This is a genomic window from Microcoleus sp. FACHB-68 (assembly GCF_014695715.1).
GTDB lineage: Bacteria > Cyanobacteriota > Cyanobacteriia > Cyanobacteriales > Oscillatoriaceae > FACHB-68.
Genome location: NZ_JACJOT010000001.1, coordinates 346,028 through 403,698, shown reverse-complemented (window position 1 = coordinate 403,698; position 57,671 = coordinate 346,028). Strand labels below are relative to the sequence as shown.

The 57,671-nt window shown below is 44.9% G+C and carries 44 protein-coding genes (1 of these 44 cut by a window edge); 13 read left to right on the top strand and 31 right to left on the bottom strand.

Going from position 1 to position 57,671, the window contains the following annotated elements; all coding sequences use genetic code 11:
- From H6F73_RS01560 to dnaA, 7 genes are all read right to left on the bottom strand, one after another.
- Nucleotides 1-1,865, bottom strand: partial view of a TolC family protein gene (locus H6F73_RS01560; RefSeq protein ID WP_190757053.1) — the 5' portion only. Its footprint begins 115 nt before the window's first position; only the first 1,865 of its 1,980 coding nucleotides appear in the window; the start codon lies at nucleotides 1,863-1,865; its stop codon lies beyond the left edge, outside the window.
- A gap of 98 nt (nucleotides 1,866-1,963) precedes the next feature.
- A complete protein-coding gene (locus H6F73_RS01555; RefSeq protein WP_190757052.1) occupies nucleotides 1,964-3,145 on the bottom strand; it encodes an ABC transporter permease in 1,182 nt (393 codons plus the stop codon).
- 21 nt (nucleotides 3,146-3,166) lie between these two features.
- A complete protein-coding gene (locus H6F73_RS01550) occupies nucleotides 3,167-4,753 on the bottom strand; it encodes an efflux RND transporter periplasmic adaptor subunit (RefSeq protein WP_190757051.1) in 1,587 nt (528 codons plus the stop codon).
- Between the two features lie 79 nt (nucleotides 4,754-4,832).
- Entirely contained in the window at nucleotides 4,833-8,519 is a 3,687-nt protein-coding gene (locus H6F73_RS01545; protein WP_190757050.1) for a helicase-related protein, read from the bottom strand.
- A gap of 2 nt (nucleotides 8,520-8,521) precedes the next feature.
- Entirely contained in the window at nucleotides 8,522-11,545 is a 3,024-nt protein-coding gene (locus H6F73_RS01540; protein ID WP_199330352.1) for a hypothetical protein, read from the bottom strand.
- A gap of 18 nt (nucleotides 11,546-11,563) precedes the next feature.
- Nucleotides 11,564-12,751: a DNA polymerase III subunit beta gene (gene dnaN / locus H6F73_RS01535; protein ID WP_190757049.1), complete on the bottom strand. Its 1,188-nt coding sequence runs from the start codon at nucleotides 12,749-12,751 to the stop codon at nucleotides 11,564-11,566.
- Nucleotides 12,752-13,277: 526 nt separating this feature from the next.
- Nucleotides 13,278-14,648: a chromosomal replication initiator protein DnaA gene (dnaA, locus tag H6F73_RS01530; RefSeq protein WP_190757048.1), complete on the bottom strand. Its 1,371-nt coding sequence runs from the start codon at nucleotides 14,646-14,648 to the stop codon at nucleotides 13,278-13,280.
- A gap of 39 nt (nucleotides 14,649-14,687) precedes the next feature.
- Between dnaA and H6F73_RS01525 the strand changes: the two genes are divergently transcribed.
- Nucleotides 14,688-14,966 (top strand): hypothetical protein, encoded by a 279-nt coding sequence (locus H6F73_RS01525; protein WP_190757047.1) that lies wholly within the window; start codon nucleotides 14,688-14,690, stop codon nucleotides 14,964-14,966.
- Nucleotides 14,967-15,105: 139 nt separating this feature from the next.
- Complete coding sequence (locus H6F73_RS01520) at nucleotides 15,106-16,365, top strand: HhoA/HhoB/HtrA family serine endopeptidase (protein ID WP_190757092.1); 1,260 nt, start codon at nucleotides 15,106-15,108, stop codon at nucleotides 16,363-16,365.
- Nucleotides 16,366-16,422: 57 nt separating this feature from the next.
- Here the strand turns inward: H6F73_RS01520 and H6F73_RS01515 are convergent, their stop codons facing one another.
- Entirely contained in the window at nucleotides 16,423-16,863 is a 441-nt protein-coding gene (locus H6F73_RS01515; RefSeq protein WP_190757046.1) for a hypothetical protein, read from the bottom strand.
- Nucleotides 16,864-17,031: 168 nt separating this feature from the next.
- Here H6F73_RS01515 and def point away from each other — a divergent pair, with 168 nt between their 5' ends.
- Nucleotides 17,032-17,556 carry a peptide deformylase gene (gene def, locus H6F73_RS01510; RefSeq protein WP_190757045.1) on the top strand — a complete coding sequence of 175 codons (525 nt, stop codon included), beginning with the start codon at nucleotides 17,032-17,034 and terminating at the stop codon, nucleotides 17,554-17,556.
- A gap of 119 nt (nucleotides 17,557-17,675) precedes the next feature.
- On the top strand, nucleotides 17,676-19,184 hold the full coding sequence (locus H6F73_RS01505) for a tetratricopeptide repeat protein (RefSeq protein WP_190757044.1): 1,509 nt from the start codon (nucleotides 17,676-17,678) through the stop codon (nucleotides 19,182-19,184).
- 41 nt (nucleotides 19,185-19,225) lie between these two features.
- On the opposite strand, the gene H6F73_RS01500 is transcribed toward H6F73_RS01505, so the two are convergent.
- From H6F73_RS01500 to H6F73_RS01485, 4 genes are all read right to left on the bottom strand, one after another.
- Nucleotides 19,226-20,575 (bottom strand): GH1 family beta-glucosidase, encoded by a 1,350-nt coding sequence (locus tag H6F73_RS01500; RefSeq protein WP_190757043.1) that lies wholly within the window; start codon nucleotides 20,573-20,575, stop codon nucleotides 19,226-19,228.
- Between the two features lie 64 nt (nucleotides 20,576-20,639).
- Nucleotides 20,640-21,023 (bottom strand): sulfite exporter TauE/SafE family protein, encoded by a 384-nt coding sequence (locus tag H6F73_RS01495; protein WP_190670829.1) that lies wholly within the window; start codon nucleotides 21,021-21,023, stop codon nucleotides 20,640-20,642.
- Between the two features lie 57 nt (nucleotides 21,024-21,080).
- A complete protein-coding gene (argS, locus tag H6F73_RS01490; RefSeq protein WP_190757042.1) occupies nucleotides 21,081-22,838 on the bottom strand; it encodes an arginine--tRNA ligase in 1,758 nt (585 codons plus the stop codon).
- 426 nt (nucleotides 22,839-23,264) lie between these two features.
- Nucleotides 23,265-23,567 (bottom strand): hypothetical protein, encoded by a 303-nt coding sequence (locus H6F73_RS01485; RefSeq protein ID WP_347239447.1) that lies wholly within the window; start codon nucleotides 23,565-23,567, stop codon nucleotides 23,265-23,267.
- A 759-nt stretch (nucleotides 23,568-24,326) separates the two neighbouring features.
- Between H6F73_RS01485 and H6F73_RS01480 the strand changes: the two genes are divergently transcribed.
- Nucleotides 24,327-26,468 (top strand): PAS domain S-box protein, encoded by a 2,142-nt coding sequence (locus H6F73_RS01480; protein ID WP_190757041.1) that lies wholly within the window; start codon nucleotides 24,327-24,329, stop codon nucleotides 26,466-26,468.
- A 48-nt stretch (nucleotides 26,469-26,516) separates the two neighbouring features.
- Here the strand turns inward: H6F73_RS01480 and H6F73_RS01475 are convergent, their stop codons facing one another.
- The gene (locus tag H6F73_RS01475; RefSeq protein ID WP_190757040.1) at nucleotides 26,517-26,963 is read right to left on the bottom strand and encodes a DUF2358 domain-containing protein; all 447 of its coding nucleotides are present in this window, start codon (nucleotides 26,961-26,963) and stop codon (nucleotides 26,517-26,519) included.
- A 371-nt stretch (nucleotides 26,964-27,334) separates the two neighbouring features.
- On the opposite strand from H6F73_RS01475, the gene H6F73_RS01470 reads away from it, so the two are divergent.
- On the top strand, nucleotides 27,335-28,381 hold the full coding sequence (locus H6F73_RS01470; protein WP_190757039.1) for an acyltransferase: 1,047 nt from the start codon (nucleotides 27,335-27,337) through the stop codon (nucleotides 28,379-28,381).
- A gap of 16 nt (nucleotides 28,382-28,397) precedes the next feature.
- Here H6F73_RS01470 and H6F73_RS01465 read toward each other — a convergent pair whose 3' ends face one another.
- Complete coding sequence (locus H6F73_RS01465) at nucleotides 28,398-29,579, bottom strand: family 10 glycosylhydrolase (RefSeq protein WP_190757038.1); 1,182 nt, start codon at nucleotides 29,577-29,579, stop codon at nucleotides 28,398-28,400.
- Nucleotides 29,580-29,865: 286 nt separating this feature from the next.
- Between H6F73_RS01465 and H6F73_RS01460 the strand changes: the two genes are divergently transcribed.
- Nucleotides 29,866-33,393 (top strand): PAS domain-containing protein, encoded by a 3,528-nt coding sequence (locus tag H6F73_RS01460; protein WP_190757037.1) that lies wholly within the window; start codon nucleotides 29,866-29,868, stop codon nucleotides 33,391-33,393.
- A 46-nt stretch (nucleotides 33,394-33,439) separates the two neighbouring features.
- Here the strand turns inward: H6F73_RS01460 and H6F73_RS01455 are convergent, their stop codons facing one another.
- Entirely contained in the window at nucleotides 33,440-34,141 is a 702-nt protein-coding gene (locus tag H6F73_RS01455) for a hypothetical protein (RefSeq protein ID WP_190757036.1), read from the bottom strand.
- Between the two features lie 356 nt (nucleotides 34,142-34,497).
- Between H6F73_RS01455 and H6F73_RS01450 the strand changes: the two genes are divergently transcribed.
- The gene (locus tag H6F73_RS01450; RefSeq protein WP_190757035.1) at nucleotides 34,498-34,746 is read left to right on the top strand and encodes a ChaB family protein; all 249 of its coding nucleotides are present in this window, start codon (nucleotides 34,498-34,500) and stop codon (nucleotides 34,744-34,746) included.
- Between the two features lie 386 nt (nucleotides 34,747-35,132).
- On the opposite strand, the gene H6F73_RS01445 is transcribed toward H6F73_RS01450, so the two are convergent.
- Nucleotides 35,133-35,606, bottom strand: a complete 474-nt coding sequence (locus H6F73_RS01445; protein WP_190757090.1) for a tryptophan-rich sensory protein — start codon at nucleotides 35,604-35,606, stop codon at nucleotides 35,133-35,135.
- A gap of 411 nt (nucleotides 35,607-36,017) precedes the next feature.
- Between H6F73_RS01445 and H6F73_RS01440 the strand changes: the two genes are divergently transcribed.
- Nucleotides 36,018-36,260 (top strand): zinc ribbon domain-containing protein, encoded by a 243-nt coding sequence (locus tag H6F73_RS01440; protein ID WP_242072294.1) that lies wholly within the window; start codon nucleotides 36,018-36,020, stop codon nucleotides 36,258-36,260.
- 176 nt (nucleotides 36,261-36,436) lie between these two features.
- Here the strand turns inward: H6F73_RS01440 and H6F73_RS01435 are convergent, their stop codons facing one another.
- Entirely contained in the window at nucleotides 36,437-37,879 is a 1,443-nt protein-coding gene (locus H6F73_RS01435; RefSeq protein ID WP_190757033.1) for a GH25 family lysozyme, read from the bottom strand.
- A 235-nt stretch (nucleotides 37,880-38,114) separates the two neighbouring features.
- Between H6F73_RS01435 and hisA the strand changes: the two genes are divergently transcribed.
- On the top strand, nucleotides 38,115-38,888 hold the full coding sequence (hisA, locus tag H6F73_RS01430) for a 1-(5-phosphoribosyl)-5-[(5-phosphoribosylamino)methylideneamino]imidazole-4-carboxamide isomerase (protein WP_190757032.1): 774 nt from the start codon (nucleotides 38,115-38,117) through the stop codon (nucleotides 38,886-38,888).
- 39 nt (nucleotides 38,889-38,927) lie between these two features.
- Here the strand turns inward: hisA and H6F73_RS01425 are convergent, their stop codons facing one another.
- The gene (locus H6F73_RS01425; protein WP_190757031.1) at nucleotides 38,928-44,516 is read right to left on the bottom strand and encodes an ATP-binding sensor histidine kinase; all 5,589 of its coding nucleotides are present in this window, start codon (nucleotides 44,514-44,516) and stop codon (nucleotides 38,928-38,930) included.
- 402 nt (nucleotides 44,517-44,918) lie between these two features.
- Between H6F73_RS01425 and H6F73_RS01420 the strand changes: the two genes are divergently transcribed.
- Nucleotides 44,919-45,626 (top strand): M15 family metallopeptidase, encoded by a 708-nt coding sequence (locus H6F73_RS01420; RefSeq protein ID WP_347239446.1) that lies wholly within the window; start codon nucleotides 44,919-44,921, stop codon nucleotides 45,624-45,626.
- Between the two features lie 51 nt (nucleotides 45,627-45,677).
- On the opposite strand, the gene H6F73_RS01415 is transcribed toward H6F73_RS01420, so the two are convergent.
- The 9 genes from H6F73_RS01415 to H6F73_RS01375 form a co-directional block, all read right to left on the bottom strand.
- Complete coding sequence (locus tag H6F73_RS01415) at nucleotides 45,678-46,292, bottom strand: Uma2 family endonuclease (protein WP_190757030.1); 615 nt, start codon at nucleotides 46,290-46,292, stop codon at nucleotides 45,678-45,680.
- 266 nt (nucleotides 46,293-46,558) lie between these two features.
- Nucleotides 46,559-47,512 (bottom strand): F0F1 ATP synthase subunit gamma, encoded by a 954-nt coding sequence (locus tag H6F73_RS01410; protein WP_190757029.1) that lies wholly within the window; start codon nucleotides 47,510-47,512, stop codon nucleotides 46,559-46,561.
- 198 nt (nucleotides 47,513-47,710) lie between these two features.
- Nucleotides 47,711-49,228 carry a F0F1 ATP synthase subunit alpha gene (gene atpA / locus H6F73_RS01405; RefSeq protein WP_190757028.1) on the bottom strand — a complete coding sequence of 506 codons (1,518 nt, stop codon included), beginning with the start codon at nucleotides 49,226-49,228 and terminating at the stop codon, nucleotides 47,711-47,713.
- 104 nt (nucleotides 49,229-49,332) lie between these two features.
- Nucleotides 49,333-49,890: an ATP synthase F1 subunit delta gene (gene atpH / locus H6F73_RS01400; RefSeq protein ID WP_190757027.1), complete on the bottom strand. Its 558-nt coding sequence runs from the start codon at nucleotides 49,888-49,890 to the stop codon at nucleotides 49,333-49,335.
- Nucleotides 49,890-50,438, bottom strand: coding sequence for a F0F1 ATP synthase subunit B (locus tag H6F73_RS01395; RefSeq protein ID WP_190757088.1), 549 nt, complete (start codon nucleotides 50,436-50,438; stop codon nucleotides 49,890-49,892). Before H6F73_RS01395 ends, atpH begins: the two co-directional genes overlap by 1 nt.
- A gap of 102 nt (nucleotides 50,439-50,540) precedes the next feature.
- Nucleotides 50,541-51,029, bottom strand: a complete 489-nt coding sequence (locus H6F73_RS01390) for a F0F1 ATP synthase subunit B' (protein WP_190757026.1) — start codon at nucleotides 51,027-51,029, stop codon at nucleotides 50,541-50,543.
- Nucleotides 51,030-51,198: 169 nt separating this feature from the next.
- Nucleotides 51,199-51,444 carry an ATP synthase F0 subunit C gene (gene atpE / locus H6F73_RS01385; RefSeq protein ID WP_190670864.1) on the bottom strand — a complete coding sequence of 82 codons (246 nt, stop codon included), beginning with the start codon at nucleotides 51,442-51,444 and terminating at the stop codon, nucleotides 51,199-51,201.
- Between the two features lie 140 nt (nucleotides 51,445-51,584).
- Nucleotides 51,585-52,343 carry a F0F1 ATP synthase subunit A gene (atpB, locus tag H6F73_RS01380; RefSeq protein WP_190671194.1) on the bottom strand — a complete coding sequence of 253 codons (759 nt, stop codon included), beginning with the start codon at nucleotides 52,341-52,343 and terminating at the stop codon, nucleotides 51,585-51,587.
- 65 nt (nucleotides 52,344-52,408) lie between these two features.
- Nucleotides 52,409-52,909, bottom strand: a complete 501-nt coding sequence (locus tag H6F73_RS01375; protein ID WP_347239445.1) for an ATP synthase subunit I — start codon at nucleotides 52,907-52,909, stop codon at nucleotides 52,409-52,411.
- Between the two features lie 41 nt (nucleotides 52,910-52,950).
- Between H6F73_RS01375 and H6F73_RS26850 the strand changes: the two genes are divergently transcribed.
- The gene (locus tag H6F73_RS26850; protein WP_277882572.1) at nucleotides 52,951-53,082 is read left to right on the top strand and encodes a hypothetical protein; all 132 of its coding nucleotides are present in this window, start codon (nucleotides 52,951-52,953) and stop codon (nucleotides 53,080-53,082) included.
- Nucleotides 53,083-53,097: 15 nt separating this feature from the next.
- On the opposite strand, the gene H6F73_RS01370 is transcribed toward H6F73_RS26850, so the two are convergent.
- Both H6F73_RS01370 and H6F73_RS01365 read right to left on the bottom strand, forming a co-directional pair.
- Entirely contained in the window at nucleotides 53,098-53,892 is a 795-nt protein-coding gene (locus tag H6F73_RS01370) for an ABC transporter permease (RefSeq protein ID WP_199330370.1), read from the bottom strand.
- A 222-nt stretch (nucleotides 53,893-54,114) separates the two neighbouring features.
- Nucleotides 54,115-54,849, bottom strand: a complete 735-nt coding sequence (locus tag H6F73_RS01365) for a hypothetical protein (RefSeq protein ID WP_199330349.1) — start codon at nucleotides 54,847-54,849, stop codon at nucleotides 54,115-54,117.
- Nucleotides 54,850-54,939: 90 nt separating this feature from the next.
- On the opposite strand from H6F73_RS01365, the gene H6F73_RS26845 reads away from it, so the two are divergent.
- On the top strand, nucleotides 54,940-55,068 hold the full coding sequence (locus H6F73_RS26845) for a hypothetical protein (protein WP_277882571.1): 129 nt from the start codon (nucleotides 54,940-54,942) through the stop codon (nucleotides 55,066-55,068).
- A 349-nt stretch (nucleotides 55,069-55,417) separates the two neighbouring features.
- Here H6F73_RS26845 and H6F73_RS01360 read toward each other — a convergent pair whose 3' ends face one another.
- Both H6F73_RS01360 and H6F73_RS01355 read right to left on the bottom strand, forming a co-directional pair.
- Nucleotides 55,418-57,046, bottom strand: a complete 1,629-nt coding sequence (locus H6F73_RS01360; protein WP_190757025.1) for an ATP-binding protein — start codon at nucleotides 57,044-57,046, stop codon at nucleotides 55,418-55,420.
- 5 nt (nucleotides 57,047-57,051) lie between these two features.
- Nucleotides 57,052-57,495, bottom strand: coding sequence for a response regulator (locus H6F73_RS01355; protein WP_190757024.1), 444 nt, complete (start codon nucleotides 57,493-57,495; stop codon nucleotides 57,052-57,054).
- Between the last annotated feature and the right edge of the window lie 176 nt (nucleotides 57,496-57,671).

Genomic DNA, 57,671 nt, shown 5'->3' with positions numbered 1-57,671 from the left:
TGCGCTAAATCATTTTGAAAATTGACAATATTAATAATATTTGATCTTCCGAATTTCAGCTTTTCTTGTTCTATACTCAGTTGCTTTTCAGATAACTCTCTAGCGCGTTGGGCAAGTTCCACTTGTTTGAGCTTCAAGTTAACATCTCTGACTCTATCCGTTACTTGAATTTCTAAACTTTCTCTTACATCATTCAAGTTATTTTCAGCTTGAAGCCGGTTAACTCGACTTCGCTGATACCTTTGTTCGACTGTTAAATCGCCAAATTCTCGGCTGAAAGTCAAGCCGGCTCTCACGTCTGTTGTTTTATCGACTCCTGTATTTGCGACATTGCCATAGGTTGCATTAAAATCTAAATTCCACTTTCGATCATTTTCTGCGACTAAAAGCACAAATTTAGAGATATCTACAGCAAGTGCTGAGCGTAAAAAACTGGGATTGTTGGTAAAAGCAAGTTGGTTTAAATTTTTTACATCCGGCGGTGTTGCAGGTAACGAAGAAGGTTCGGCTGCTAAAATATTGGTATTTCGCTCAATGTCGAGAATTTGAATCAGTGCCAATCTTGCGCCATCACGATCATTCTCAGCAGCTAATAAACTGACTTGTCGGCTGGCAACATTTGTCTCACTGGGAAAAATATCCACTGGCGCAACTCTGCCGGCATTAATTAATACCTGTAAGTTTTCCAATTGCTGTTGAGCAATTTCTAGAGAAACTCTTTCGATTTTAACGCGCTCCTGAGCTTGTAGTAAGCTTCTGTAAGCTAAAATAGCATCGGTTATAATATCGATCAATGTTGCTTTTAAAAATAAAATATTAGCTTGTTCATTCAAACGAGCAATATCTATAGAAGCTCGGTTAACTTCAACGCCAAATCCCCTTAAAAGCGGTTGATTAAAATTGAGCTGGAGATTTTGCCCAAGTCTGCCGCCATCATTGAAATCATTATCAAAGTTATTCGCTGTTAAAGCGCGTCCCGTGCCATTCCAGCCAAAACTCAAGTTTCCACCGGCAGGAAGGGTAACAGAAACCGTTGCCCCCACATCCAAACCGCCTGATTTGCTTGTGCCGGCACCCACCCTTTGACGATCTAATGCGATGGAAATTGTGGGGGTAAAGTTCGGGACAAACTTATCTTCTTCAACAACTAAATCTTGTCTTTGTACAATTCTTTCTAAATAAGCGTTTTTAATATCTCGATTATTCTGCAAAGCCAAAATTACAATATCAGAAACCGTTAAAAGAATCCCCTGCCCGTCTGTAACGGATGGTTGTTGTGCCGGTTCTTGTTTCGTTTCAGTCTGTAAATCCGCTCTTTTTTTACTTTCCAAATTATTTGTCGGTGAAATGGAGCTAAATGTTGGCAAGGGAGACTGCTGAAATTGGGTGGAAATTTTTGCAGGGAAATTCAGGGATTGAGAACGATTTACAGAGGCTAAAGTATTAATCGGCTTTTTCCATCCAAATTTTTTTATCTGACTTAAAGAATTATTCTTACCTGTTTTTAATGCAAAATTTTGATAATTTGAAGGTTGAAGTGCCGACGCAGGTAGAGCAATTGGTTGCTTCTGGTGAACGTTAGGAAGTGGAGGATTATTTTGAGTTGAGATTTGAGAAGATATTAACCGCTGATTGTTTTTAACTTGAACAGGGTTAATCTTTGCAGAGGTTGCCGGCTCAACTAATTTACCTTTAGCAGTCGCTTTGACAGTTAAAAAAGGTTTAAGTGCAAAAGCTAGAATACAAACCCAGCCCACAGTAGAACTCACGAGTGTGAGAATGCGAAACATTCTGTCTGGAGTGAAGGGAAATGAACGCTGTTTGGGATCTGGCTCGTTGGAGGTAGGATGCGGGGGTTGATACATAAGCGCAAGAGTGTTTTTTTTTACCCGCAGATGGGTTAAGGGTTGAGGTGATTTAGTTTGTATTTTTATTGGGTATTTTTTAAATTTATGGCTGATTTTTACTCAGAACGTAATGCTTTAACGGGATCGAGCCGGCTGGCGCGGATAGCCGGCATAAATCCTGCGCCGACTCCGACTAACAGTGCTGATCCTAATGCTAAAGCTGCGGTGCCGGTTTCAAATTCGTAAGGCAGTGTAAACGTCTCAGCCACCACAACGGTTAACCCGTGTACTGTTACAATTGCTACAATTCCCCCGACTAAACTTAAAATCGCTGCCTCTAGAATAAACTGCAACATAATATCTTGCTGAGTTGCCCCAATTGCTCGCCTCAAACCGATTTCTGGGGTGCGCTCCATCACCGCTGCGATACTAATATTAGCAATTCCAACGCCCCCAACCAGCAACGAAATCGCCCCAACTGCTAGCAGCGCCTGGGAAACCAATTCCAGGGTTTTTTGCTGCTCTATAATGTCATCAACATTGTTAAAAGTCCAAAACTTCTGGCCTGGAAAACGCTGTTCCATGAGCTTCTTGGCTTGTTCTTCCATATCGGCCAAGTCTTCCATATTGTAAGGGCGTAGCCGAATGACTCCAATATCGCGGCTACCCGTCAGGGCGCTGTAAACCGACATCGGCATCAGCAGTTGTCCCGTCGGTTCATCCTCGCTCACCTTGGTTGGCACTACCCCCACGACAATATAAGGCCGGCTATCAGCATAGATACGTTGATTGACCGGATCTTCACCTTGAAACAGTTTTTCTACCAGAAATTCATCAATCACTACCACAGGACGGTAGCTGGCAAAATCCGCAGGATTGAAAAACCGGCCTGCGACTAATTGCCGGCCTGATGTGAGCAAGTAGTCTTGAGAAACCGCCTGCATAGAAGGCGTTGCTTCCTCTCCCTGAAACACCGTTTTAGAAGAACCGGCCCACTCTGTCGCACTGATCGCCTGCAAACCCATGATTCGCTGGCGTAAAAATTCCATATCTTCCAACTTCAGATTGATACGCTGCCGGGAGGCAGGGTTCCACTGGGGGACAACCCCAACTTGAGGCGCATCGCGTTCTGCAAGTTGCTGTTGGATCACTGCTTTGCTAATGCTGCCTACTTGAAGTGTGGCGCTGACAGCAGCTACTCCCATGAACACTCCCAGCGTTGTCAGGGCGGAACGCAAGGGGTTGCCGCGCAACGAGTTGCAAGTGAGGGCGAGGAGATCGAAAGGGGCGAGGCTCATGTCGATTTTAGAGTTGGGCGGTTACTTTCTATTTCTCGTTTTTCCCTTGCCATTTTTAGCTTTCGGGGGTTCTACTTCGGGAGCTACCGGCATTCCAGCCTCCAAAGCAGCCTCTGGCGGAGGCAGCACGACCTGGTCGCCCGGTCGCAGTCCAGATTTGACCTCCACCGTAACCAACCCCTCTAAACCCAGCTTAACAGGCCGTTTCTGAGCTTTGCCTTGAGTGTCGCGCACCCAGACAAACGGTAATGGCCCATCGCGCTGGATTGCCTCCGTATCCAAAACCACGACATTTTGCCGCGCCTCCAACACGATTTCCACATTCACCTGACTGCCTGGAATCAGCTTACCGCTGGGAGTGCTCAGCCGCACGGTTGCCGGCACGGTTGCTTGAGCGGATTCACCGCCTTCTTCCTGGCTATTTTGGGTGCCGGCACCGGCTAGGGGGGACAAACTCACAATCTGGCCGGTGAAGGTTTGCCCTTCCGGGCCAATCACGCTGATCCGGGCTTCTTGGTTCGGCTTCACTCGCGCCGCATTCAGAGTGGAAAGCTGAAGTTTTACGAATTCTTGGGAAGGATCGCCCAGGGTGAGCAAGTTATCGCTGAGGTTAACACCATCTCCTTCTTTAACGATGAGGTCGAGAATCACACCATTAATCGGGGCAATCACAACATTTTCTTGAAGTTTCTCTTCAATTTCTTGGCGTTCTAATTGTGCTTGTTGTAGTGCAATGGTCGTGGTGGCCACCTCTGCTTCAGCTTCCCGCAATGCAGCGGTGGCCTCTCGTTCAGAGGCTTCGGCTTGTTGCAATGTAGAGCGGTCTTCTTCGGCTTGGTCTTGAGATTCTTCTTCTATTTTTTGAATTTCTAACTGAAGGCGTTGTTGCTCAATAATATTGGTGTTCACTTGTGACTGTGCTTCGCGTAAAGAAGATTCAGCATTGCGAACTTTTTCTTCCTGATCTCGAAGTTCCGTTTTGGCAATGAAACCTCGACGATCTAATTCTTCAAGCTCCCGAAGTTCTCGCTGTGTGGATGCGAGGCTTTCTTTAGCATCAAGAACTTTTTGCCGGGTGCTTGCTAAGGCGAGTTGTTGTTTTTCGATCTCCAACTGCTGTTCGTTGAGACGAATTTGTTTTGTATTGTCGCGCCGGCTGACAATGTCCTGTAGTATCTTTTGGGCAGCGTTGAGCTGTGCAGTGGCTTCGAGAACTTTCTGCCGGTTATTAGCTAGGGTGATTTCCTGTTTCCGAATTTCCGCCTGCTGGGTGCTGAGGCTTGTCTGTCGTTCCGGGTTTCGCAACACGAGCAGTTGCTCCCCAGAATCAACGCGTTCGCCTTGTCGCACCAATACTTGAGCAACGGCACCTTCTAGGGGCGATTTGAGTGTCTGCTGACCCCCAAGTTCCACTGTGCCGCTCTCGTTGATTGTACTTTCAACGTTGTCTTGTTTAACGTCAATCAGACGCACCGGCACTGGATCGGCTGGCCGGTTGATAATTTGGGCATACATTAGCCAACCGCCGGCACTTGCTAGGGCTAAAACTGCTGACATCATGATCCATTTGATGCCGGCCTGGAACGTCTTTTTATCTTTTTGCCCCATTCTCAGCATTTTACTGGCTTTGTTTGCCGGATGTTGTCTATCATTTTGCTATCAATGATGCTTATTTGCCTGTATTGCGTTAGGTTTCTTTAGACAAAATTAAATTTAGGACGTTCAACTCATGGGAATTTAAAAGATATTTTTCTTTAAAAAGCTTGTTCCTAAGCTCACTTAAACTATAACTTCTAAAAAGTACAAACGGGGCTTCATAATATTGGTTGCCAATGGGCAAAATGTTGCCGGCTGGGTAGAGGGCGCAGATATAGGCAGAGAGAATATCCCGAAACTGAGACTCTGTCGGTTCTTCTGGTTCATCTGCAAAATAATTTTTTAGCGATTCACCTGCAATAAAAGTAAATAAAGGCAGGGCGTAATATTGATCAAGTTGTTGGCTATTTTGCTCAAATCTTTGGGTTTTACTGGCTCCTTCTTTCAGCTTTTTAACGAATTCTATGGCATTTTTAATTGCAGATTGCAGACTTCCTGGGTAGGAGTTACTGTGACTAATGTATTGCATATTTTTCCACAATTTATCATTAGCAACGTGGGTAATTTCTATCAGCCGCATCAAGTAGGTTTCCTCTAAAGTCTTTTCTGCAATGGGCACAATTAACAACCCACCGCTCATGTAACCAAATTCGAGGTTGCCCAAATTTAACAACTGTTCTAAGCTATCTTTTGCTAATTGAGCAAACTGCCGGTTAAAAACCTCTTTGGCTTGCAAATAAGAAAGACTGCCGGCAAAGTTAGACTCGGCTTGATTCCGAACGACAAAATCTGCATTGCCGAGAAGGCGTTCCAAACTTGTATAAACTTGTTTTAAACGCATATCTTTGGGATTGAGGTGAGATTCTTTCTTCAACGCCTTGATTAAACTTGCCATTTGAGAAGAAAAGGTTTCTCCCGCTGCTGAAACGGATTTTCCTCCAACTGGTATCATCAAAAAGTTGTCTCGTCCAATACGTCCATATCCCTGAATCCTCGTCATGATTGAGGTTTTCAAGATTAGCAAAATATTTAATACATTTAATACACTTTCCTGCAAGGATAACTGAGAGGCATCTTCAAAATATGCCGCCTGTTCTCCTAAGTAAAAAATCAGGTTTTTTTCTTGTTGATCGATTTCATCATTTCCTCTACCCCGATAAATCACCTGAATGACTTCCATCAGGTTTTGCTCAATTTCAAACCGGCTGATTTCTACTAAAATATGTTTGGCTTTGGGAAAAGATAGCCCCCGACTTCCAGAAGCCGTCATAAATATGATTTTGACTTCGGTTTTATACTTATGAATTAATTCCTTTTCTTCTTCAGAGATATTGGCATGAATCTCTAGGTAATCTTGAGCTTTCTCAAACTCTCCTCGATGATTTTTGATTTTTTCAATAAGTTCTGACAATCTCATTTTATTTTGAATATAAACAATTATCTGACTTACATCAGAGCGATTTAATAAAAGTTCGATATCCGTTAAAATTTCTGCTTGTAAGTTTTTTGTTAAGTTATCTTCTTTCTTTAAACGCTCTTCTTCTCTAAATTTGTAAGACTCCACAAAAACTTTGTAGCTAATGTGCAATCGGCTGGCTGGATAAGAATTCGCATTGATCGCCGTTGCATCCCATCCTTTAAACTTAAATTGCTGGATTGAAAGTGCTTGATAGGGATCTGAAGGCGAGTTTTGCTCAAGATTTGCCGGCTCAACTTTTCTAAAATAGATTTTATCCGGTTCAGCCGATGTGTCTTCAAGATGTTGGGTGATCACATCTTTGTGAACAATGGAAGCATCGGCTATGATAATTTTGGTATTAAACCCATGTTGTGGGAGATTTAATTGATATTTAGATATAATCTTGGCAATGCCTTGTAAAAATTCAACACCGCCATCGTCGCCTGTGATTTCATCGATCATGATAAATAAATGCTTAATTCGGCTAGAAATTCCTTGCATTCTCGTGGAAATGACAGTTCCTTCTCGCTCGTTATAAGCATCTCTAAATATTTTCTCAAAATGCTTTAATGTATCCCCTGTATCAGTTTTTTTCAAAGACTGGATAGAAACAGTAGCGACGATATTAGTTGAAATTTGATGGGTTAGCAAGGTGTAAATCGCCTCACAAATGCTGTTGAGTACGCCTCTTGTTTTTTGTCCTGCATCTTGAATAACATCGTCTGCCGGCCTTTTAAGCCGGTTTAAGCGAGCATTTTTTCGATCAATGACGCGGCTATCAAGAAAATTAACTGAAAAATCACCCTGGATTGGATGATTCGCGAGATACTGGACAGTATAGCGACCAAATTGATTGTTATCTCTGATTAAATCAGCATTTGTGTTCAGACAAATTAACCGATCATCGCATAGCAATTGTGTCTCTTTGTCTTTAAACTTTTCGACAATATCTAAATTGACTTGTTTTCTAGGACTTACATAGAAAAATAAAAACCCTTCGTTTTTTATCTTTTCACTTTTTAAGAAATCAACAATCGCCGTGGTTTTGCCGATTCCGGGGTTGCCGGTTAAAAATATATAAGTTACAGGACTTTCCAGTTCTTTTTTTATCAATTCTGCATGAGCTTGTTTTAGGTTCATTGTGCCACTTAAACCTAGCTGCTGCTGAAGGTGTGCCGGCACTTCTCCGACGGAATTAAAAAATCTATCGACTTGTTCTTGATGAGACACACAAGTTATTCTATCAGATGGAATTGCTAAGAGAGAATCAACAAACTCTTTCCCTCGATCAAAACTTCCATAAACACTGCGTTTAATTTTATTTAAAACTGATAAACGGGCATCGTTAAGCTGTTTCGGGCTAGAATCATGCTTATAAATTTGATAACAAGTTTTTAATACTTCCAACTTTTCTCGATTTACTGATATGGCATTGATGCCACGATCACTGTATCCGACTGCGTTAAATATCACCGGCATTTCGTCTTTTACAATGCCGGTTTCTCGGAGAAATTCATAAAAGCTATGAGTGTAACCGGCAGCCTGGATTAACTTGGCGCTTTCCTTATCATGGTATTTAAAAGCTGTAAAATAACTTCTCAAATCTTCAGCAAAGTCTAACCCTAAACTTTCAGCGTCTATTCGCAGATTAGAAAATACACTTTTCGATTTTAAATAACTAATGTCTCTAATTAATAAGCGCCGGAGAATTTCGACATAATTTAAATCTTGAACATCTTCAGACGTTTTCACCGAAAATACTGATAAATCAACACAGAAAACTCTAAATTGTCGGCGATTTCGCAGTAAGATAAGGGTGTCGGCATTGACAAACTCTCCTTTCTTGCCTTGATCTAAATCTAGGTTAAAATATCGTTGTATGTAGTGTTCAATGTCATCCTCAGTAAGCTTCTCAAACTGCGACAGAACTTCTCTAAACCACTGAATGTTTGTCTTATTCTCATAGGTTCCAATGCTGTTATCGCCACAAAATTTGCACTGATAATACAGAATTTCTAGATGCCGGCTTTCAATCCACCCATTCGATTGGATGTACTCGCGGAAGAAATTCAACCCCGCCAGAAACCCTTTTTGCAGAAAAAATCCACTCCATTTCTCAGCCATCTGCCTTGCCAGCGGGTTGATAAAATAGCCATCTATCCGCTTGAGCATCTTTGCGAACTTTAGCTGTTGCAAATCTTGAGAGTACAAATCACCAAACTGGGACTTAATCTTGTTTTGTTTAATATAAGCCAAAATTCCAATATTGAATCCAACTTCAAATAAGCGCCCCAAATCTTCGGCAATTTTTGCTGTCATTTCTACTTATCTCCTGGTGCGTTTAAATATCTTCTGACTTCTGTTAAAAACGCTAGAAAATTAAAAGTCCCGTTTCCTGTCATGTGCTTAAAGAAAGAGCGCGCACCAACAGAATAGTCTCCGATCAGGTTATCGTAGGGATCTAGCTTAAAACTGATGGGCTGATTTTTCTTAGGAAATGCTTGGTAACGAGAAAAGTGAAATAAGCTTAAATACTGCAATATTTGATTTTTCAAGGCACCTTCAGAAATTAGCCCTTTACGGATATCTTCATCATCCAGAAGGTTTTGATAAATGTTGAGTAGAGTGGCATAAGAAATCACTCCGTTATAGTGGCGATCATCAGTAGAAATGGTAATCCCATTAAAGAGGTTGAAAAACACGACAGATTGCTTACTGTGAGCATCTACTAAAGCTGTCAGCTCCATTGTATCTTGAATATAGAGCGAGCTAACCTCAAGTTTTTCTGCCAGCTTCACGGCATAGTATTTATCAAAAAACATGGGGTAAATTTTGATATCAGTATAATCTGCTTTTAAATGACGGATCACATCTCTTGACATAAAAAAGAGTCCATCATCTTCCTCTCGCTGTGTCATGTGCAAGGTGCTGGAATAAGGCGCTTTGGCAATATATAAAAAGTGCCTAAATCCCATGTCATATAGCTTGTGAATTTCGTCGCTGATGGCTGTTGGTTCTGTGAACATCTGTTGAGAGTCGTAATTGGCAGAAAATGTCCTGAGTAACTGTATCCTGACACTGCCATCAGTTTGAGGCACTACCCCAACAATTTCTCCCATTAAGTTTGAGATTTTTTGAGAACTTCCCCATCTCCTATCGCTTTCCCGACTGGAAACGATAATGATGGCGAGTTTATCTATTTCAGGTGCCAGTAAGGGATCTGTGAAGCGAAATTTTTTAGGCAGCACAGAATAGAGAGAACTCATCGCATTTTTAATTTTAAAATTAAGACTTCGACTAATATCTATACCCTGAGCATTGGCGCGATGTTCTTGATTCAATAAATGAGACAAGACCATCGAAAAACCTAACATGAATGTTTCGATGGGTGAGTCGTCCTCCTTGTTGCTCACTTGCAGCCGTAAAATGGGGATAAATAACATTTTCTGCTTGTTTAATAGGAGTTTCATACAGATATAAACAAGCAAAGAGAAGGTAAATCGATAAATAAAAGCCGGCTGCGATTCTAGATTATTTCTCTCTAGACTATAGGGAAACGCAATTAACTTTCGCTTCTGGAACCCCTCTCCGTAAACTTTTCGGCATCTGTCGTCTTTTGATACTAAAAGCACCGGCAACCCTCTGACACCTTTTATATCATATTCCATGCTAAAACTTTGCTGATCGTCTGTAGAAAAATAGTGAACGTCAGTGATAGTAATGCTGGCAGGAAGTGTAATTAACGCATTTGTTCGGGTATGGGGTTTCTCAACAGAGATATATTTCAAGACTTGCTTAGAATTTCCTCTCAAAACCTCTTTAAAAAATGTGCCTCTATTACAAATGGTGTCAATGTCTCGCTCAAGCAGACTGGTTTTTACATAAATATGCAGGGGATATTCTTCTGTGGGGAAGGAAGTTTTGTGTTCTAGCAGATTTTTCAAAACCTGCTTTAACTTATTAATTTTGGATTTCACCTTGTATTTCTCAAAACCCCTTCTCATCCCCCGAAGCAGACTTTCTTTTGCTGCATCGTCAGATCCTCGCAAGATGAGGAGGGCTTTTTCAAAGCGTGGAATTGGGTTATATTCCAAATCCAAATTAGGGGTGTAATCGCTTGCAGATGCGTCAGCGCCGGCAAATACGAAGTAATACAAAAATACGGTCGTTAATACCTTTGTCGCAAAAGTTTTCCGCCTCGAAGGATCGGCCAATTCCGCTTGATGCAGCTTACTATTTGGATCAATTACATCTAAATAATAATCAAAGACACGTTTGCCCCCAAACGTCTGCACCGGCCCGCCAAATTTGAGCTTTAAACCGAAGATAAACTTCAACTCCCCTCGGTTTTCATCCTTACTTTCTCCCAAATAACCATCTATGATGGGAATGATCGGTAGCCGCTCAAATGCATCAGCACGCGAAAACCAATCTCTATAGTTTACGGACTCACCGGCATAACTGACTTGGTAATCCCCATCCGGTTTTTCCACATCATCAATATACTGATTGATCAACAACAAACGCCGGATCAGAACTTCTAAATAAATAGCACCTTCAGTATTCGTGTTGCTGCTGCCGGTGTTGATATTATCTCTGAGAAACTCCAAATAATGGATTTGTGCCTGCTTCTTGAGCTTCCCAAGCGTTTCTGTGTCTAAAATTCGCTTCAGCGTGTAAAAATCAGTGTTCTGATTGGCGACAAGATCCTCCAGAACATAACCCAAGTCTTCCCGTTCTTGTTCACTCGCGCCGGCAAACTGAACTTTGATATAATTTTCTAAACTTTTTCGCAATTGAGCATTAAAATCTCCCGTTCCCCCCACAGTAATTGTCAGCTTGTGAAATTTAAGCAATTTTGTGGTGCCGGCTTCATTGTCACGGAAGGTTATGCGCTGCTTTTGCAACCCCTTATACTTATTATCAAAGGGATAGGTAAAATCCAACGCCTCATCGCCTTTAAAACTCTCCAAGTTTGAGATCAAATTATTGACAAAATCCTCAATTGAATCCCCAAAATTTTCTTGAGGAATTGCCAACTCAATAAGCTGCTGCAATCTATCTCTAATCTGCCTAATTTGAGTAGGAAAACGCTGACTGAAACCCGGACTAAAATTAACCGTAGCAGCCTGAGCACTATTAGCAGATGCCCCCAAGGGGTTGTTCATCGGCATAGAAGCAACCCCAGCCGCGACAGTGTCAATATCAATCAGTAGGCGATTCCCGTCTTCTGAAAGATTAAACGGGTTCTGCTGATTTTGCAGAACTTCTAAAATTTTCTCCAGTAAATTTTCGTAATCTACAGAAACGAGATCATCGCCGCCCTGACTTAAATTGTTCACCATCTTAGCTCCAGCAGGTTATCAAGCTCTTAATTGCACCGGCATGACTAAATAAATCATTTTCATCCCTCCCAACGGCGTTAGAACCACAGGATTTGTTGCTAAATTAAGCTGGATCTGAATTTCAGAAGTGCTTAGCACTTTTAACCCATCCATCAGATATTTAACATTGAAGGCAATTTCTTTCGGTTCGTCTGCCGAAATTTGTGCCGGCATTGACTCTCTTCCACTCCCCACATCCGCCGCTTCAACTGATAGAAAAATCTGCTGGTTCTCGCTATCAAGCGTACACTTGACAATATTATTCTTTTGATCTGCCAGCACCGCAATTCGCTCTAGAGCGCTCAACAGTTGCCGCCGGTCAACATTAACTTGGTTAGAAAAGTTTTTGGGAATTAATTGTCTGTAAGCCGGATACTGCCCTTCCAATTTTCGGCTCGTCAGCCGCTGATCTCCCAACTCAAAAACAATTTGCCCTTGGTCAAAATGCAAGGCAATCGGTTCAGATCCTTGGCGCATTCCCACCATCCGTTCCAATTCCCGCAATGCTCTCGCCGGAACCGTCATTTCAAATTCTCGGCTGTCAGTTTCTGGCTGATCTGACTCATCATCAACCTTACCCTGTTTAGGCGTTTGCACAACAGCCAGCCGGTGGCCATCAGTCGCTGCAAATTCTAAGTCATCTTGCCCAACTTTCAGGTGCACGCCGGTGAGTACCTGCTTGGTTTCATCCGCACTGGTGGCGAACAGGGAACCCCGCAGTCCTTCAATTAAAGCTTCACCAGGCAAATAGATTGCTTGACCATTTTCCACAACCGGCAACTCTGGAAATTCTTCTACCCCCATTCCCCGCACTTTGTAGCGTCCTGAAGTTGAAGTGATGGTGGCGGTAATACCGGCATCTGAACCCTCACCGCCTGCGCCGGCTTCTTCAACCTCTAGCGTGATCTCTCCTTGGGGCAAACGCGACACAATATCATTGAGCAGTTTTGCCGGCAGCGTCATTTCTCCCCCCTCTTCCACAGAGGCGGCAAAACTGGTGCGAAGTCCGAGGCTGAGGTCAAATCCTGTCAACTGCACCCGCTGCGTTTCCACATCCGCACTCAAGAGCACATTGGCAAGCACTGGATGCGTCGGACGAGAAGGCACGGCACGACTTACGAGTGATAAATTGGTACTGAGGTCACTTTGGGCACAAACCAGCTTCATGGCGTTTAAATGTCTACTTTGGAGTGATTGAAGTACGGAACACGCCATACCCCTGAGCGATATTTTGGCAGAATTTGCCTGGAAGGAAATCGTAGCACTCTCTAGAGTTAACAATCTAGTTGGATGCCGGTGCGAATAAAATGACTGATCAGAAATCAATTTATAAAGAGTAGTCGTAAAGGCTGTGGAAATTGTGGAAAAACTTGAGAAACGCTTTGCCGGCAAATCTTTGATGCCGGTTCAGCCTGTGGAAAACCTGTGGGAAAAGTCCCCTTTTTTTCCACAGAGTATTTATACTTATCCGGCGGTTTCACTGGCTCAGGCCGCTTTTCCACAGATTATCCACAGGTTTTTCCACAAATTAGGGAAAGTTTTCCACAGGCTAGGCCGGCCTTCTTAATTCTTAACCGTATTATTTAATAAAAGTTAAAATCAGAAATTCTCTGAATCGGCCACAAAAAGCCGATCAAAAACTTCTCAGTTTTGCATCTGTGTACAGGCAATCTTCGAGGCCAAGAAATCAAGATTACCCAGACGACCGGCTGGCAAAATTAATCCGATCACTCAGTTGGCGAAGCGTTTGCGCTAAACTCGGATCGCTCTCTTTTAGTTGGGCAACTTTTTCGCAACTATACATCACGGTTGTATGATCTTTGCCGCCAAACTCTTCTCCAATTTTCGGCAAACTCAACTCGGTATGCTGTCGCATTAAATACATTCCAATTTGACGAGCTTGACTAATTTCCCGCCGGCGCGAGTTGCTTTTCAAATCTTCGATTGAAACATCAAATGCTTCGGCAATCGCCATAATCACCGCTGCCGGTGAAGCCTCTACTTTCTCAGTTTGAGGATTTAAAATCGGCGTAATATTCTCCACCGTCATCGGTAAACCAGAAATTGAAATATAGGCAACCGCCCGAATTAAAGCTCCCTCTAATTCTCGAATATTGGAGGTGTAGCTAGAGGCGATATATTCAATCACATCTCTAGGCAGACGCATATTCTCGTATTCTGCCTTTTTTTGCAAAATTGCCATCCGTGTTTCTAAGTCGGGCGTTTGGATATCCGCGATCAAACCCATCGAAAAGCGAGAACACAGCCGTTCTTGCAAGCGGGGAATTTGATTCGGAGGACGATCTGAGGCGATCACAACTTGCTTACCGGCTTCATGCAAGGTATTAAATGTGTGGAAAAATTCTTCTTGGGTGTATTCTTTGCCTTCAAGAAATTGAATATCGTCTACCAAGATGACATCGGCAGCGCGATAATGCTCTCGAAAACTTTGCATACTATCTTTGCGAATCGCTGCAATTAAATCATTGGTAAATTGTTCAGTGGAAACATAAAAGATTTTGGCATCGGGATCGATTTCCAAGCGATAGTGACCGATAGCCTGCATTAAATGGGTTTTTCCTAAGCCGACGCCGCCACACAGAAACAGGGGATTAAATTCTCGTCCGGGAGATTCTGCCACAGCAAGAGAAGCGGCGTGAGCCATGCGATTATTAGATCCGACCACGAAGCGCGAGAAAACATATTTCTGGTTTAAGTCGGTCGGTTTGGGCCGGGGGGTGGGTGTGGGTTCTGGGGTGCCGGTGGCAGATGGCCACAGAAATTGGGTTTCACCGGCACTCGTGGTTTGCTCAGCTTGGGCAGTAGTAATGTAAATTTCGACGCTGTGGCCCAAAATGTCGCGCACAACGTCAGCAATGGTTTTGATGTAATACTTCTGCAACCAATTACGGGCAAAGGGGTTGGGCGTGCGAATGATCAAACAGTTATTTTCCAGTTGTTCGGCACTGGCAGTCTTGATCCAAGTCTCGAAAGTAGGCCGGCTAAGTTGCAGTTGCAGGCGTTCTAAGACTTGATTCCAGAGACTTTCAAGGGGAATGGCCACTGCTTACCTCTACTGTTAACTGTTAACTGGGAATGGGGCATGGGTCAAGGCTTCGCCAACCTAAAGGTAGGGGCATGGGGCATGGGGCATGGGGGATTGGGGATCTTTTCATCACCTCTTCCACTCTTTCACTCTTCCACTCTTTCACTCTCCCACTCTCCCACTCTCCCACTCTCCCACTCAGGACTCAGGACTCAAAAGCTCAGGACTCCCTTAGCCCTAGCCCCTCAAATCCCCCTAATCTATAATGAAGTCAAGCCAAGGACATTTTTATTTGGCAAAGAAGCTATTCTGATTGTGGGGGGAAACTCCGGTTAAATACTGTTAATTTAACGGCTTTCTATAAAAAATTGAAAGTATGTTTGCCATCGCTGTCAGCAGTCTACCAAAACCCTGCGTGACCTGTCGTTAGCGCCCAAAATCCAAAGTTCAAAATCTAATGTCCAAAATCAATCTGATGGATACTTCAACCAGCAAGACTGAGGCATCAAGCAAATTTTCGTGGAAGCAGCCGGCAATTTACTTACTGCTGGTGCTGATGGGAGCCGGTGGCACGTTCTTGGGCACGCGTTTTATCAAAGCCAACCCGCAATTGTTTGCCGGCTCAAGGGAGCAACAAACTCAACAGTTCAAGAGTTTAGCTCCTCTGCAAACAGAGACTGCTGCAGTTGAGTCCCTGCCACCGGCTGATGTGGATTCTAATTTTATTGTGGCGGCAGTGGAGAAAGTGGGTCCGGCTGTGGTGCGGATCGATGCGTCCCGAACTGTGAACCGATCTCGCTCAGATATGTTTGAAGATCCCATCTTTCGCCGATTTTTTGGCCGAAATCAACCCCAGGCTCCTCAGCAGCGCAGGGTTCAGCAGGGTGTTGGCTCAGGTTTTGCCCTCAGTGAGGATGGCCATATTATCACGAATGCTCACGTGATTGATGGTGCGGATACGGTGGAGGTGACGCTTAAGGATGGGCGCAGTTTCACCGGCAAGGTGCTGGGGGAAGATCCGGTAACTGATGTGGCGGTGGTTAAGATTCAAGCCTCTAACTTGCCGGCGGTGATGATCGGAGATTCCGCACTGCTACAGCCGGGAGAATGGGCCATCGCCATCGGTAATCCTTTGGGGTTAGATAATACGGTTACAGCCGGCATTATTAGCGCGACTGAACGATCTAGCAATCAAGTGGGCGTGCCTGATAAGCGAGTCGGCTTTATTCAAACTGATGCGGCGATTAATCCCGGAAATTCTGGCGGTCCACTGCTGAATGCTGCCGGTGAGGTGATTGGCATGAACACGGCTATTATTAGTGGGGCGCAAGGGCTGGGTTTTGCGATTCCGATTAACTCTGTGCAAGAAATTGCCCAGCAGCTGATCAGCAAAGGCAAAGTTGAACATCCCTATCTTGGCATTGAGATGGTCGCGCTGACGCCGGAAATTAGAAAAGAAATTAACGCTGAACCCGATAGTGGCATTCGCGTAGAAACAGACGAAGGTGTTTTAATTAGTCGGGTGTCTGAGGATGCACCGGCAGCTAAAGCGGGGTTGCGGGCCGGCGATGTGATTCAAAAGATTGACAATCAGGCCATTACTAAGGCAGAAACCGTGCAACAGTTGGTACGCGCCAGTAAGATCGGTAGCCCCCTGCAAGTTGAAATTAACCGCAATGGCAAGACGTTGAAACTGGAGGTAAAACCCGGCCCGATGCCTGTGCAACCTGAGTAGCCGAGTTTTGCTCCGTTACTGTGTGGCGCGATGGCATCTGCCAACTGCGCCACCCTATTATTTGTCACTTGGAGAATTCCAGAAATTGGGGAGTTTTAAATTTTGTATCTGCGCTTGCGACGACACCGTACCGGAAGGCATCGTGGCCAACTTTAACCCACTGAGAATCAAAGTCACCAATAACGCTACAATATAAAGATTAAGCTTACCAGGACGTGATGTGAACCGATTGGCCAGAGCAGACTTGCTGCCATTGAAATTTTCCATCGGTTTGGCGCGGATCGTTACCTCCGTTTTGGTAACGTTGATCAGTTCAAGTTGCTTTAACTGCCTAAAAGCGTTGAGAACCTCACGTTCGCTATAAGGTCTTTCCTTAAACTCAGCACTCCATGCTTGAAAATCCTTGATGTTAAGATTGGCCGTAGCTTTGGTGGGAACTTTCCGCAGAATCCATTGGTAGAGAAGGTTAGCGCAGGGGGTCAGCTGTTCTTGTAACATTTGCGTATAGGTAATTTGGTATTGCCCGTCTTCAGTGGCATTTTTATAGTGCCCAAGAATCGAAGGGTATAAGCAGAATTTTGCTGATTTTAACAAAACTTTACAATTAGCCTACCTCTTCAGGCAGATGCAGCCCTTCTCTATTTAATGTAGCGTAGAAAAATTTTTATGAGCGACTTACTGGAAATCTCTCAACTAGGCGATCCCATCCTGCGCCGGCAAGCTCAGCCAATCGAAAATGTTCACGATGAACACATTCAAAAACTGATTGATCGCTTAATTTTCACTGCCGGTAAAGCGAATGGCGTAGGAATTGCCGCGCCGCAGGTGGCTCAATCTTACCGCTTGTTTATTGTGGCATCGCGTCCAACGATAAGATATCCCAATGCGCCGGTAATGGAACCAACAGCAATGCTGAACCCTCAGATTATTGCTCACTCCGCTGAGATTGTGAAGGATTGGGAAGGCTGTTTAAGTGTTCCGGGGATTCGGGGATTGGTTCCGAGATATCAAGCGATTGAAATTGAATACACCAGTCGGGATGGCAAGCTGTGCCGGCAAACATTAACCGATTTTGTCGCCCGAATTTTTCAACACGAATTCGATCATCTCAACGGCATCGTGTTTGTTGATCGGGTGGAGAGTACGCAAGAGATCATCACAGAGGAAGAATACCAGAAGCTAATTGTTTAGCCATCAGCCTGAACCCGTAAAAATACCGAGTTCAGGCCAGATCAATATGTGTAAGATTGCTCCAGACACCATTGGGTGCGAGTGCGGTTCACTACATATTGGGTAGGGTTGCAGGAAGCATGGCTAACACAAATGACGACTTTGATATCGAGTTAGAGTTAGAGCAAATGCGGCGGGCGCTCGCAAAACCTGAGCCAATTGCGAACAATCAAAATCATGCCTTAGTTGCAAACAATCAAACTCACGCGTTAGTTGCGAGCAATCAGAATATCGAGCCAATTGCGAGCATTCTGAATGTCGAGCCAATTGCGAGCGATCAGAATAGCGTACTCCACCCAAAAAAACCAAACGCTTTGTACATGGGCTTATACATTGCCCTTGGCGTTTTAATTTTCGGTGTGGGTGCCGGCTTCTTTACCCTATATAAAGTACAGCAGTGGACGCTTGCTAAATCCAAAACCGTAATCGCTCAGGTGGAAACTGTCAAAAATAGCCCTGATGTTAATTCACTCGGAAATGCACAGGAATCTCTGACAGAAACAATTGCCATTTTAGAAAAGATTCCCAATGCGCCTGGATTTCCCTACAAACAAGCTCAAGCGGATCTAGTTAAGCTAAGAGGAATGCAAACCATTGTCGGTGTAAATTTTTTAGCAGCAGAAAACCTAAAAAATGCTGAAAAACTAGCGATGGAAGCTGCTATTTTGGTGCAAAAACCACCGCATCCGGTGAAAGTTTGGTATGAAGCGAAACAGAAATGGCAGATGGCGGTTCTTTTAGTTAAAACGATTCCCGCAAGTTCATCAGTGGCAGAAATCGCTCAGCAGAAATTGCCGGCTTACCGTTCTAATTACGAAATAATCAGCAAAAGATTTGCAACCGCTCAGCAGGCAGCCGAGTTTAATAACCGAGGGGTTGTAACCCTAGAAAAAGCAGATTATCGGCGAGCTTTAGAATATTTTACGCAAGCAGTAAGTCTGAATGCCAGCATTGCTGAGTCTTACTTTGGGCGCGGAATTGCTTATTCGGCTTTGGGAAATAATCAGAAAGCCGTTCAAGAATACAACCAGGTTATCAAACTGAATGCTAGCTATACTGAGGCATATTTTAATCGCGCTTTGGCGCAATATGTGTTAGGAAATAAACAACAAACAGTCTCCGATTTAAGTGAAACAATCCGCATCAATCCCAACCACGCTAAAGCTTACCTGGAACGAGGTGCGATTCGTTATGAGCTAGGAATTCAGGAAAAAGGAATTGAAGACTTAGAGAAAGCCTCAGAACTTTTTTCTCAGCAGGGAGATACTAAGAATCTGCAACAAGCTGAAAAATTAATTAGTCAGTGGCAAGAGACTGCCGAACCGGCTGCTGTTGCAGTGAATAATACTGAATCAGAGGATTCTGAGTTAGACGAATGCGAGGACGCGTGGCAAAGCTATTCCCCGGCACTCTCCTGTTATCTCCCATCTGTTGATATTATTAATGTGCGTCGCCGGCAACCGTTAAATGCTGCCTCTCCTAATATTCCGACTAAAATTCAAAGTGATGCCGGTGAGACGGAAACATCGGTTCGCACGCCTTCTCGCAGCCGTGGCGGTAGCTTTAGCGGGCGTAGTAGAAGAAGATAAGCTTAACTAAGTATTACTCACTTAGCATTCAGCACTTAATCTCACTCCTGAAATCCGTTGCCGGCAATCACTTCCCTATACCATTTAGCACTCTGCTTTGGGATGCGTTTGCCGGTTTCATATTCCACGCGCACTAAGCCAAAGCGCGGTTTGTATCCGTGCGCCCACTCAAAATTATCCATCAGCGTCCAAATGTAGTAGCCATGTAAATTAACACCTTCCTGAATTGCATCGTGGGTTGCAAGAAAGTGGGCGCGAAGAAAATTTATCCGGTTTGGATCGCTAACAAAACCGTTTGCGTCGGGTGTATCTTTGAGGGCGCAACCATTTTCAGTAATGTAGATTTTTGGGTTGCCGTAGTTTTCTTTGATATCCAGTAATATGGCTTTGAAACCGGCTGGATTGATGCCCCAACCCATTTCAGTTTGACCCCAACCTGATGCAGAGATGGGTTTGGAATCATATTTGAGCAAACCGCCCCAAGGGGTAAAAGAAATCGCATCTGTGAAGTAATAATTGACTCCCAAAAAGTCTACCGGCTGGCTAATGATTGCCATGTCGCCGTCTTGCACTTTTGGCGCGTGGGAACCGATCCACTCAAACAGCATTTCTGGGTAACGCCCTTTGAATAGCGGTTCCATGAATAAGGCAACGGTGTTCTCATAAATTCGCCGGCAGGCTGCGATATCTGCTTCGTTATTGGTTGCCGGCTCAAAATGGGAGAAGTTCAGCACAATGCCTATTTCGCCCTTATAGCCGCCTTGACGAAACACCTGCAATGCTTTGCCGTGAGCTAGTAACAGGTGATGGGCAGTCTGGTAAGCTTGGGAAAAATCCGCAATTCCTGGGGCAAAATTGCCGAAGCCGTAGCCGAAAAAAGCTGCCACCCAAGGTTCGTTGTGAGTAGACCACAAGGTTACTCGATCTCCGAGCCGGTTGAACATTAAGCCGGCATATTCGGCAAACCAATCGGTACTGTCGCGGTTTGGCCAGCCGCCGGCATCCTGAATGGCTTGGGGCAAATCCCAGTGGTTGAGGGTGATGTTGGGAACGATGCCGGCTTCTAGTAATTTATCGACCAGCCGGTTGTAGAAGTCGATGCCTTTTTCGTTGATATTTCCGTATCCTTGAGGAATTACTCTTGACCAAGAGATTGAGAAGCGATAACTTTGCAACCCTAATTCTTTCATTAGGGCTACATCTTCAGGCATTTGATGATAGTGGTTGCAAGTTATATCGCCGTTGCCGCCATTAAGGATAGTGTGCTGCCGGTGGGTGAAGCGATCCCAAATACTTTCGCCTTTACCATCTTCATTCCAGGCACCTTCTATCTGATAGGCAGCGCTTGCTGCACCCCACAAGAATTTTTCTGGGAATTTTTTTAAGGCCATGTTTTGGGGGGTTTAAAGATAATTAACCACAGATACAAACAGAGGAAGAGGGTTTTACCGGCTTTTATCGAGTAAATAAGTTGGGGAATAAATACCGGAATCCAATGAGGAATAGAAATAGGCCGTAGAGTTTTTTCATGAGTTCGCTGCTAATGTATGGCTGATTAGCAAAAAGTGCGCCGAAGAGATTGCCAATCACTAAACCAATGGCAATGATAATCGCGTGTTTAATATTCAGGTTGTTGTTGCGATGGTAGACAATTGCACCGAGAATTCCAATGGGTAATACCTGGGCGGCTAGGGATGTGCCGGTGGCTAATTTTTGATCAAGGCTTAATAGCAGCACCATTGCCGGCACCATAATTGCGCCGCCGCCAATGCCGAACATTCCGCCGGCGACGCCAGCAACTAAACCAATTAGCAGAAGTTGAATCAAAAGGTTAGACATACTTTTATTTCAGGTTTTGAGTTTTTTGCTTGCCAGACTTAGCCTGATAACGGAGAATTACATCCGGTCTAATACTCGAATTCCTAGCAAATACAATCCCATTTTTAGCGTGTGGGCTGTCAAGTCACACAGCATTAAACGAGAGGTTCGCTGCGGTTCTTCTGCTTGCAAAACAGAACAGCGATCATAAAATTGATTGAATTTTTGGCTAAGTTCAAAAAGATATTGACAGAGACGATTTGGCAGCAAATCAACTTCTACAATACTAATAACTTCGTCCAGTTGAAGTAAATGCTTTGCTAAGGCTAATTCGGTTTCTTCTTGCAACAGAATTTTGGCACCGGCACCTAAATTGTCAAAATCAATATGACCTTTGCGGCTGATTCCTTGCACCCGGACATAAGCATAGAGCATATAAGGTGCCGTATTGCCCTGCAATGTCAGCATTTTGTCATAGCTAAAAATGTAGTTGCTGGTGCGATTTTGACTTAAATCAGCATATTTAACAGCACTCAATCCGACGATTTGGGCGACATTGGCGATAAATTCTTCAGTTTCCTCGCGTTCTTCTTCTTTGATTCGAGTTTCCAAATCTGCACGGGCGCGAATCACTGCTTCGTCTAATAAATCCCGTAGCCGCACGGTTTCCCCAGAACGAGTTTTTAATTTCTTGCCATCTTCTCCTAAGACTAATCCAAAGGGAACATGAACAATTTCAACATTATCTGGAATCCAGCCGGCACGTCTGGCAACTTGAAAGAATTGAGCGAAGTGGTTAGATTGGCCGGCATCGGTAATATAAATGAGCCGATCCGCCTCATCTTTTTGAATCCGGTAGCGTAGCGCAGCTAAATCGGTTGTGGCGTAGTTATAGCCGCCATCGGATTTTTTCACGATCAAGGGTAAAGGATTGCCTTCTGTGTTCTGAAATCCTTCTAAGAAAACGCATTGTGCCCCAGCATCTTCTACCAGCAAACCTAACTTTTCAAGGTCTTCCACAACTGCCGGCAGCAAGGGGTTATAGAACGATTCCCCACGTTCCGTTAAACAAATATCCAGCAAGTCATAAATTACCTGAAATTCACGCCGCGATTGCTCACATAAAAGCTGCCAAGCATGGCGGGTATCTTCTGCACCGGCTTGTAGTTTCACCACTTCTTGTTTGGCGATTTCTTTAAAGGCTTCATCACTATCAAACCGCTGTTTTGCTTTCTTGTAAAAAGCAACTAAATCGCCTAAGTCGAGAGCATTTGCCGTTGTCAGCGCCTCTGGATAAGCTTCCCGCAGGTAAGCGATCAGCATTCCAAATTGAGTCCCCCAATCCCCGACATGATTTAGTCGCAGAACATCGTGACCTTTAAATTCTAAAATTCGGGCGATGCAATCACCGATAATGGTGGAACGCAAATGCCCGACGTGCATTTCTTTAGCAATGTTGGGGCTAGAAAAATCCACCACCACGCGCTGGGGTGTTTTCGCCTGGGGAATCCCCAGCCGGCTATCTCCCTGAATTGCCATTAACTGGGTTTCCAGATAAGCCGGCTGGAGGGTGAGATTGATAAAACCAGGACCGGCAACTTCTGGCGGTTCGCAAAAGTCGGCTATTTGCAAATTTTGAACGAGTTTGTCTGCGATCTCACGCGGCTTTTGTCCCAATTTCTTTGCCAGGGACATCGCCGCATTCGATTGATAGTCGCCAAATTTAGGATTGCTGGCAGGAACAAGCATGGCGTCTGTGCCGGCCATTTCGTCCCCAAAGGCGGCGATGAAGGCTTGGTTGAAGCGGGTTTTGAGCTGTTCGAGGGTGGAGTTCATGATGCTAGATGCAACGCAGGCTTACGTCGTGTCTATCTAATGTAGCAAGCTGTTGATCTTCACATCAATCAATTTAGGGTTTTGCGCCAATCTTACCGATTGTCATGCGGTTTTTTCTGCGGCTGCAACTCATGCAAGTTCATCACACACGCTGCGGCTGCGCTTCTGTGATTTGTTAAGGCTCATCCGCTTGAAAAGCTTGTTGTGCCGGCATCTTGCACGTTAGAACTCTAACAACCGATTTAAGATTGCTATAAAACCTCTCAGTTCAGTTCAATTTAATTAAGTGAGATTATTTGTAAATATTTTAAAATATAAGGCAAATATTTTTTACTTATATAACGAAGTAAAATGAAACGGTCATTACGGGACTAGAGAGTTTCTAATCCGTCTAAGCAAAATTTGAAGCCCAGATAAATTGATGTTTTAACTGGCAACTTTTAAGAAACCGCGACGCACTCCATAAATCAGCCTGTTGATGATCACTTGATGTTCATCGCTGATTTTATCTTCTAATAGTACAGCTTTCAGATGCTGGCGATCAGAGCTAGTCAGGAACCCGGAGAGGAGAACTTGACCGAATAAATCTTCTAGTGTGCCTGGGGATGGATCAAGTTGAGAGAGATGAGAGCTAAAGCCGCAGGTGATACCCATCTGATAGACCTCCTGTAATTCGTCTTGTAATTCGTCTATATTTAATAGTCTGCCGTGTTTGCCGGCAAAGGTCATCAGCAGAAGCGCTAGTCTTATTTTTTTGGGAATTCCGCAGCATCTCTAACAGTAAAATTACGGAAAATCTCAGGGAAATCACACAAAAAATCAGGCGTTCTCAGCCTTAAAAGTTAGGGGTATACGAGAATTAGCGGATATCCGCCGGCAACTGCAATCACTGGAGTTCCTATTGAGCTAGCACAGTTATTATTTTTGAGATGCCTTGTAAGCGAAATTGGCATCTCGATATTCAAGCCGGTGCTGATACCCTCTTCTTAATCCTGCAGTGTCTCTACTCTTTATCTACCGAAAGCTAGAGGACAAAAGCAGGGTTTCTGCTGTCCTACTTTTTCGGGTCATCATTCCCTATGTTTGGAAACTGGCAAGGCGCTGCGTTCCAAGTCAATTCACCTTTGACAGTTCAGTCATCTCATTTCAGAGAATTTACATAGAGGTAATGCCTGTAATTGTTCTGAGGTTGTGATAAAAACTTTAACAATAACAATTTAGATGCTTTACCGAACTCGATTATTGTAGTTTTGCTGGTGCCGGCTTCATAAAACTCAACAACTCTATAAAGATTTCTCGATAAAATATTTTTATAACTATAGAAATAGTCACAATTATTACGGACATATAATGCTAGGACTTTTGCAAAACTTTTTTTCTGGAAGTTTTATTCCGCATGGCCACTGCTACCTATGGAAGCCAAGTTTGGTAGGGTTGCATATAGTTTCCGACTCTTTGATAGCACTAGCTTATTATTCAATTCCAATAATGCTGGTCTATTTCGTTACCAAAAGGCGAGACGTGCCATTCTACGGCATCTTTCTTTTGTTTGGAACATTTATCATCGCCTGCGGCACCACACATATTTTGGAAATTTGGACACTTTGGCATCCAAATTACTGGCTTTCGGGGTTCCTGAAAGCCTTTACAGCAGGAGTTTCTGTATATACAGCTTTAACACTGATACCGCTGATCCCTCAAGCGTTAGCGCTCCCCAGTCCAGCCCAACTGGAAGCAACCAACCACAGGCTGGAAAATGAAATTATCGAGCGCAAGCGGGTGGAGGAAGCACTAAGACAAGCCCACAAGGAATTCGAGAAACACGTTGCAGAATGGACTGCCGAATTACAAGCAGCTAACGCGCTACTGCAACAGGAGATCGTCGAACACAAGCAAGCAGACGAAGCGTTAAGCCAAAATGAAGCGCAATTCCGGGCGGTTTTTGAGTGGACGGCGGTTGGGATCGTATTTGGTGGCTTGGATGGGCAAATTCTGGAAAGTAATGTAGCCTTGCAAGAAATACTGGCATACACCAGCGAAGAAATTTGCGGGATGAATTTCAGCGAGCTGACCCATCCAGAGGATGTCACCACTGATCTAGAGCTGTTTCAAGAAATGCGAACCGGCAAAAGGGATAGCTATCGGCGAGAAAAGCGCTATATCCGCAAAGATGGTGTAGTCATTTGGGTTCATGTAAGGGTTTCTTTGATTCGAGATCAAAGCGGCAAACCCCAATATGTGGTTGCAATCATTGATGACATTACTGAGCAGCGGCAGGCTGAGGATGCACTGCGGGACAGTGAAGCGCAGTATCGCCGCATTGTTGAAACCGCCACAGAGGGAATTTGGGTTTTGGATGCGGAGGGCAATACAAATTTTGCGAATCACCAAATCGCTCAAATGCTTGGCTACACGCCAGAGGAGATGATAGGTCAGCCTTTATTTGCGTTTATGGATGAGGAAGGTAAAGCGCTCGCGCTGGAGAATATGGAGCGCCGCCGGCAAGGTATTAAAGAACAGCATGATTTTAAATTCTGCCGTAAAGATGGCTCTCATTTGTGGGCAATTGTGTCTACGAATCCCATCTTTGATCGAGCGGGAAACTATGCCGGTGTTTTGGGAATGATTACTGACATCACCGAACGCAAACAAACTGAGTCGGCGTTGCGGGAAAGTGAAACGCAGTTGAGACAGCAAACCAATCAACTTGAACAAGCTTTTTACAAATTGCAACAGACGCAAAGTCAATTGGTTCAAAGTGAAAAAATGTCTTCTCTAGGGCAAATGGTTGCCGGAATGGCGCATGAAATTAACAACCCAGTTAACTTTATTCATGGCAATCTAATTTATGCCAATCAGTATGTTAAAAATTTATTAGAAATGCTGCATCTTTACCAGTTAAACTATCCTGATCCAGCGCCGCAAATTCAAGAAACAGCAGAAGCTATTGAGCTTGATTTCCTTATAGAAGACCTTCCAAAAATGCTTTCTTCCATGTCTGTTGGCACTGAGCGTATTCGCTCCATTGTCTTGTCGTTGCGAAACTTCTCAAGACTGGATGAAGCCGAAATGAAGCCGGTGAACATTCATGAAGGACTCGACAGTACGCTGCTGATTTTGCAACACCGGCTTAAAGCTGGGGCGAATAATTCTCAAATTCAGGTCATTAAAGAGTATGGCGACTTGCCTTTAGTGGAGTGCTATGCCGGCCAGCTCAATCAAGTGTTTATGAATCTCCTCAGCAATGCCATTGATGCTTTAGAAAATGTGACTTCCCCACGAATCATTACGATTCATACTTCTGTGAGGTGTGGGGATGGGAAGCAAAGATTCTCAAGCCTTCATCACCTATCCCCAAATCTAGATACCCAGTTTGTGATCATTCGCATTGCTGACACCGGCATCGGCATGAGTGAGGATGTGTGCCGGCGTCTGTTCGATCCGTTTTTTACGACGAAAGCTGTTGGCAAAGGCACAGGATTGGGATTATCGATTAGCTATCAGATTGTTATTGAAAAACACAGAGGTCAGTTGAAGTGTATTTCTTCCCCAGGCAAGGGTGCGGAGTTCGTGATGGAAATTCCAATTTACCAAGATTCTAAAAAGCCGGCTTTGCTTTCGGAAGTCTAAGTGCCGGCTTAAGATTTGTGTTCTAGAGAGGAAATTAAAAGCATTCTATCAGTCGCTTGAGTCTTCCCTATCCTTTCCAGGTGGCAGGAACTGTTTTAAAATCTCTTTGGGTTCACGATCCCAGGTGTCGATATGTTCGTAGATCAGGGCATCTTTGTTAAGTTTGTAAGTCGAGTAACCGTTAAAAAATAGGTGAGGTTTCCAGGGAAGCCGCAACACGCCGCGAACTGTCCACTTTGCGAGAATGGTATCTTCATCCACCCAATCAACTTCATGAAGATCGAAGTGGATTTTTGTAAAAAATAGCCGGCTGTGAAATCGCAATGTCCAAAAAATAATCCGATAGTTGAATTTCCATTTAAAGGTATTCACCGGATCTTTAAAGTAAATATCATTTGTATAGATATCGTAAGAAATATCTTTCTCAAAAAGCGTTGGTAAGTCCTTTTTGAGTGTTTCAATCACTGCTTCTACTTGTCCCTGATATTTAAGCACTGCTTCGACTCCCACGATCTGACACAATGATTATTGTATCTACTTAACTCCCTGGTTCCGTGGGCGCACCCATTGTTACTCGTTTTGCTGCCCAGATACAAGGCTGGAACCGCTAAGCCGCGACTTTTTGGGTTGTGCCGGCGCGGTTTACTGAATGCCTGAGTTCGTTTTTGCCGGCTTCACTTGGCGACGCCATTTAAAATTCCCTACAAAAAAATGTTTGCTTCAGACAAATAGACAAAGGAATTGTGATAACTCAGTGTTCGCTCAAACTATCAGATATGCTATTTTTTAAAATAAATTAAACTAGACTATTCTAGAATTTTACGAGGAATATGCTTAATTCTATAAAATCTTTAAAGTGGGAAAAAATGAATAAACAATTATATTTCCAAAAACTAGACGCGCTGCGAGGAATTGCCTCTTTATATGTCCTGCTTCATAATCTTGTTTACGGGTTAATTGGCCTTAATTTAATTCCATCAAAAGTTAAAATATTTTTTGCTGCCGGCCAAGAAGCTGTTATTTTATTTTTTTTATTAAGCGGATTTGTGATTTATCTTTCATTCTATAAAAAGTCAACGATTACTTTTCAAGAATTTTTGATTAAAAGATTTAAACGAATTTATTTCATATTGATTATTTCTTTAATAGTTTCTATCTTTGTTTCAGCTTTTAATGGCAATTTGTTGCAAAGATTTTCTTTGAGGGAATTAATCGGAAATTTATTATTTTTACAGGATTTTGGCCGCGTAAAGCCAGGAAATATTGTCAACCCTTTTTTGGGCAATCTTCCTTTATGGTCTTTATCCTATGAATGGTGGTTTTACATGATGTTTTTTCTGGCTTATACAGTTTTACCCAAAAACAAAAATAGAATTTACTTCGTCTTAACATTTTCAGCAATTTCTTACATAATTTTTATGATCCATCCCAACCATTTATGTTTAATTTCTGCTTATTTTATTATTTGGTGGTCGGGAGTGGAAGCAGCAACAATCTTCACAACTTATAAAAGATTCACCTACAGCCATCTGCAACCTATATTTATTTCGTTGATTTTAATGTCATTCCTAGCTACGGTTCCCTTGCTAGGGGCAGAAGAACTTAGATTAGGCTATTATCCATTTTTAGTATTACGTCATTTTTTTACTGCTCTATTATTAATGTTTGTTGGCTGGATTTGGTATCAGAATAAGTTATTGCTATTTGATAAATTGCTAGGAGTATTTGCCAAAATTTCTCCGATTTCTTACGCCCTTTATATTTTTCACTATCCCATTTTAGTGCAGTGGCAACTTCAACCATATATTCCTAATTATTGGCTAGAATACAGTTTAAAATTTGTTGTGCTGATTGGGCTGGCATATTTAACTGAAATTAAACTACAGTCCAGAATTTATCGGTGGATTAAATAGCTTGAGTGTTGAGAAACTAGCCATTGCTGTTGAAGCGATTTTGAATGAGTGTAACCAATCGTTGAAAGTTGCTCGAAAGGCGAGTTTGAAAGCTTGGCGCGGAAGACATATTCATGCCGGCAAGACTCTGCTGCGCGGGAATAGACAGTTCAGAGGCCGGCTTGGCATAGGGTCCTTCTCGTAATGCTTTAGCTAAAGCGTCGTTATCTTCTCGCAAACCTTCATAGAAAAACAAAATTTCCCCTTTGATCCCAACTGATCGATTGTAATTGATAGCTTGGACAAGGTATTCAGGGGTAATGCGGTATGAACCCACTTTGATTAAAATGCCTGGAGAAACCTTCGATAGCTGATCCACTGTAAATTGCTCGCGCAATAGCCGGTCAATGATATCTTTGTAGCTGTAAAAGTCGCGGCGATAAACTTGAGGATGAATCAGATCCGCTAATTCTTGCTCAAGCCAAGCTTTAGAGTCTTGCAAATATTCATTTAAACACCATTTGTAGATATTGGGAGCCATTGATACCAGAATATCTGGTTTAATGGCTTTCACCTCTTGGTAAAGACGCGCTAAAAAATTGGTGAGAATATCAGCACGCCATTGCACCCATTGGGGATCTTTTGGGTTTTGCGGCGGATTTTGATGAAATGTTTGGTAGTAACGCTCAATTGTGCCCGGATCGTATCCCCCTTCACAGGGAAACGCCGGCAGTCGATCATCTCCGTGAATCCCGCTGATTTCGTAGTTTTTCACCACTTCCAGCACCAAGCTGAGCATAAAATCTTGCACTTGCGGATCGAGGGCATTCATCCACTCAAAATTGTTTTTTTTCAGCAGGTTGCCGGCATAGTCACGGGCTGCCCATTCAGGTTTTTTGGCCAGCAGATGACCCCCACCCAAGTTGTAAGAACTGGCAAAACCGTATTCAAACCAGGGAATTACTGCTAGGTTATACCGGCTTGCCTCTTCAATGAGTTCGGCTAAAGGGTCACGCCCTTGATAAAGCGGATCGATTTCCACTCCAAAAGTTTCCCCCATGACTTGACTCGGATATAAAGTCTGTGCTTTATTCCAAACAACGGGAAAAACCATATTAAATCCCGTTTCTGCTAGAAATTTCATTGCTTCCGCAATATTTTTCTTTGAGCGCAAAACTTTACTATCCGTGTTGGTAAGCCAGACCCCGCGTATTTCCATATCCGTTGAGTTTCCAAAGAAGCATCCGCACATCAAATTTAGCATTTACTTGCAGCCGGCTTTGGGCTTTAATTGATGTGCCTTAAAGTGGTTCTATTCGGCTACGTGCAACAGTCTGCAAACACCCCAATCCAGAATATTTCGCACCGCTGACAATCTAAACCGGCTCAAACAAGAAGCGCATAATGCTTTTTATTATAATGAAATATACTTTGGGTAAGCGTCACCATAATCTTTATTAAAGGTAACGTTTGAGAAAACTATTTAACGAAATGAGAGAAAGCCCATGCAAGAATTGTTAAGAAATATTTTTTCAGAGCAATTCATTCTTGATGGGCGAGGTTGGGCTATCCTGCCGCAGTGGGGAGCGTGCGACCTCTGGCAGCCGGCCTTAGTGTGGCTGCATATCCTGTCCCATTCCTTGATCGCTGTTGTTTATTACTCAATTTCAATAATGCTGGTCTATTTCGTCCGCCGGCGTCACGATCTGCCCTCTCACTGGGTTTTTTGGCTGTTGGGAGCCTTTATCCTTAGCTGTGGGACAACTCATCTGACGGAAGTGTGGGCGCTGTGGCACTCGCACTCTTGGCTAACCGGCAGTCTCAAAGCCTTGACTGCTGTGATTGCGTTATGCACAGCAGGCGCGATGTTACCCCTGATTCCTCAAGCGCTGGCTTTGCCGTCGGATCTAGCAGCACTCAAGGGCCGGCTCACGTTAGAAATTTGCGATCGGGCTGTGGCAGAGGCACATCTGCGCCAAACGGAGGCTGAACTGCAAGCGATTTTTAAAGCAGTTCCCGATTTGTACTTCCGGCTTTACGCCGATGGCACCATTCTTGATTACAACGCCGGACACCCTGAAGATTTATATTTACCGCCAGAAATGTTTTTGGGGAAACGAATGCAAGATGTTCTGCCGGCAGGCGTGGGGCATCAGATGGCTTCTGCAATTTCACAAGTATTCGCTTCACCAGAAGAAACCGCTGCCGTGCCGATACAAATCGAGTATTCTTTACCGATGCCGGCAGGAAAACAAAGCTATGAAGCTCGGCTAATTCCTTTAATCGACAACCAAATTATTGTAATTGCCCGCAACATCACGACCACCAAGCGCTCCCAAGAACAGGTGCGTTCCTCTCAACAAATGCTGCGGCTGGTGATTGACAATATTCCCGAACTTATTTATTGGAAAGATAAAAATTCAGTTTATCTCGGTTGCAATCAGAACTTTGCACGGGCTGCCGGTGTGGGCACTCCAGAAAAGATTGTCGGGCTGACTGACTTCGACTTGCTCTGGACGGAAGAAGAGGCCGGCAGGTTTCGTGAGAGCGACCGGCGCGTGATGGAAACCGACACACCCGAATATCACCTCATCGAAACCCATCTGCAAGCCGATGGCAACCAGTCGTGGGCGGATACCAATAAAATCCCACTCCATGATGCCGGCGGCAGTGTGGTGGGCATTCTGGGCACCTATGAGGACGTGACCGAGCGCACGCTGGCAGAGGAGCAGTTGCTTAGGAGTGAAGCCCGCTTCCAACGGCTAGCCGCCAGCGTGCCGGGAGTGATTTACCAATATCGCCTCAGTGCCGATGGTTCCCAGTCGATCTTATATGTGAGTCCAGCGTGCCGCGAACTCTATGAATTAGAACCCGAAGAATTTCAACAAACGTTTGCCAATCACCTGATCCATCCCGATGATCGTCCCTCCCTTGACCGGGCAATGGCCGTTTCTGCTTCTACCTTAGAGCCTTGGCATTGGGAAGGCCGGTTGATCACCCCGTCGAGTGAGCGCAAGTGGTTGCAAACGGCGGCGCGGCCTGAATTGCAGCCCAACGGAGATATTCTCTGGGATGCTTTGGTCATAGATATCACCGAGCGCAAGCGGGTAGAAGAACAAGTCTACTTTCAAGCACTGCTGCTGGATGCAGTGGAGCAAGCCGCAATCGCTACCGATTTAGATGGAAAAATTACTTATTGGAATCGATTTGCCGAGACGCTTCAGGGTTGGCAAAAACAAGAAGCCCTCGGTCGAAATTTTATAGAACTTTTACCCGTTGAGGCTTCCCGAACTGAGGCGGCAGAACTGCTGTCTCGCCTGAGAGCCGGTACAAGTTGGAGCGGCGAATTTGTCTTACAACGTAAGGACGAAACGACGTTCCCGGTAATGACCACAAACTCGCCCATCTACGATGTCAATGGCGTCTTGATCGGTACTGTGAGCATTTCTCAAGACATCACGAAGCGCAAACAGGCAGAAGAAGCGCTGCGGCAGTCGGAAGTACGCTCTAGAACCCTCGCGCAACGAGAAAAACTGCTGAACCGGCTCGCCAGCCAAATTCGCAACTCTCTTGATTTAGATACGATTTTAGGAACGGCAGTTCACGAAATTCGCAATCTGTTGCAAATTGATCAGTGTCTATTTATTTGGTATCGCCCAAACAGTTCCGAACTCTTCATGTTAAATTCTGAGCTATACGAGCCAATAGAAACTTCCAAATTAAAGATTCAAAATATCTCTCATTGGGAGGTTGTGAAGGAAGCCAAAAATTCTGAAATGCCTAGCTTTCTCGGTTGTTACTCTGCTAAAAAAACGGACATTTTAGTGAATAAGCAACTGTTAAACCTGGAAATGTTACGAGTGGATGATATGTCGAAGGCGAGTGAGCCTTGGGAGCGATATCTTCGCAAGCATTTGGGTTACACCGCTTTTTTAGCCTTACCGATTCAAACGCGTTCTGGTGATGTTGGTGTGGTTAGCTGTGGGCATTTTAGTGAGCACCGGCCTTGGAGTGATAATGAAGTGGAACTGCTGCAAGCTGTGAGCGATCAGCTAGCGATTGCCATTAGCCAAGCCGAAAGCTACGCTCAAGCTCAGGAAGCGGCTAGAATTGCCCAAGCGCAAGCCCAGCAGCTTGAGCAAGCGCTCAAAGCGCTGCAACAAACGCAAGCGCAGCTAATTCAAAGTGAGAAAATGTCTTCTCTAGGGCAGATGGTTGCCGGTGTCGCCCATGAAATCAACAACCCGGTTAGTTTTATTCAGGGTAATCTTAATTTTGCGGTTGAGTATATCCAAAAGCTGTTGCAAATCGTGCAGCTTTACCAGCAGATATATCCGAAACCGGCACCTGTGATTGAAGCAGTTGCGATTGCTATTGATTTAGATTTTATTATTGAAGATTTGCCGAAAATGCTCTCTTCCATGAAAATTGGAGCGGAACGTATTCGTCAGATCGTGCTTTCTTTACGGAACTTCTCGCGTCTAGATGAATCCCAGAGCAAATCTGTTGATATCCATGAAGGTTTAGACAGCACTTTGTTGCTACTGCAACACCGGCTGAAAGCCCAGCCTGAACATCCTGAAATTAAGCTAATTAAAGAGTATGGCCCTTTGCCGCCGGTGGAGTGCTATGCCAGCCAGTTGAATCAGGTATTTATGAATATTCTGGCGAATGCGATTGATGCCCTATTTCCGGCGCGGGGAAATTCGCAAAAGCTTGAGGCAAAATCCACCATTCAAGATCCGCAGATTCGCCTACGCACCGAGGTGTTAGAGGAAGATCGGATCGCGATCATTATTGCAGATAACGGGCCGGGAATACCAGAGGAAGTGCGTCTGCGAATTTTTGATCCGTTCTATACAACGAAACCTGTTGGATCGGGTACGGGTTTAGGGCTATCAATTAGCTATCAAATTATTGTTGAAAGGCATGGGGGTCAGTTGAGATGTATTTCCTCCCCCGGTGGAGGTGCGGAGTTTATTATTGAGATTCCTATCAGGCAACCGACTCCAATCGTAACTGTGCGCCGGTAAGTCGTTATCTTGTTCAAAATCTGTGTCAAAGCTGAATTTGCACAGATTATCTTCCTCCTGAAAGATTGACAGCATAAGCGAGTGCTGCTTGCTGTTCAATATTTAAATCCTCAAAGCCAAAGCAAACTAGCGTGAGAGGCGGTAAGGGTGAGTTTGTATAGAGAAATGTTCGATCAGACGCATCTATGAGAACGATTTTATCTTCCTCGACTTTCACTTTATAAAGTGATTGTTTGGCCGGTGTTTCTATTTCAAAACCGTAGTCGCGAAGTGTAATTCTGTAAATTTCTTTGCCGGCTTCATTTTTGAGCTGATAATTCCCATCTTCCTGCCGGCTTAAAATATAAAGCTCTTTTGTACCCTCGGCGTTCTCAATTGTCCAAGCGCTACCTTTGATCGCCGCATAGCCTAAGACTTTGCCGGCATCGCTGTTAATTCTAAACCGTTTGCTGTCACTTCCAATCGTGAAGCGAGCGATTTCTTCTTCAGCCGCATCTAGGAATTTTGCCCCACCCACGACTGGCTTAATTGAAAAGGTATTCGTTCCTCCTTTTAGTTTAAATTGAATGGTATCATCGGCATCGGTATCAGCTTGTGAGCGATTATTTTCAGCGGCTTGGCTGTTTTCAGTGTTGGAAACTTCAGGCACCTTAGCGGCGGGTGTGCCGGCATTACCACAGCTAACAAGAAGTGCTGTTACAGAAACTAATAGGCAAGAATAAATCACTCTTTTCAGTATTTTTTTCATTATTAGATTTTTTCCATTTTAATTTAACCTGTTTTTTGAGAGAACATTTAAACAAAATTTAGAATTTGATGAGAAGGGAAGGTTTCAGCAGTCGCTTTGGTGAATTTTCCTACGGCTTTATTTTATTTTTGTTTTCATCGCTATCTATAGGGTTTACCTGAATGTGATTCTTTAGAATGAGAGATTATTCATGATTTTTTATCCTTTAGATAGAAGCTATTTTGAATTTAATCATATCTTATCATGCTTTAGATAGAGAAAGGGTGCAGGAAAGTTTACCCTTTAGATCGACGATTTTGTTCACTTCATTTATTAAGATTAAGAGAGAAAGTTAAATAGTAATTAGGAGTGTTTTCATGGCTGATAAACAACAAGTACAAGAGTTGCCGCCAGAACTCAAAGACCAAATGCTTGAAGGCTCTCAACAAATTTATCTGGCTGCCTTAAATAGCGCCATGTCAAACGGGATGGATGAAGATGCTGCCCGCCGCGTTGCGATGAACACGGTAGAACATGACTACCAAAAGGGTGACGATGGCAAGTGGCACCGCCGGCCTCAACAAAGCAACCAGACCCGCAAATCGGTTCAGTCTGGTGGCAATTAGGTGCCTTTAAAAAAAAGTTTAGATCGATTGTAACGCTTGTGAGAATTTCAAGGTGCAATCATTGGTCTCTACTTAAGTAAAAAATTCAGCAAAATACAGAATCTAAAAACCTCTTGATAAGTTGGAATGCAATGACAGCTAACAAATCAGGAGGTTTTTTGCGTTGACTTCTGCGCGACAGGTCTAGATCGGTGGCAGAATGACTCCAACTAAAGCGCCAGTTTATTCGTTGCTATTGACAAAAAGGGCATCGCATAATTGATAATCGACTTGCTCAGGGAAAAGCATTCGGATATGAAAATTATTGCCGATACCGCTCAATTATTCCTTGTATGTTTTGCCCCCAAAGTATTTACATTTTGTCGTTTTTCGTGTAATCCCTAGCTTTACTGATCCGCAGGATTGAGGCGAATCATCTCCCAAGTTGTATAAGTGCCAATAGGACTCCAAATTACATAGGGAAGAAGTAAAGCAGCAGCCCATCCAGAAATCGGCCATACGGTTAGTAGTAACAGTAAACCTAAAAGGGTGCCGGTTGCCCCGATCATGGTGCCGGCTTTGAGACTTCGCAGCCTTAACATTCCTGGATTGTAGGCAACAATTGCAATTTCTACTAACAGGTAAAAAGCCATCAACAACCAAGTTTTCTGGCTTCCAGGGTCTTTTTCCCAAATAATATAAGCTGACCAAGCCCCACAAATAAAGACGATACTCCAAATAACAGGAATTAGCGCCTCAAAAGTCAGCCATCTTGGGCGCTGTAGGTGCTTGAACCACTTGACATCCTTCGGCGTAATCAAGTTACTACCTAGGGCAACCAAGAAAGTAACGCCGCCAATCACCATCCAAGATTTAATAATCATTATTCCCTCACTTTTGTGCAGTGCCCAGCCCCATAAAGCGCTCGCATCGTGTAAATTTTTCCAAGACAGGTTAGAGAGTCCTCATCCAACTCTGCTGATCCCCTAATGCCGGCCAATCTTCCAAAAACCTACAGATGGTGTTATTTTGTCAGGTGGGGAGGGCGACGGGCAATCAGCCTGGAGTCTGAATTTTGAGGAAAACTGCCCTATAGGACTGCTATCTGATTTGTAAACATCGTGAGGTGAGAAGGCCGGTTTTATAGCAAAACCAGGGTTTTTCGTGTTCACAAACAATTTAGGGTTGCTATATACTGGTTTGTAATAGCAATCTCATTCGTTGCAATCAAGTTTTTCGCCATGCCTCTCTACGATTATTTCTGTCCTAGCAATAACCAGAAGGTCGAAGTTATGCACAGTATGAACCAGGAAGTTAAAACCTGGGGCGACGTGTGCAAGTTGGCTAAATGTGAACTCGGCAATACTCCGGAAGATGCTCCTGTGCGCCGGCTGCTTAGCGTGCCAAGGCTGAGTGTCCCAACATCCGACAGTGATTACAAAAGTGCCGGGATGTCTAAGCTGGTGAAACGCGATCAAGGCGTTTATGAAAATGTGACGGCGAAGGATGGAGAAGACCGAATTGTGTATCGGTAGAATTTGAGTTTTTATCTGAATTGAAAAATTAAACCTTACCGGCACAGTGGGCGAAAAGATGCTCTTTTGGCTGTTTCTGTGCCGCATTTTTTTACGGTAAATGCGGGAAACTTCTGGTTGAGGCGAAGTGCCGGCAATTCACTCCAACCAGAATAATCAACAGCAAATATTTTGGATTATCCGCGCCACCGACGCGCAAAATAAATCAGTGTCGCTTGAGATATTTGGGTTTGCAGCCAATTAAGTGCCTGATTTTGATTGGGCTTGGCTTGATAAAACCTGCACACATCAATCAAACGAATTGGCGCTGTGGAGGTGGAATTACGCCACCGGCGGGCAAACTCTTGTAAGGTGGCGGCGGGAATTTGCTTTTGTAGCCAATCAAGCGCCTGATTTTGGTTGATCCGGCGCTGATAGTAAAGGCAAACATCAACCAGACGGATGAGGGTTGATTGGGACGAGGTGCTGGGAGTGCGCCACTTTTGGGCAAATTCCTGCAAAGTGGGTAAAGAAATTCGCCCCTGCAACCACTGTAACGATTGATTTTGATTGGCCAAACCTTGATAAAACTTGAACACGTCCAGCAGGCGAATGGGTACGTGGTATTTTGAGTTTCGCCATTTTTTAGAAAATTCGCTGAGGATGGCTTGCGGAATTTGTCTTTGCAGCCATTCAACGGCTTGATTTTGGTTAGGCAAGGCTTGATAGTATTTACCGGCATCCACCAAACTAATAATGTATTGAGACGGGGTGGGAGGTGCCGGTGTTGGGGTTGTTATGGGTGCCGGTGTTGGGGTTGGTTTCGGTGCCGGCGTGGGTGTCGGTGTAGGTGCCGGTTTGGGCATCACACTATTATCCATCAGTGCCGTCCACGTTTGAACCCCCACGATGCCATCACCTTCAAGTCCCATTGCTCTCTGAAAAGCAATGACCGCGTTTTTGGTGGTGGCACTAAAATAACCGTTAACGCTGCCAGGATTGAAGCCTTTTTTTTGCAAACATTGCTGGAAAAGCTTGATGATTGAGGTGGTTTGCCCTTCCCGTGAGCTTTGGAAGCGATTGATGTCCACACCCCCTGAGACTCCATTCACCCGCCCAGAGTCGGTGTATTGCCACATTGTCCAGGTATCCCAACCGCCGGTGATCCAAGGCGCAGAGTCGCTGGTGTAATGCGCGATCCATAGGGGATAGTCTGAGAAGCGCTGCATATCGCCGATTCGTTGCCAAAATCCGGGATAGGTGTAGATAATGGGTCTGCGCCCGGTTGCTTTCTCGACTATCGATAACCATGTTGCCATGCGTGTGGCGATTGTGCTGGCACTCATGCCGCCGGTGGATTCAATATCTAAGACTGCCGGCAAGTCTCCGGGCTGCATTTTGACAATTTTGAGGAAATGCTGCGCCTGCGCTTGGGCATCGCTTTGGGGGCGAAAGAAGTGGTACGCACCCCGCAGCAAACCGGCTGCCTTAGCGCCGGCCCAATTGGTTGCGAAGCTACTGGCGACAAAGGTTGTGCCTTCTGTTGCTTTGATAAAGGCAAAAGAAATGCCATCATTGGCAACTGCCCGCCAATTGACGTTTTCCTGAAAGTCTGAAACATCTATGCCGTATGCGCTCATGTCTGTTGAATTTGTAAAGGATGGGTTCGATTCAAGTTTCTAACAAGTTACTGAGCTTTGGGTGTTTTTTCAGTGACTTAGAAAATGAGAAGTTGTACCTATTGCGGGAAGATAATTGTAGAAATTCTGCTAAAAATAAAAGGTTGAGAGGCAGAACTTGACTGCGAACAAGCAAACCTGTAATAGGTAGCTGTTCACTAGAATGAATGATTGTTCAGCAACGGGGAAATCGCTCATGGATGTTATTCCAGCAATCGATTTGTTAGAAGGCCGGTGTGTGCGGCTGTATCAGGGAGATTATTCGCAATCGCAAACGTTTAATGAAGACCCTGTTGCGGTGGCTAAACAGTGGGTAGATCAAGGTGCGACGCGGTTGCATTTGGTGGATCTCGATGGGGCGAAAACGGGTGCGCTGGTGAACCGGCAGGCGATTGCAGAGATTGTGCGGACGGTTTCAGTGCCGGTGCAGCTTGGAGGCGGCTTGCGAGATTACGCTGCCGTTGCCGATCTATTGTCTTTGGGTGTGGATCGAGCGATTTTAGGGACGGTGGCGGTAGAAAAACCGCAGTTGGTGTGGCAGTTGTGCGAAGAGTTCCCCGGCCAAATCATTGTTGGGATTGACGCCCGTGATGGTAAAGTCGCCACGCGAGGCTGGCTGGAAACGTCTGAGGTGCTGGCAACAGATTTAGCTCAGCAGATGGCCAAACACGGGGCGGCGGCCATTATCTATACGGATATTTATCGGGATGGGACGATGCAAGGGCCAAATATGCCGGCTTTGCGAGAAATTGCCGATGCGGTTGACATCCCGATTATTGCCTCTGGTGGGGTAAGTTCGATTACTGATTTGTTGAGTTTGCTGGCGCTAGAATCTGTGGGAGTCACCGGCGTCATTATCGGACGTGCGCTGTACACGGGTGATATTTCGCTCAAAGAGGCGCTGCAGGCGATCGGTCCGGAACGGCTACAGGATATTCCCCCAGATTTTGGTTCCTCAGCATTTGCTTAAAAGCCGGTGATTGTTCTGAATCTGGGGCATTGAGATCAGCTAAAGTGCAACCGCCGTTTGAGAAGGCTGCACAACTGGAATTGTAATCATGAACTCGGCACCCTCTCCGGGTGCTGAATTGCAGATTAACTGACCTCCGTGTTTTTCTACGACAATTTGATAGCTAATTGATAATCCTAATCCTGTGCCGGCACCGACGGGTTTTGTGGTGAAGAATGGGTCAAATAGACGCCGGTGAACGGCTTCTGTCATTCCTGGCCCATTGTCTTTAATTCGGATTACGACACAGTTGTTTTCGACTGATTCTGTCTGAATCCGAATCGTTCTTTGTTCGCTGCCTTCTTTAGATAAGAAACTTTCGATCACGGATGGCTCATCAAGTATGTCAATGGCATTGGTAATGATGTTCATAAAGACTTGATTTAACTGGCCGGCGTAACACTCTATTAGGGGCAGTTTGCCATATTCTTTAACCACTTGAATTGCGCCATGTCCAGCTTTGTCTTTAAGCCGGTGTTGTAAAATCAGCAGGGTATTATTAATTCCTTCATGAATATCAACCGGCTTCATTTCGGCTTCATCCAACCGCGAGAAATTGCGTAGCGAGTAAACAATTTCGCGAATGCGATCAGCCCCCATTTTCATTGAAGACAGCAGTTTAGGTAAATCTTCACTTAAAAACTCTAGCTCAGCCGCCTCTATTTCCTCTGCAACTCTAGGTGTGGGATTGGGATATTCTTCCTGGTAAACTTCAATCAATTGCAGCAGGTTTTGGGCATACTCTTTGGCGTGAACTAAATTGCCATAGATAAAGTTAACCGGGTTGTTAATTTCGTGAGCTACGCCAGCAACCAACTGACCGAGAGACGACATTTTTTCGGTTTGAATCAGTTGAGTTTGGGTTGTTTGGAGTTCTTGCAAGGTCAGTTTTAATTGTTTCGCCTGTTCTTTAAGGCGCACATTTTTTTTCTGTAATTCCAGCGTGCGTTCTTCAACTCTCAACTCCAGCGTTCGGCTATAATCTTCTAATTGCTCATTCGCTGCTTTGAGGCGTTCAGTGGCATCTGACAAATTCCCATAAAGACGAGCATTTTCTAGCGAAATCGCAACTTGAGAAGATAGAAGTTTTAGGAGTTCTAGCCTGTCTGGAGTAAATGCGCCGGCGATCAAATTATTTTCCAAGTAAAGAATGCCGGTGAGTTTGCCTTGATTGATGATAGGCGCACATAAGATTGACTTGGGCTGCTTATTTGCGATATACGAATCGGTTGTAAAGAGTCCCTCACAAGCGGCATCATTTAAAACGACGCTTTCTTTCGTTCTTTCTACATAATTTATGACCGACAAAGGCAAATTACGGCTGGTTGCAACTGGGGTGTTAACACCCAATACCGTCTCATCTCGATCAACTGTAGCGCTGGCTTCTATCATCAGCGTCCCACTTTTTTCCAAGATGAGATAGCTGGTTTGAGCGCCGGCATTTTCCATAACAATTTGCATTAATTTCTCTAGCAAATTGCTTAAAAGGATTTCTCCGGAAATGGCTTGGGTTGCTTTAATGACGGTGGCTAAATCCATCGCTGCTGAACTGCCGCCGGTTGTCGAGACGGTTGTCTTGTGTAGGGACGTTAAATTTTGCGCCGGCTCATCTGCAATCTCTCGCTTCTGCCTCAAAGAAAGTAACTGTGGATATCTTTCTTCTAAGTCTTTTACCTTGGCTTTTGCTCCCCAGTTAATATAACCATAATGTGCTTTTGTTAAATACATTTGAGCAATTTCATCTCTTCCTTTCGTTAGATAAAATTCTGCGGCTAGTTCATAAGCGAGCGCTTCTTCCTGAATGTAACCCTGTTCTTTAGCTCCGGCAATCGCTCGATCATAATACTCTGCCGCTTCCCAATGTTGCCCCAAAACTCTTGCTTTCTCTGCTTCTACTAAATGATATTTATGCAGATAATTTGTTGGGGCGTGATTAGCCCAGTGCTGCATTTTTTCTTGATTCAGCTTCACTTGGCTTAATATTTTTTGCTGTTCGCTAGCATCGGTAGAGAGATAGTGGGCGAGGAGAGACAGAGAATAGTAAAAGTTGTGTTCAGGAACTGTCATCGAGCCAACGACACCTCCTGCGTATTCTGCGGTTAATTGGGCGTTTGCAATCGCTTGAGGATAATCTTTAAACAAGTAAGCAAGAATGGTTTTAGCAAGATATACAGAGAAAAGAGAAGTTTGATTATTAGTCGCTAGCAATCGCGGCAACATTTCCGCTTCATCAAAACTATTTCCAATTAACTGATATTTATTTTCCGCTTCTCCTAGCAAATTTAATACGAGCTGTCCCCATATTTTGGCGTAGTACAGAGGAAATTCCTGTTTCAGTTTGAGCAAGAGTTCAATGTAAGTCGTTTGCTTGGGAACAACAGATTCTAAACTTTGACCAACAAAAAATAGATAGTGGCAATAGTACATTGCACAATAGCCGGCATATTCGATGTCTCCGGTTTCTAAGCCGCTTTGAACGCCCTCCAATAATGGTGTAATCGCTTCTCTGCCGTGTTCCTTCCAGTGCCTAATCTGATTATTAAATACCATATATATTTTGCATTTTAATTCTTTAGCATTAAATTTATCTAATAAATGCAAAGCCATTTTTCCTGAGTAATATCCTGCATCTTGATCGCCCGCTGACCCACATAAAATTAAGCCATAAACGACATAAGTGTAAGCGGCTAATGCTGAATGACCGTACTTAACACAGATGTCGATCATTGTCAGTACGATTTGTGGAAAAACTTCTGGTTTGCCGATATAAGCAGGAGAATTCACAGCAATGAGTATCCGCATCGCTGCTTGTTGAACGGGATCTGTCAAAATGTGAATATTTTCTAAGTCTTCAATTTGAGGCAAGTCTAAGCATCCGCTTCCATTTTGGGGTACTGAAGAGAGGTCAACGCCTAGCATTTCTAAGACAGAAATTCCTGTCTCAACGGCTTTGAGCATTTGGTTTTGAGCGTTGTAAAATTGTATTTTTAGCTCATATACCTTGACTCGTTCAAGCAGGGTTTTAGCTTCTTGCAGGACGACTTCGCAACGCCGTTCGGCTTCCTCAAAGTTGGTGTTTAAATATTCAACTTCCACGGCTTCAACATAGAGTGCCAGTGTTAAGTCATACTGACTTTGCCAGGTGTCAATTGCCAGCAGTCCTATTGCTACATTTAAATATCTGAGTGCAGCTTCATAAGCGGTTGCTGCCTTGGCACGCCGGCCTGAAGTAAGATTGAGTGCTGCCAGTTCATCTTTTTGCTTTTGATTAGTAATTAAATCAGCGCCTATATTCAAATGGTTAACAATATCAAAAAGATTTTCAGCCAGCGTTTCGCGCCCCATATTTTGCAGCAGCAATTGACCGACTTTCAGGTGTACTTCTTTTTTATGGTCAGCAGGAATTAAGGCATAAGCTGCTTGCTGAACCCGGTCGTGTAAAAACTTGTAGTCAACCTGTATCTCTCTTACTGCGTTATTGATATCATCTGGATCAAACGCGAGGGGAATTTTATAGTCGGAATTCAAAGGTAGAATTAAACCGCGCTGAAGTGCCGGCCACAGTTCCCCAGCGGTAGCAATGGCCGGTTTTTCATTCACAATCGCCAGAATCTCTAAATTAAACTGATTTCCAATACAAGCGGCCAGCTTTAAGACGTTCTGCGTTGCCTCTGGCAGTTTTTGAATTTGGCTGACCATTAATTCAACGACATTTTCGGTAATTCCTATGGCTTGAATTTGGGCAATTTCCCAATCCCAAGAATCTGCAACGATGTCGTAAGCTAACAGATTCTCTGAATGCAGAGACTTGAGTAATTGAGTTAAGAAAAAAGGATTTCCTCCGGTTTTATTTAGCATGAGTTCTGCTAAATACTTTGCTTTGCCGGTGGAGCAACTCATTGTCTCTGCGATTAACTGAGTCACATGATCTAACTTTAAAGAACTCAGGGTTATCGTATTGACAATAGCTCCTGCTTTATGAATTTCCTCTAAAGTTAGTATGAAAGGATGGGTCGCACTGACTTCATTATCTCGATAAGCACCAATGAGTAATAAATATTGGCTTTCTGGATCTGTAATCAGTAGTTCAATTAACTTGAGCGAGGCCAAATCCGCCCACTGCAAGTCATCGAGAAATAAAACCAGTGGGTGTTCTTTTTTTGTGAAAACATGAATGAATTGTTGAAAGACTCGATTAAACCGATTTTGAGCTTCAGCAGCACCCAATTGCGGCACCGGCTGTTGTTTTCCAACAATCAGTTCAACTTCGGGAATTACATCGATAATCACCTGACCGTTGGGGCCAAAAGCCTCTAAAAGTTTTTGCTTCCAAGCTTCTATTTGTTCGCTGCTTTCTGTTAGCAGTTGCCGCATTAATGACTGGAAGGCTTGAATGAGTGAAGCATAAGGAATATTTCGCTTATATTGATCGAACTTGCCGGCAATAAAATATCCCCGTGCCGCTACAATGGGTTTATGAATTTCATTAACTAAGGCCGACTTGCCAATCCCTGAATAGCCGGCAACCAGCATCATTTCACTTTTGCCTTGTGCGGGCAAATTTGGGGTGAAAGTTGCTTGTTCTTCACCCAACTTTTCTACGATATTCGCCCCGGATCGGTTATCCTGCGGACAGGCTACGCGCACAAAAGCATTCATCAGTATGGCAACTTCGGCATCGCGTCCGTAAAGTTTTTGGGGAATGAGAAATTGACCAGATTTATCTCGCTGACCGACCGTAAAGTTTTCTATTTTGCCGGTGGTTTCTAACTGAATGAGACAGGCTTCTAAATCTGCTTTTAATCCTAATGCAGTTTGATAGCGATCTTCAGCGGTTTTGGCGAGTAATTTCATCACGATGTCAGAAACCGCTTTGGGAATTTCTGAATTGAGCTGATGAGGCGACACCGGCATTTTAGCAATGTGGCAGTGGACTAATTCCAGAGGATCGGTTGATTGAAAGGGTAGCCTGCCGGTGAGTATTTCATAAAAAGTAACCCCTAGAGAATAAAAGTCGGTGCGGTAGTCAATCGACCGATTCATTCTGCCGGTTTGCTCTGGAGACATATAGGCAAGCGTCCCTTCCAAAAAACTGGGATTGCTCAGTTGAGGACTTTCTGCCGAAAGGTGGGTGGCAATGCTGAAATCGATAATTTTTACTTGGTCAAGTTGCTTGTTTATAATAATATTATGAGGTTTAATATCTTTATGAATAATATGATTTTTGTGTAGATCGCTGAGGATGGAGGCTAGCTGAATTGCAATTTTTAAAAAATCTTTTGATGGAATTTTTTGAAGGGCTAGTAAATTTTTGAGGGATGCCCCGCTAAAATCTTCTAAAATGAGTGCCAAACCGTTTTGATAGTTCTCCAAACTATAGGGTTTTACAATTCCTTCTATATTCAGAGGTTCAAGGATTTTATACTCATGTCTCAAGCGGGTGAGCGCTTCTAAAGTGGGATACTCAGCTTTCAGGGTTTTAACGATCACTGAGGTTAATTCTGGCTCCCTAGCTCCACGATAAATGATGGTACTGATGCCTTCATGAATCGCTTCGATGAGTGTGTATCCTGACAGGGATTTGATCATGTTGGTTTTTAAGGCTGCTAAAGTTATGCTGAAGTAATGGGGTGGGGCTGGTAGATGTACTTACCTGATGGAAATTGCTATCGGCTTACGCGCCAGGGATTTAGTCGGATTGAACGTGACAGGTAGCAGCCAGCAGACTCGTGAGTGGAATGCAGTTGCGTTACCTTTAAGCCTACAATTTTAAAGTGATTTTAATAGGTTTAACCACCGAAAATTTAAGGAGCGCCGCTTGTGTAAATTCCCGGAGAAAACGAGTCCGTAAATTCCCATGTGAATTGCTTCTAGCAAGTGCAACTGTATATTTAGAAGTAGCCTAAGGAGCGGCTACTCGTAAATATAGCCGCAAAATTTAAATCCCCGTATAATTGCCGGCTGAGAATAAAAAATATCGAGAGCAAGTCAGTGAAACCTTATCAAAAAATGCCGATTCAGGAGTGCGACGAGCCTCTGGTGGCAATTCCTCTGGATTGCTTTGCAGTTGTTGCGCCTCATCCATACCAAGCCTTGGGTGCACCTTACGGGACAAAATCACCGTTTTATGTGCGTCAAGGTGTTTTAACCGGCTTAATAAACGCTCAAACCGAATTACAACACCGGCAGCCTGGTTGGCGCATCCAAATCTTCGATGCCTACCGGCCCATTTCAGTGCAGAAATTTATGGTAGACTACACCTTTGCTGAAATCGTCTCTCTCCACAATTTGACGGCGGCAGATTTAACAGAAACTCAGCGACAAGCCTTTTTAGAGCAGGTGTATCAATTTTGGGCAGCACCTAGCCTCAACCCAGCAACGCCGCCACCCCATAGCACCGGCGCTGCGGTGGATGTGACGCTGCTAGACGCCACAGGTGAGCCGGTGGATATGGGTTCTCCGATTGATGAAATTTCGCCGCGATCTTATCCGAATCATTTTGCCGGCAGCAAAGAGCCGGTGGAAATACAATATCACGCACATCGGCAGCTCTTGGCAGAAGTGATGAGTTCAGCCGGTTTTCAACGCCATTCCAACGAATGGTGGCACTTTTCCTGCGGCGATCAGATGTGGGCGTGGTTGTGCAGTCAACAGGGTGCCGGTGAGCCGGTTGTGGCGCGTTACGGGCGCGTAGAATAGCCAATGTGCGAGTAATTTTAGGGAAATAAAAATATGAAATAGCTTGGGAATTTAAGTGCCGGTGTTTTGATTGCTAATCGCCTTTTGAAATTCCCTCACCGCGTCATATTGATCTGAATAATTAACATACTGAGCCAATAGATTCAAGTCTAGTTCTGGTAGTAAAATACTGCGTTCGCACAGCTCATACTCCTGTTCCCCCAAATGATAAACCTCAAGCTTTCCATTTTGCCAAAACCACACTTCAGGAACACGAACTCGCTTGTAATTTTCCAGCACATTCACACCGCCGCTGGTAATAACCACCTCGATAATAATATCGGGAACAGGTTTTTTTGTTTCTAGATTATAAGAATCGTCAGGCTTTTTTCTTCCCCGAATCTCCCGATTTCCTAAAGTCGGGCCACCACGAGCGTAAAATCGGATGCCTTTCTCACGGAAGTAGGTTTCCAGTAATAGGTTAATTGTTCTCTTTTTGTCTTCATGTTCAGGTGAAAGCGGAGCCATAATATCCAATGTTCCATCAAGATAAATTAGTCGGGTGCCGGCAATTCCCTCCAAGGCTAATTCTATGGCTTCAAACTGCTCCCAACTAACTCCGTGTAAGGTTACACAACCTTCTTGAGGTGGCAAACCGGCTTGTTTCTCCAAAAGTGGTGAACTCATTTTAATGCCTGAATAGGAAAATTTTGGATTGCTCTATTACCTGCCCGATTAGAACTCACAATGGACAAGTTAACTTGATGATAACAAAAAGGTATTTGAACGAGGCCGCACTTATAAAATTCATTCTGCTGCTTGTTAAATCATTTTGAATGCTTGTTCAATACATCAAAAAGGTGTGGCTTCTTTTGGAGGAATTTTTTATAAGACAAAAAATGCGCCTGAGATTCTCTCAGACGCATAAAATTGATAAATTGTCAATACAAAATCTAACCGTTGAGTGCCTCAGCGCCGCCCACAACTTCCAGAATTTCTTGCGTAATTGCTGCCTGCCGCGCTTTGTTGTAAGACAGCGTCAGGCTGCCAATCAATTCTTTAGCGTTGTCACTGGCGCTGCTCATTGCCGTCATCCGCGCCGCCAGTTCGCTAGCCGCAGACTCTTGCAGTGCCCGCAGTAGCTGGTTACTGAGATACAGGGGCAACAAGGCGTCAAGAATTTGCACCGGATCTTGCTCAAATAGCATATCTCTCGGCAGACTCGTCATCGCCGGCGCACTCACTTTTTCGCGCTGAACTTGGAAATCTCCCCCTTGAGAAGTGAGGCGGAAAATTTCATCATCTCTAACTTCTAAACCTTGGGAAGTCAGCGGCAACAGCGTTTGAACAACCGGCCTGGAACTGATAAGCGAAACAAACTTGGTGTAAATCAATTCCACCCGATCCACTGTTTCAGACAAAAACAGCGACAGCAGTTGATCCGCAATTTGAGAAGCTTCATCTGCGGTGGGAATTTGTTCTAAGCCGGTGTAAGTCGCATCAATCGGCTGATTGCGTCGTTGGAAATACTGCGTGGCTTTGCGCCCCACCAGGACAAATCTGTAGTCCACGCCTTGAGCTTTCAGTTGCTTGGCCCGGTTTTCAGCCTGCTTGATGATGTTGTTGTTGTAGCCGCCACACAAACCGCGATCACCAGAAATGACGAGCAACCCAACCGACTTTACTTCCCGCTGCCGCAGCAAGGGGAGGTCGGCATCTTCAAACCGCAACCGGGCTTGTAAGCCGTAAAGCACTCGTACCAAGCGATCGGCAAAGGGGCGAGTTCCAATTACCTGTTCTTGGGCGCGACGTACTTTAGCGGCGGCCACAAGGCGCATGGCTTCTGTAATCTTTTTGGTATTTTTAACCGACTGGATACGGTCACGAATCGCTTTTAGATTTGCCATAATCTTGAGTCTTGAGTGTTTCTTAAGTCCTGAGTCCTGAGTTGGAGAGTTCTGAGTTTTGGGCATTGCTTTTTTACTCAGCACTCAGCACTCAGCACTCAGCACTTTTTATGCCATTGCCTTGAAGGCTTGAGTGCTGCTTTCTGAGTTTTGGCGTTGCTTTTTACTCAAAATTCAGCACTCAGCACCCAGCACTTTTTACGCCATTGCTTTGAATGATTGCTTGAATTCGGCGACTGCTTCTTTCAGAACCTTTTCTGCCTCATCACCCAGCTTCTTCTCAGTCTTAATCAACTCAGCATACTTGGGCTTGCTGGTGCGTAAATATTCGCGCAAACCTTTAGTAAAGGTGGTGATTTTGTTAACTGGGATGTCATCCATTAGGCCATTAATACCGGCATAGATAATCGCCACTTGCTCGTTCACCGGCAGCGGAGAATATTGAGACTGTTTCAGCAGTTCGCGTAAACGCTCACCCCGTGCCAGTTGGTTCTGAGTGGTTTGATCCAAGTCGGAGGCGAACTGAGCGAAGGCTGCCAAGTCGTCATACTGAGCCAGTTCCAGTTTCACCTTACCGGCAACTTGTTTCATTGCCTTGGTTTGAGCGGCGGAACCCACACGGGACACGGAGATACCGGGGTTTACTGCAGGTCTCAGACCAGAGTTGAACAGGTTGGAAGAAAGGAAAATCTGGCCATCGGTAATCGAAATCACGTTGGTCGGGATGTAGGCAGATACGTCACCGGCTTGGGTTTCGATGATGGGTAGGGCGGTCATGCTGCCTTCACCCAGTTCGTTGCTGAGCTTTGCAGCCCGTTCTAGCAAACGAGAGTGGAGGTAGAAAACGTCCCCAGGATAGGCTTCCCGTCCGGGTGGCCGGCGCAGCAGCAAAGACATTTGACGGTAAGCTTGGGCTTGCTTGGAAAGGTCATCGTAGACCACCAAGGTGTGCTTGCCTTTATACATGAAGTATTCCGCCATACTCGCGCCGGTGTAGGGAGCGAGGTATTGCAATGTTGCGGGGTCACTTGCGTTTGCAGCAACAACGATGGTATAGTCCATCGCGCCTTTTTCTTGGAGAACGTTGACGATGTTCGCCACGGTTGAGGCTTTTTGGCCAATAGCGACGTAAACGCAGATTACGTTTTCGCCTTTTTGGTTGATGATGGTGTCAATGGCGATTGAAGTTTTGCCGGTTTGCCGGTCGCCAATGATCAGTTCGCGCTGGCCACGTCCGATGGGAATCATGGAGTCGATGGCGGTGATGCCGGTTTGCAGCGGTTCATACACTGAGCGGCGTTCGATAATACCGGGTGCCGGTGATTCAATCAAACGAGTTTCGCTAGTGTTGATTTCGCCTTTGCCATCGATCGCACGGCCTAGGGCGTCCACGACACGACCCACAAGGGCATCACCCACCGGCACCTCAGCAATTCTGCCGGTGGAGGTGACAGAGGAGCCTTCTTGAATATCGCGGCCTTCACCCATGAGCACTGCGCCCACGTTATCTTCTTCAAGGTTCAGGGCGATGCCAATGGTGCCGTCTTCAAATTCGAGCAGTTCGCCGGCCATTGCTTGTTCCAAGCCATAAATCCGGGCGATGCCGTCGCCAACTTGCAGCACGGTTCCGACGTTTGAAACTTTAACGTCTTGGTCGTACTGCTCAATTTGCTGCCGAATAATATTGCTGATTTCGTCAGGTCTAATACTTACCATTTTTGTTACTTGTCAGGTGTCAGATGTCAGAGCTCAGGTGTAAGTTGTTGCCGGTCAATATGTCCTTTGTCATTGGCAACGGACAAAGAACGTTTAACAAATGACTAAGCCGCACTGCTGAGGCGGATACCAATACGGCGCAGCTGTCCTCGCAAACTAGCGTCAACGACTTGCGATCCCACTTTAATTATGACGCCGCCAATCAAGTCGGGGTCTATTTTGGTACTCAGTTCAACAGCTCGTGCGCTGGTCATTGCTTGTACCTTTTCACGGACTGCTTGCTGCTGCGCTTCTGTCAGTTCTACTGCAGAGATGACTTCAGCTAAAACGGTTTGATTGAGTTCGCGCAGAAGTGTCAGGTATTGTTGAGCGATACCTTCTAAGAACAAGATGCGACGCCTATCTACAAGCAGCATCAAAAAATTGCGGGTGAAGGGGTGAACTCCCTCGCCGGCAATTTGTCCTAAAACTGCTTTTTTGTCCGCTTCTTTTACGAAGGGATTGCCCAAAAACTGGCGCAATTCTTCTGAATTTTCCACAGCACTGAGCAGGGAACGCACATCTTCTCCGATTTGCTCTGTGAGATTTTGCGCTTTAGCCGCCGACATCAGAGCTTCTGCGTAGGGTTCGAGGATTTCAGCACTAACCAAACTGCCTTTCATCAACGCCCTCCTAGCATCGTAATGCTGCGATCAATCAATTGTTGCTGAGTACCCTCATTTAATTGAGACTTGAGTTGAGACTCAACTTGCTGCAAAGCCAGTGCTGCGACGCGCTGGCGCAGTTCCTTCAGCACCCGATCCAGGTCAGAATTTAGATCTCTGGCTGCATCTGCCTTGAGGCGCTCAACATCTTTGGTTGCCTGCGCTAAGATGGCTTCTTTTGCCACTTTTGCCCGTTCTTCTGCGCTGCGGCGGATTCGTTCTGCCTCGGCTTGGGCTTGGGTTAATTTTTGCTGCGCGTCGGACAATGCTGCCGCTGCGTCTTTCTGCCGCTTTTCTGCTTCCTTAATGGCTGTTTCAATGGCGGCGCGTCGTTCACTGAGGATCTTCCCCAAGAAACCACGCCCGAAGTAAAACAGCACTCCAATAATAATCGCCAGGTTTATTAGGTTGGTTTCTAATATGTCTATATTGAGACCGACCCCACCTTCCGCTAATTCCGAGTGCACTTCACTGGCTGCTGTAGCCAATACTAAAAAAATCCCCATCATACTCAATCCATAACTGTGTTCATTAGCTCTGGGCTAGGAGAATTGAGAATTGAGAATTGAGAATTGGGAAGTCATTCTTAATTCTTAATTCTTAATTCTTCATTTGACTAACTCAGGGCCGAGGAGTTTTTCGAGGATCTGGCGACTGAGGGTGTCCACCTGTTGTTCAAGAGATCGCATGGCTTCTTGTTTTTGCTGTTCGATCTCTTGCTGAGCTTTTTCTCGCTCTTGCTGGGCCTGTTTTTGCGCTTGGGCTATTTGCTCAGCCGCCATTTTTTGGGCATCTGCTTCAGCCTGGGCAATAATTGCTTGAGACTGCCGACGAGATTCCCCTAGCTGTTGCTCATATTGAGATGCCAACATCTGGGATTTTTCCAGGCGTTCGCGGGCTTGTTTTTGATTGTTGCGGATGTACTCCTCCCGCTCATCTATTGCCTTAGTCAAGGGCTTATAAAAGATTGCGTTCAGAATCGCCGCCAATAGTAAAAACTGCACAGCCATCAAAGGCAGCGTGGCATCTATATCAAATAGCCCGCCTCCCTCCTCTGCAGCAGTTTCAACGGCTAATAAAATTGTCCAGTATGTCATGGCTTTTAATGAACCCGATCTCTGTTAATAAAGAGCGATTTGCGGGTGAAGATTGAGTGATGAAGGATGAAGGATGAAAGATAATTTCACGCTTCACCCTTCACCTTAAGCACTACGCACACGCTGAGCGATCGCCCCTGCTTCAGTGCGTTAGAACTTCAGTTTTTTCTTAGGCAAACGGGTTGGCGAATAGCAGCACCAGGGCAACCACTAGACCATAAATGGTGAGCGCTTCCATGAATGCCAAGCTCAACAGCAGGGTGCCACGAATTTTTCCTTCTGCTTCGGGCTGACGGGCAATCCCTTCCACAGCTTGACCTGCAGCATTACCTTGACCGATACCAGGGCCGATCGCGGCTAAACCAACAGCAAGAGAAGCGGCCAAAACGGAAGCAGCAGCAACTAATGGATCCATGATAATTTTCCTGACTTCTAGTACAAGTAACTGAACAAACGACAGAATCAAAATTTTTAGATTTTAGATTTTAGATTTTAGACTTTAGGATCTAAAATCCACGTCTCCAAAATCTACAATTTCATCAACGCAGTGAGGGTTCACTCGTGATGCTCTTCACCACCATGCCCTTCCATTGCCTCATGAATGTAGGCAGCTGCCAGAGTGGCAAAAATCAACGCCTGAATCGCACTGGTAAAAAGTCCCAAAATCATGACCGGCAATGGCACAAACAAGGGAACCAGCAGCACCAGTACCGCCACCACCAATTCATCCGCCAAAATGTTGCCAAATAGACGGAACGAGAGCGAGAGGGGCTTGGTAAAATCTTCCAGAATGTTGATGGGCAAAAGGATTGGCGTTGGCTGGATATACTTGGCAAAGTATTCTAAGCCGCGCTTGCTGAAGCCGGCATAAAAATACGCCAGAGATGTCAGCAGTGCCAGGGCCACGGTGGTGTTAATGTCATTGGTTGGGGCAGCCAATTCACCTTCAGGCAAATGGATTAGCTTCCAGGGAATTAATGCTCCCGACCAATTTGACACAAAAATGAACAGAAATAGTGTGCCAATAAATGGCACCCAAGGGCGGTACTCTTTCTCGCCAATCTGGTTTTTGGCCAGATCCCTGATAAAGTCCAGGGCGTATTCCATAAAGTTTTGCATACCACGGGGAATTCGCTGTACGTTCCGCGTGGCTGCCAGGGAAGCTATCACTAGCACGGCAATTACAAACCAGGAGGTGAGAAACACCTGTCCATGCAGTTTTAGATTGCCGATTTGCCAGTATAAATGCTGGCCGACTTCCAATTTGGCGAGGGGAAGAGTGTAAAGGGCGTTTAAAACATCCAGCATATCGATTCAGGAGTCTTCCAAGCGCGATGTCCATCAGGACATACGACTGGGCGAAAGAGTAGTTGGAGGATTCACAGGTTGTCTGACTTATTTAGGTCAGGCATGAGTGTTGTTCGCAACACATAAACGATGAGCGCGGCTTTATATGTCAGAAATCCCAAAAATATGGGCAATATGTGTAGCTGATTCCATTGAGTTGCTACTATAATCAACCCAATGAATATTGCTAACCGCGTCTTGCTAAGACGCTCTTTTTCTCTGCCAAGGCGCTCAACGTCCTTCGCCAACATTCTCAAGTAAACCACACCTGTGCACGCCCCGATCAAATAATTCAGGGCAATGTTTAGCGAGTAAGCAATCCAGACAGAAACGAAGATAATCCCTGTCAGTGCCAGAGTCCATAGCAATAACTCTTGTTGGAGTTGGTAGAACTCTTGCATCGATTCATCCGGTTCTGATCGAACAGAAACAGATTGAGGAGCATCTTCCGTTGCGGAAGTCGGTTCGAGAGAGTCGTCTGGCAAGTTCACCAAAAGATGTTTGGATGTGCAGGCCACTGCCAATGATATCACGCAGGGGTAACAATTCTTAAAAAAGAATTAATCAGATGGGCATGGGGCATGGGGGATGGGGGATTGGGCATAGGGCATGGGGCATGGGGCATGGCTTCGCCAACCTAAAGGTAGGGGGATTGGGCATGAGGAGATTGGGAAAAAGGGGGAATTTTTGGTGTGTAGGGCGTTAGTTCCTAGCTCTACACTTAATCCTGCTGGTGGGAGAATAGGTAGGCACCGGCAGCCGAGAGGGCAATGGCAATGACCAGCAACACCGGCACGCTGTACCAGGGAAATTGGGAAGCCGGCAAATAAGCGGCAGCACGTAAGCCAATGCTGGTATAAGTCAGCGGCAGCAGATAGACAATTGCTTTAATTGCCGCCGGCAGGGTTGCCGGATCAAAAAATGTCGCACCTAAGAAAGACATCGGGATAATCAAAAAATTGTTTGCCAAACCGACACTTTCCAGGGACTTGACACTTAAGCCCATAATCACCCCCAACCCAGAAAATACGGCACAGTTAAGCAGCAGCAACAAAAGAAACAGCGGGTTGAGAAAACTCCACACCTTGCCGGTGAACAAAATCGCCACGAGGATCACAGAACCCGATGTCATCAACCCGCGCACAATTCCCGCTATCATTTTGCCGATGTGCAACGCTAAGGGGTGCACCGGCATCAGCAACATCTCTTCAAATGTCTTGCTAAACAGCCGGTCACCACAAATTGAAAACGTGGTGCCTCCAAAACAAATTGCCATCGATGACAGCGCCACCATCCCCGGCAGCATAAATTCCAAATAGCTGCTGTAATTACCACTAATTCCTGATCCAGGCTTGATTGAGCTTCCTAGCCCCAAGCCAAAAGCGAGAATGTAGATCAACGGCGACACCAACCCAGAGGCGGCAACTTGGACAATTCGCACGCGCAAATCAAGCCAATCTCCCCAAAATACAGTGAGACTGTCTTGCCAAATGGTCCTAATCAGCGAAGGTTTCAGCGAGGTATCAAAGTTCACAGATGCTAGAGCGTTGAGATTGTCGATCCGTATTGTTACATTTGTCAACGCTCCAACTTAAAACTTTCAACTCAACACTGACGTTAGAAAGGATGTCGAGTTAATTTGCCACTCATATTTTTTTGGACTTGTCAAGAATTCCTCTCTTCTTCACCCTTGGCATGAGAGCGCCTTTACTCAGAACTCAGCACTCAGCACTCCTTATTAATTCAGCCAAGGGGGATTGGTAACATTGTGAGGATTTGAGAGCCATAAATCATAGCGAGTAAGCGTTTCACCTGTTTGCAGGTGCTTGATGAATGGCTTAGCCATCCAAATTTGGCAGCCGCACAGCGGTTTCGGTTCCTTGATTTCAAAGCCGCCGGCAGTTGGTTGCACCTGGAAAAATTCAATATGCCAGTGAGCCGGCTCAACGGCTATGTGGGTCGGGGTTTCCGTCCCAGCGGCAACGCCTGCCTGACGGTTATCAGCTTTAATGGCGCTTGTAAAAAAGTCAATATCGAGCAAATAAGATTCAAACCCTTGCGTGCCGGCAACTGCTAAAATCTGCTGCCAATCATAAACAATCGGTTGCTCACCCTCCCAGCACGTATCTGTGGTGAAGCAGTAGCCCCCCAAAAGCCACACCAATTTTGACAAAATGCTTTCGACTCTGGATCGGTCGCGTTGCAGAAGTTCCACATCCTCAGGCAGTAGCAGGCGACCGGGTACACACCACCAGTATTCCCAAGCAACTAAGGCGTCTAGGGGAATAATCCGTTTGACGATGCCGGGAATGCGATCACGTAACTGAATTTTCTGAATTTCTGCCGGCGTTGCTTGTCGCGGGTCGGGAATTGGCAGTTCCAGGTTTTTGGCTAGGGGATGCGAGTGAGCGATGGCCATTTCGTTTGGGATAAACGAGTGCATATCCAATAGCAACGCGTCAGTATCTACCATGATCCATCCCTCAAGTAGTTATTGCCCAATTCACAGATAAGTAGGCGGAAAAAATTCAACACTCCTAAACAGGGGAATAGGGCTTTTGATATGATCATCACCACATCCGTAGCTTGCTCGGTGCGAAGCAGTGGGATGGGGCAAGGCTGCACCATCCTGAATATATGGGGACGAGGTAAAGGAGTTGCGTTTATCGATATCCGCCTACTTAACTTGTGATTTTAAGTTTAGAACCTTATCCATAGAGCAATCTTAAAACTTTATGACAATTTAAACATTTTTTATATTTATTTACCAAAGGTGAATAAATATCACTTTTATATAAAACTTTAGCGTCCACCGGCTTGGAAAATAAATATCCCTAGCACCATTCACCTTTGAGGGAGCGCAGGATCGCTAATTGTTCGCTATTTTATCTGCCTAAAGCCGTATCTTTTTCTAAATTTTCTACCCTTAAAACCGGCAAGGGGGCGATGACAGGTTTCACTTCCTGTCCTACCCTAACTTACGGCATTCCGTTTTATGGGTTGATTAATATCGTTATTTGCAGCCTGTTTATTATGGCAACTCATAACGGTTTTTTTAGGTTTAATGGCAACTTCACCGTAAATGTTGTGCCGCTTCCAGGTTCGCTCGTCACTAAAATTGTGCCCCTGTGTAAATCTGTCGCTCGTTTCACAATAGCTAAACCCAGACCTGTTCCCGGTATTTCGCTAGCATTTTGGCCGCGATAGAAAGGTTCAAACAATCGTTCTTGGTCTTCTGGAGTAATGCCAATCCCCTGGTCTTGAATGTGGAAGACTGCCTCGCCTTCCCACTCTGCGAGTTTAAAATAAACCTTGCTATTGGGTGGCGAATATTTCAGCGCATTTGAAAGTAAATTGCTGAGAATGTACCGCAACAATTTCTCGTCCATACAGGCTTCGCAACTATCCCCTTGCCGAATAAAGGAAATTGTTGTGTTATTGACTGCCCCCATTTGAATTTCTTCAACCAAATTGCAACAAAAATTATCCAAATCTATGGGTGCTGGATTAAACGCTAGTTTATCCACATCTGAGCGCCCGACGATTAGAACATCCTCTAACAAATCGGTCATTCTTCTAACCGCTTCCTTAATTCGACCGAAATATTTTTTGTGTTGCCTTTTGGACAATTGTTTGCTGTGATTTTCGAGTAATTCTGTAAAACCTAAAATGACTGTTAGGGGGTTACGAAATTCATGGGTGACCATGTAAACAAACCGAGATTTAAGTAAATTGAGTTCTTTTTCTTTAGCTAGAGCTAAACGAATCTCGGCTTCTAAGCGCTGGCGTTCGGCAATTTCATAACGCAGTTGCTCATTCACCAGAGTGAGAGCGGCGGTACGTTCCTCAACTTTGGTTTCGAGCTGTTCATTCAGCTGTTGCAGTGCTGCTTCAGCCCGCTTGCGCCCGCTAATGTCTCGCACGATTGCTAAAGCTGAGCCATCGGTTTCGATCTCTACATCTTCTGTATTAACGATTCGCACCTCGTAATCGCGCAGATTGTTATTGAGGGGGATCTGGTACTCAAAGATTTGCGTCTCGCCGGTTGAGAGCGCTTGCGTTGCATAGTGGGTGATCGCACTTGCCACCTCCACCGGCAGGATCTCCCGCACATTTTTACCTAAAACGTCACACTTGGATACCACCGGCTGAAAATCATCTGCCGGCAAAAAATCCAAAAAAGTGCCATCTTTACTGATGCAAAACATAGTATCCGGGATAGCGCTAAGAATGGCGCGATTTTTAGCCTCGCTGTGTCTCAGTGCCGCCTCTGCCTGCCGGCGTTCTCGTCGCCCTGCTGCCTCGCGCAACTCCCGCTCAATCGCGGGAAGTAGTCGGGCAAGCTTGTCCTTCATCACATAATCATGGGCACCGGCTTTCATCGCAGCAACCGCCACTTCCTCACCAATTCTGCCTGAGACAATAATGAATGGCAGATCCAGCCCTTTGTCGCGCATCAGATGCAAAGCGGCTAGGGCGTTGAAGTGAGGTAAAGAATAATCCGCCAAAATAATATCCCAGTTGTGCCCCTCAAGGGCGGCGCTCATCGCCTGCGCGGTTTCCACCCGTTCCACAAAAGGCTGGTAACCGCCGCGTCTGAGTTCGCGCAGCATCAGAACCGCGTCGTTTTCCGAATCTTCTACAATCAAAACCCGTAACGACACACTCATAGAATTTACAGCCGCACCGGCGGGGCTTCGTTGAGCAGTAACCAATACAGCCCCAACTGCTGCACGGCTTGGGAAAATTCAGTAAAATCAACAGGTTTACGGACGTAGCTGTTAGCACCCAAGCTGTAACTCCTGATGATGTCTTGTTCTTCACGAGAAGTCGTGAGCACCACTACCGGCAGCAGTTGTGTTCGCTTATCTGCCCGCAAGCGTTGCAGCACTTGCAGTCCATCGAGTTTTGGCAGCTTTAAATCTAGCAAGATGAGCTGTGGCATCAGGCTCGTATCACGCCCCGCATAATTGCCGGTGCCGAACAGGTAATCTAAAGCTTCAACCCCATCATTAACAACGATTACCTCATTGGCGATATTACTTTTTCTCAGGGCACGAAGGGTTAAAACTTGATCGTCTGGGTTGTCTTCTACGAGCAGGATAATTTTGTTGTCCATTGTTTAGTTATTTACTGTCTCTTGTGTGGGGGCGGATGCCGGTCAAGATAGATTGATCTAAAGTTAAGCGAAATGTGAGCTGTCTAGTTGTCCTTTCCAGTCTCTAGTAGCAGTGCCTTTTGCCCTGTATTCCTTTTTGGCACCAAGTTTTAAAATTTAAACAATAAAAAGTCGTG

What these genes read in the sequence shown, in the direction of transcription:
- H6F73_RS01505 (WP_190757044.1), top strand. Translation starts at nt 17,676, where the DNA reads ATGGCTAACACAAATGACGACTTTGATATCGAGTTAGAGTTAGAGCAA.
- H6F73_RS01515 (WP_190757046.1), bottom strand. Translation starts at nt 16,863, where the DNA reads ATGTTACAAGAACAGCTGACCCCCTGCGCTAACCTTCTCTACCAATGG.
- argS (WP_190757042.1), bottom strand. Translation starts at nt 22,838, where the DNA reads ATGAACTCCACCCTCGAACAGCTCAAAACCCGCTTCAACCAAGCCTTC.
- H6F73_RS01360 (WP_190757025.1), bottom strand. Translation starts at nt 57,046, where the DNA reads ATGAGTGTGTCGTTACGGGTTTTGATTGTAGAAGATTCGGAAAACGAC.
- H6F73_RS01500 (WP_190757043.1), bottom strand. Translation starts at nt 20,575, where the DNA reads ATGGCCTTAAAAAAATTCCCAGAAAAATTCTTGTGGGGTGCAGCAAGC.
- atpH (WP_190757027.1), bottom strand. Translation starts at nt 49,890, where the DNA reads ATGAAAGGCAGTTTGGTTAGTGCTGAAATCCTCGAACCCTACGCAGAA.
- H6F73_RS01465 (WP_190757038.1), bottom strand. Translation starts at nt 29,579, where the DNA reads ATGGAAATACGCGGGGTCTGGCTTACCAACACGGATAGTAAAGTTTTG.
- H6F73_RS01525 (WP_190757047.1), top strand. Translation starts at nt 14,688, where the DNA reads ATGGGTCAAGGCTTCGCCAACCTAAAGGTAGGGGCATGGGGCATGGGG.
- H6F73_RS01410 (WP_190757029.1), bottom strand. Translation starts at nt 47,512, where the DNA reads ATGGCAAATCTAAAAGCGATTCGTGACCGTATCCAGTCGGTTAAAAAT.
- H6F73_RS01555 (WP_190757052.1), bottom strand. Translation starts at nt 3,145, where the DNA reads ATGAGCCTCGCCCCTTTCGATCTCCTCGCCCTCACTTGCAACTCGTTG.
- H6F73_RS01355 (WP_190757024.1), bottom strand. Translation starts at nt 57,495, where the DNA reads ATGGACAACAAAATTATCCTGCTCGTAGAAGACAACCCAGACGATCAA.
- H6F73_RS26850 (WP_277882572.1), top strand. Translation starts at nt 52,951, where the DNA reads ATGGGGCATGGGGGATGGGGGATTGGGCATAGGGCATGGGGCATGGGG.
- H6F73_RS01480 (WP_190757041.1), top strand. Translation starts at nt 24,327, where the DNA reads ATGCTGGTCTATTTCGTTACCAAAAGGCGAGACGTGCCATTCTACGGC.
- H6F73_RS01415 (WP_190757030.1), bottom strand. Translation starts at nt 46,292, where the DNA reads ATGAGTTCACCACTTTTGGAGAAACAAGCCGGTTTGCCACCTCAAGAA.
- H6F73_RS01440 (WP_242072294.1), top strand. Translation starts at nt 36,018, where the DNA reads ATGCACAGTATGAACCAGGAAGTTAAAACCTGGGGCGACGTGTGCAAG.
- H6F73_RS01390 (WP_190757026.1), bottom strand. Translation starts at nt 51,029, where the DNA reads ATGACATACTGGACAATTTTATTAGCCGTTGAAACTGCTGCAGAGGAG.
- H6F73_RS01395 (WP_190757088.1), bottom strand. Translation starts at nt 50,438, where the DNA reads ATGGGGATTTTTTTAGTATTGGCTACAGCAGCCAGTGAAGTGCACTCG.
- H6F73_RS01435 (WP_190757033.1), bottom strand. Translation starts at nt 37,879, where the DNA reads ATGAGCGCATACGGCATAGATGTTTCAGACTTTCAGGAAAACGTCAAT.
- H6F73_RS01450 (WP_190757035.1), top strand. Translation starts at nt 34,498, where the DNA reads ATGGCTGATAAACAACAAGTACAAGAGTTGCCGCCAGAACTCAAAGAC.
- hisA (WP_190757032.1), top strand. Translation starts at nt 38,115, where the DNA reads ATGGATGTTATTCCAGCAATCGATTTGTTAGAAGGCCGGTGTGTGCGG.
- H6F73_RS01365 (WP_199330349.1), bottom strand. Translation starts at nt 54,849, where the DNA reads ATGGTAGATACTGACGCGTTGCTATTGGATATGCACTCGTTTATCCCA.
- H6F73_RS01485 (WP_347239447.1), bottom strand. Translation starts at nt 23,567, where the DNA reads ATGACCTTTGCCGGCAAACACGGCAGACTATTAAATATAGACGAATTA.
- def (WP_190757045.1), top strand. Translation starts at nt 17,032, where the DNA reads ATGAGCGACTTACTGGAAATCTCTCAACTAGGCGATCCCATCCTGCGC.
- H6F73_RS01455 (WP_190757036.1), bottom strand. Translation starts at nt 34,141, where the DNA reads ATGAAAAAAATACTGAAAAGAGTGATTTATTCTTGCCTATTAGTTTCT.
- H6F73_RS26845 (WP_277882571.1), top strand. Translation starts at nt 54,940, where the DNA reads ATGATCATCACCACATCCGTAGCTTGCTCGGTGCGAAGCAGTGGGATG.
- H6F73_RS01460 (WP_190757037.1), top strand. Translation starts at nt 29,866, where the DNA reads ATGCAAGAATTGTTAAGAAATATTTTTTCAGAGCAATTCATTCTTGAT.
- H6F73_RS01545 (WP_190757050.1), bottom strand. Translation starts at nt 8,519, where the DNA reads ATGACAGCAAAAATTGCCGAAGATTTGGGGCGCTTATTTGAAGTTGGA.
- H6F73_RS01470 (WP_190757039.1), top strand. Translation starts at nt 27,335, where the DNA reads ATGAATAAACAATTATATTTCCAAAAACTAGACGCGCTGCGAGGAATT.
- atpA (WP_190757028.1), bottom strand. Translation starts at nt 49,228, where the DNA reads ATGGTAAGTATTAGACCTGACGAAATCAGCAATATTATTCGGCAGCAA.
- H6F73_RS01520 (WP_190757092.1), top strand. Translation starts at nt 15,106, where the DNA reads ATGGATACTTCAACCAGCAAGACTGAGGCATCAAGCAAATTTTCGTGG.
- H6F73_RS01495 (WP_190670829.1), bottom strand. Translation starts at nt 21,023, where the DNA reads ATGTCTAACCTTTTGATTCAACTTCTGCTAATTGGTTTAGTTGCTGGC.
- dnaN (WP_190757049.1), bottom strand. Translation starts at nt 12,751, where the DNA reads ATGAAGCTGGTTTGTGCCCAAAGTGACCTCAGTACCAATTTATCACTC.
- H6F73_RS01540 (WP_199330352.1), bottom strand. Translation starts at nt 11,545, where the DNA reads ATGGTGAACAATTTAAGTCAGGGCGGCGATGATCTCGTTTCTGTAGAT.
- H6F73_RS01550 (WP_190757051.1), bottom strand. Translation starts at nt 4,753, where the DNA reads ATGGGGCAAAAAGATAAAAAGACGTTCCAGGCCGGCATCAAATGGATC.
- atpE (WP_190670864.1), bottom strand. Translation starts at nt 51,444, where the DNA reads ATGGATCCATTAGTTGCTGCTGCTTCCGTTTTGGCCGCTTCTCTTGCT.
- H6F73_RS01425 (WP_190757031.1), bottom strand. Translation starts at nt 44,516, where the DNA reads ATGATCAAATCCCTGTCAGGATACACACTCATCGAAGCGATTCATGAA.